The organism is Rhodovulum sp. BSW8 (assembly GCF_003314725.1).
GTDB lineage: Bacteria > Pseudomonadota > Alphaproteobacteria > Rhodobacterales > Rhodobacteraceae > Rhodovulum > Rhodovulum visakhapatnamense.
Genome location: NZ_QNVX01000067.1, coordinates 94,644 through 150,356 on the forward strand (window position 1 = coordinate 94,644; position 55,713 = coordinate 150,356).

Annotated in this window: 44 protein-coding genes and 1 tRNA gene; 31 read left to right on the top strand and 14 right to left on the bottom strand. The window is 68.8% G+C overall.

What is annotated here, in order from left to right:
• The 3 genes from DSD19_RS20810 to DSD19_RS20820 form a co-directional block, all read right to left on the bottom strand.
• The coding region (locus DSD19_RS20810; RefSeq protein ID WP_133260492.1) for a TRAP transporter large permease at positions 1-1,284 on the bottom strand (1,284 nt) is incomplete at its 3' end.
• The gene (locus DSD19_RS20815; RefSeq protein WP_113670963.1) at positions 1,277-1,771 is read right to left on the bottom strand and encodes a TRAP transporter small permease; all 495 of its coding nucleotides are present in this window, start codon (positions 1,769-1,771) and stop codon (positions 1,277-1,279) included. The genes DSD19_RS20815 and DSD19_RS20810, both read right to left, overlap by 8 nt.
• 85 nt (positions 1,772-1,856) lie before the next feature.
• The gene (locus DSD19_RS20820) at positions 1,857-2,861 is read right to left on the bottom strand and encodes a DctP family TRAP transporter solute-binding subunit (protein WP_113670964.1); all 1,005 of its coding nucleotides are present in this window, start codon (positions 2,859-2,861) and stop codon (positions 1,857-1,859) included.
• A gap of 287 nt (positions 2,862-3,148) precedes the next feature.
• Here DSD19_RS20820 and DSD19_RS20825 point away from each other — a divergent pair, with 287 nt between their 5' ends.
• Positions 3,149-4,339: an MFS transporter gene (locus DSD19_RS20825; RefSeq protein WP_113670965.1), complete on the top strand. Its 1,191-nt coding sequence runs from the start codon at positions 3,149-3,151 to the stop codon at positions 4,337-4,339.
• Here DSD19_RS20825 and DSD19_RS20830 read toward each other — a convergent pair.
• The gene (locus DSD19_RS20830; protein ID WP_113670966.1) at positions 4,309-5,586 is read right to left on the bottom strand and encodes an FAD-binding oxidoreductase; all 1,278 of its coding nucleotides are present in this window, start codon (positions 5,584-5,586) and stop codon (positions 4,309-4,311) included. The genes DSD19_RS20825 and DSD19_RS20830 overlap by 31 nt on opposite strands.
• A 13-nt stretch (positions 5,587-5,599) precedes the next feature.
• Positions 5,600-6,265 carry a haloacid dehalogenase type II gene (locus DSD19_RS20835; protein ID WP_075784515.1) on the bottom strand — a complete coding sequence of 222 codons (666 nt, stop codon included), beginning with the start codon at positions 6,263-6,265 and terminating at the stop codon, positions 5,600-5,602.
• 225 nt (positions 6,266-6,490) lie between these two features.
• On the opposite strand from DSD19_RS20835, the gene argE reads away from it, so the two are divergent.
• From argE to DSD19_RS20880, 9 genes are all read left to right on the top strand, one after another.
• Positions 6,491-7,600 (top strand): acetylornithine deacetylase, encoded by a 1,110-nt coding sequence (gene argE, locus DSD19_RS20840; RefSeq protein ID WP_113670967.1) that lies wholly within the window; start codon positions 6,491-6,493, stop codon positions 7,598-7,600.
• A 151-nt stretch (positions 7,601-7,751) separates the two neighbouring features.
• Positions 7,752-8,564: a GNAT family N-acetyltransferase gene (locus tag DSD19_RS20845; protein ID WP_113670968.1), complete on the top strand. Its 813-nt coding sequence runs from the start codon at positions 7,752-7,754 to the stop codon at positions 8,562-8,564.
• An 18-nt stretch (positions 8,565-8,582) separates the two neighbouring features.
• Entirely contained in the window at positions 8,583-9,959 is a 1,377-nt protein-coding gene (locus DSD19_RS20850; protein ID WP_075784518.1) for an aspartate aminotransferase family protein, read from the top strand.
• Complete coding sequence (locus DSD19_RS20855; protein WP_113670969.1) at positions 9,959-10,867, top strand: glyoxylate/hydroxypyruvate reductase A; 909 nt, start codon at positions 9,959-9,961, stop codon at positions 10,865-10,867. The genes DSD19_RS20850 and DSD19_RS20855 overlap by 1 nt, the downstream gene beginning before the upstream one ends.
• 285 nt (positions 10,868-11,152) lie before the next feature.
• Entirely contained in the window at positions 11,153-11,893 is a 741-nt protein-coding gene (locus DSD19_RS20860; RefSeq protein WP_207802499.1) for an HAD-IA family hydrolase, read from the top strand.
• 99 nt (positions 11,894-11,992) lie between these two features.
• Positions 11,993-13,603 carry an ABC transporter substrate-binding protein gene (locus DSD19_RS20865; RefSeq protein WP_113670970.1) on the top strand — a complete coding sequence of 537 codons (1,611 nt, stop codon included), beginning with the start codon at positions 11,993-11,995 and terminating at the stop codon, positions 13,601-13,603.
• Positions 13,604-13,685: 82 nt separating this feature from the next.
• A complete protein-coding gene (locus DSD19_RS20870) occupies positions 13,686-14,645 on the top strand; it encodes an ABC transporter permease (protein ID WP_075784522.1) in 960 nt (319 codons plus the stop codon).
• Positions 14,645-15,490, top strand: coding sequence for an ABC transporter permease (locus DSD19_RS20875; protein WP_075784523.1), 846 nt, complete (start codon positions 14,645-14,647; stop codon positions 15,488-15,490). Before DSD19_RS20870 ends, DSD19_RS20875 begins: the two co-directional genes overlap by 1 nt.
• Complete coding sequence (locus tag DSD19_RS20880; protein ID WP_113670971.1) at positions 15,490-17,160, top strand: ABC transporter ATP-binding protein; 1,671 nt, start codon at positions 15,490-15,492, stop codon at positions 17,158-17,160. The genes DSD19_RS20875 and DSD19_RS20880 overlap by 1 nt, the downstream gene beginning before the upstream one ends.
• Here DSD19_RS20880 and DSD19_RS20885 read toward each other — a convergent pair.
• Positions 17,157-17,657 carry an Lrp/AsnC family transcriptional regulator gene (locus DSD19_RS20885; protein WP_075784525.1) on the bottom strand — a complete coding sequence of 167 codons (501 nt, stop codon included), beginning with the start codon at positions 17,655-17,657 and terminating at the stop codon, positions 17,157-17,159. The two genes, DSD19_RS20880 and DSD19_RS20885, sit on opposite strands and share 4 nt — an antisense overlap.
• A gap of 209 nt (positions 17,658-17,866) precedes the next feature.
• On the opposite strand from DSD19_RS20885, the gene DSD19_RS20890 reads away from it, so the two are divergent.
• Positions 17,867-19,192, top strand: a complete 1,326-nt coding sequence (locus tag DSD19_RS20890; RefSeq protein WP_075784526.1) for an FAD-binding oxidoreductase — start codon at positions 17,867-17,869, stop codon at positions 19,190-19,192.
• A gap of 5 nt (positions 19,193-19,197) precedes the next feature.
• On the opposite strand, the gene DSD19_RS20895 is transcribed toward DSD19_RS20890, so the two are convergent.
• Positions 19,198-20,334 carry an FAD-binding oxidoreductase gene (locus DSD19_RS20895; RefSeq protein WP_243628187.1) on the bottom strand — a complete coding sequence of 379 codons (1,137 nt, stop codon included), beginning with the start codon at positions 20,332-20,334 and terminating at the stop codon, positions 19,198-19,200.
• A gap of 79 nt (positions 20,335-20,413) precedes the next feature.
• Between DSD19_RS20895 and DSD19_RS20900 the strand changes: the two genes are divergently transcribed.
• The 9 genes from DSD19_RS20900 to amt all read left to right on the top strand — a co-directional run bounded on the left by DSD19_RS20900 (position 20,414) and on the right by amt (position 33,708).
• Positions 20,414-21,310 (top strand): LysR family transcriptional regulator, encoded by an 897-nt coding sequence (locus tag DSD19_RS20900; RefSeq protein WP_113670973.1) that lies wholly within the window; start codon positions 20,414-20,416, stop codon positions 21,308-21,310.
• 92 nt (positions 21,311-21,402) lie between these two features.
• Entirely contained in the window at positions 21,403-23,472 is a 2,070-nt protein-coding gene (locus DSD19_RS20905) for a hydantoinase/oxoprolinase family protein (protein WP_243628188.1), read from the top strand.
• Positions 23,472-25,460 carry a hydantoinase B/oxoprolinase family protein gene (locus DSD19_RS20910; protein WP_075784530.1) on the top strand — a complete coding sequence of 663 codons (1,989 nt, stop codon included), beginning with the start codon at positions 23,472-23,474 and terminating at the stop codon, positions 25,458-25,460. The genes DSD19_RS20905 and DSD19_RS20910 overlap by 1 nt, the downstream gene beginning before the upstream one ends.
• Positions 25,457-25,753: a (2Fe-2S)-binding protein gene (locus DSD19_RS20915; RefSeq protein ID WP_075784531.1), complete on the top strand. Its 297-nt coding sequence runs from the start codon at positions 25,457-25,459 to the stop codon at positions 25,751-25,753. The genes DSD19_RS20910 and DSD19_RS20915 overlap by 4 nt, the downstream gene beginning before the upstream one ends.
• A complete protein-coding gene (locus tag DSD19_RS20920; RefSeq protein ID WP_113670975.1) occupies positions 25,750-27,132 on the top strand; it encodes an FAD/NAD(P)-binding oxidoreductase in 1,383 nt (460 codons plus the stop codon). The genes DSD19_RS20915 and DSD19_RS20920 overlap by 4 nt, the downstream gene beginning before the upstream one ends.
• A gap of 90 nt (positions 27,133-27,222) precedes the next feature.
• A complete protein-coding gene (locus DSD19_RS20925) occupies positions 27,223-28,686 on the top strand; it encodes an aldehyde dehydrogenase (protein ID WP_113670976.1) in 1,464 nt (487 codons plus the stop codon).
• Positions 28,687-28,709: 23 nt separating this feature from the next.
• Positions 28,710-29,756: a tartrate dehydrogenase gene (locus tag DSD19_RS20930; protein ID WP_113670977.1), complete on the top strand. Its 1,047-nt coding sequence runs from the start codon at positions 28,710-28,712 to the stop codon at positions 29,754-29,756.
• 1 nt (position 29,757) lies between these two features.
• Positions 29,758-31,197 carry an NAD-dependent succinate-semialdehyde dehydrogenase gene (locus DSD19_RS20935; RefSeq protein WP_113670978.1) on the top strand — a complete coding sequence of 480 codons (1,440 nt, stop codon included), beginning with the start codon at positions 29,758-29,760 and terminating at the stop codon, positions 31,195-31,197.
• Positions 31,198-31,323: 126 nt separating this feature from the next.
• Positions 31,324-33,708: an ammonium transporter gene (amt, locus tag DSD19_RS20940; protein WP_113670979.1), complete on the top strand. Its 2,385-nt coding sequence runs from the start codon at positions 31,324-31,326 to the stop codon at positions 33,706-33,708.
• Positions 33,709-34,762: 1,054 nt separating this feature from the next.
• Here amt and DSD19_RS20950 read toward each other — a convergent pair.
• Together DSD19_RS20950 and DSD19_RS20955 are read right to left on the bottom strand one after the other, a co-directional pair.
• On the bottom strand, positions 34,763-37,348 hold the full coding sequence (locus DSD19_RS20950; protein ID WP_113670980.1) for an EAL domain-containing protein: 2,586 nt from the start codon (positions 37,346-37,348) through the stop codon (positions 34,763-34,765).
• 377 nt (positions 37,349-37,725) lie between these two features.
• Positions 37,726-38,856 (bottom strand): hypothetical protein, encoded by a 1,131-nt coding sequence (locus tag DSD19_RS20955; RefSeq protein ID WP_165828202.1) that lies wholly within the window; start codon positions 38,854-38,856, stop codon positions 37,726-37,728.
• Positions 38,857-39,087: 231 nt separating this feature from the next.
• On the opposite strand from DSD19_RS20955, the gene DSD19_RS20960 reads away from it, so the two are divergent.
• Positions 39,088-39,381 (top strand): hypothetical protein, encoded by a 294-nt coding sequence (locus DSD19_RS20960; RefSeq protein WP_075784415.1) that lies wholly within the window; start codon positions 39,088-39,090, stop codon positions 39,379-39,381.
• Positions 39,382-39,392: 11 nt separating this feature from the next.
• Here DSD19_RS20960 and DSD19_RS20965 read toward each other — a convergent pair whose 3' ends face one another.
• Positions 39,393-40,661, bottom strand: coding sequence for an Nramp family divalent metal transporter (locus DSD19_RS20965; RefSeq protein ID WP_113671000.1), 1,269 nt, complete (start codon positions 40,659-40,661; stop codon positions 39,393-39,395).
• A 236-nt stretch (positions 40,662-40,897) separates the two neighbouring features.
• On the opposite strand from DSD19_RS20965, the gene mntR reads away from it, so the two are divergent.
• Positions 40,898-41,353 carry a manganese-binding transcriptional regulator MntR gene (mntR, locus tag DSD19_RS20970; RefSeq protein WP_075784413.1) on the top strand — a complete coding sequence of 152 codons (456 nt, stop codon included), beginning with the start codon at positions 40,898-40,900 and terminating at the stop codon, positions 41,351-41,353.
• A 9-nt stretch (positions 41,354-41,362) separates the two neighbouring features.
• Here the strand turns inward: mntR and cobU are convergent, their stop codons facing one another.
• On the bottom strand, positions 41,363-41,869 hold the full coding sequence (gene cobU, locus DSD19_RS20975) for a bifunctional adenosylcobinamide kinase/adenosylcobinamide-phosphate guanylyltransferase (protein WP_075784412.1): 507 nt from the start codon (positions 41,867-41,869) through the stop codon (positions 41,363-41,365).
• 187 nt (positions 41,870-42,056) lie between these two features.
• Here cobU and DSD19_RS20980 point away from each other — a divergent pair, with 187 nt between their 5' ends.
• The 5 genes from DSD19_RS20980 to DSD19_RS21000 all read left to right on the top strand — a co-directional run bounded on the left by DSD19_RS20980 (position 42,057) and on the right by DSD19_RS21000 (position 46,831).
• Positions 42,057-42,350, top strand: coding sequence for a ribbon-helix-helix domain-containing protein (locus DSD19_RS20980; RefSeq protein WP_075784411.1), 294 nt, complete (start codon positions 42,057-42,059; stop codon positions 42,348-42,350).
• Positions 42,351-42,455: 105 nt separating this feature from the next.
• Entirely contained in the window at positions 42,456-42,851 is a 396-nt protein-coding gene (locus tag DSD19_RS20985) for a VOC family protein (RefSeq protein WP_075784410.1), read from the top strand.
• A 62-nt stretch (positions 42,852-42,913) separates the two neighbouring features.
• On the top strand, positions 42,914-43,438 hold the full coding sequence (locus tag DSD19_RS20990) for a twin-arginine translocation signal domain-containing protein (RefSeq protein WP_113670982.1): 525 nt from the start codon (positions 42,914-42,916) through the stop codon (positions 43,436-43,438).
• Between the two features lie 27 nt (positions 43,439-43,465).
• On the top strand, positions 43,466-45,037 hold the full coding sequence (locus tag DSD19_RS20995) for a GMC family oxidoreductase (RefSeq protein ID WP_113670983.1): 1,572 nt from the start codon (positions 43,466-43,468) through the stop codon (positions 45,035-45,037).
• 183 nt (positions 45,038-45,220) lie between these two features.
• The gene (locus DSD19_RS21000) at positions 45,221-46,831 is read left to right on the top strand and encodes a glucan biosynthesis protein (RefSeq protein ID WP_243628190.1); all 1,611 of its coding nucleotides are present in this window, start codon (positions 45,221-45,223) and stop codon (positions 46,829-46,831) included.
• Positions 46,832-46,870: 39 nt separating this feature from the next.
• On the opposite strand, the gene DSD19_RS21005 is transcribed toward DSD19_RS21000, so the two are convergent.
• Positions 46,871-49,123 carry a glycosyl hydrolase gene (locus tag DSD19_RS21005; RefSeq protein WP_165828203.1) on the bottom strand — a complete coding sequence of 751 codons (2,253 nt, stop codon included), beginning with the start codon at positions 49,121-49,123 and terminating at the stop codon, positions 46,871-46,873.
• Between the two features lie 227 nt (positions 49,124-49,350).
• Here DSD19_RS21005 and DSD19_RS22505 point away from each other — a divergent pair, with 227 nt between their 5' ends.
• A complete protein-coding gene (locus DSD19_RS22505; protein ID WP_075784406.1) occupies positions 49,351-50,628 on the top strand; it encodes a threonine/serine exporter ThrE family protein in 1,278 nt (425 codons plus the stop codon).
• Positions 50,629-50,652: 24 nt separating this feature from the next.
• Here DSD19_RS22505 and DSD19_RS21015 read toward each other — a convergent pair whose 3' ends face one another.
• Positions 50,653-51,510 carry an N-formylglutamate amidohydrolase gene (locus DSD19_RS21015; RefSeq protein WP_075784405.1) on the bottom strand — a complete coding sequence of 286 codons (858 nt, stop codon included), beginning with the start codon at positions 51,508-51,510 and terminating at the stop codon, positions 50,653-50,655.
• A 153-nt stretch (positions 51,511-51,663) separates the two neighbouring features.
• Here DSD19_RS21015 and DSD19_RS21020 point away from each other — a divergent pair.
• The 3 genes from DSD19_RS21020 to DSD19_RS21030 all read left to right on the top strand — a co-directional run bounded on the left by DSD19_RS21020 (position 51,664) and on the right by DSD19_RS21030 (position 53,870).
• Positions 51,664-51,738 (top strand) — tRNA-Val (locus DSD19_RS21020).
• A gap of 89 nt (positions 51,739-51,827) precedes the next feature.
• Positions 51,828-51,953 (top strand): type B 50S ribosomal protein L36, encoded by a 126-nt coding sequence (gene ykgO / locus DSD19_RS21025; protein ID WP_075784404.1) that lies wholly within the window; start codon positions 51,828-51,830, stop codon positions 51,951-51,953.
• Positions 51,954-52,127: 174 nt separating this feature from the next.
• Positions 52,128-53,870: an alpha/beta hydrolase gene (locus DSD19_RS21030; protein WP_113670985.1), complete on the top strand. Its 1,743-nt coding sequence runs from the start codon at positions 52,128-52,130 to the stop codon at positions 53,868-53,870.
• A gap of 411 nt (positions 53,871-54,281) precedes the next feature.
• On the opposite strand, the gene lpdA is transcribed toward DSD19_RS21030, so the two are convergent.
• Positions 54,282-55,670, bottom strand: coding sequence for a dihydrolipoyl dehydrogenase (lpdA, locus tag DSD19_RS21035; protein WP_113670986.1), 1,389 nt, complete (start codon positions 55,668-55,670; stop codon positions 54,282-54,284).
• Between the last annotated feature and the right edge of the window lie 43 nt (positions 55,671-55,713).

Below are 55,713 nucleotides of genomic sequence, written 5' to 3' on the forward strand. Positions count from 1 at the left end.
CGCGACCACGGCAAGACCCAGCAGGCTCGTCAGCAGGAAGGGCGCCGCCCCCCGCGCGATCTGCTCGATGGAAAGCCGGGTCACGTTGGCCGCCACATAAAGGTTGATGCCGACCGGCGGGGTGAACAGGCCGATCGCCAGGTTGACCATCACCACCACCCCGAACCAGACCGGGTCCCAGCCCATCTCGCGCATCACCGGCAGAAAGATCGGCAGCGAGATGAACATCACCGTGATCGCGTCCATGAACATGCCCGCGACCAGAAGGATCAGCATGATCGCCAGCAGGATCACCCACTGGTTGTCGCTGAGGCCCAGCAGCGCGCCGGAATAGCTGCCGACCAGATCCTCGACCGTCACCACCCAGCCGAACAGCCCGGCAAAGGCCACGACCAGCATCACCACAGCCGAGGACGCGGCGGCATCGGCCAGCGCCTCGTAAAGCCCGCGAAGGGTCAGGGTCCGGTAGGCCAGCGCGCCGACGCCCAGCGCATAGACCGTGGCGACAAGCGCGGCCTCGGTCGGGGTGAAGACACCCGAATAGATCCCGCCCAGAATGACCAGAGGCGTCAGAAGCCCCCAGAACGCCTCGCGGAAAGCGACTGCCAGCCGCTGGCGATAGGGCAGGCCGGCATGGGGCGCGGGGCTCAGCGCATCAAGCGCCGCCCGCCCGGCCCCGCGCCGCCCGGCAAAGGGCAGCGTGGCCAGCATCACCAGCCCCATGAACAACCCCGGCAGCACGGCGGCGATGAACAGCTGCGAAATCGAGGTTTCGGCGATCACCCCGTAGATCACCAGCCCGATCGAGGGCGGGATCACGATGGACAGCGCCGCCCCGGTGCAGACCAGCCCCGCCGCATAGGCGCGGCCATAGCCGTCTTCCTCCATCCCCTTGACGATCATCGGTCCGATGGCCGCGACCGAGGCCGGGCCGGACCCGCTGACCGCGCCCCAGAACAGGCAGACCACGGTGCCCACGACGCCCATGCCGCCCGGCATCGACCCGATCAGCACGCGGAAAAACCGGATCATCCGCTCGGCAATGCCCAGCGTGCCCATCAGCGTGCCCGCCAGGATGAAGAACGGGATCGCCAGCAGCGAGAACTTGGTCACGCCCGCCGCGATCAGATCGCCCGCGATGTCGAAGCCGAAGCCCATCTGTCCCATCGCGTAGAAGGCCGACAGCCCCAGCGAGAAGGCGACCGGCACCCGCAGCGCCATCAGCAGGAAGAACAGGATCACCATTTCGGTGCCCGCGCCGAGACCGGGGAAAAGATCAGACATGGGGCGTCTCCGGCGGCAGCCTGTGCGGGCCGCCGCGCAGCGCCTCGCGGACATGCTGCAGATAGCGGATCAGGATCAGGGCAAAGCCGAAGGGAACTGCCGCCTGATAATACCAGGCCGGGATGCCCAGCGCATAGGACCGCATCCCGTTGCCGTGCAGATTGACCAGCACATCCCAGGACACCCGGGCCGACAGCGCCAGCAGCAGCGCCGAAAGCGCGGCGGCCAGCATGAACAGCGGCCTGCGCAGCACCGGCGGCAGGAGGTCCTGCACCAGCGTCACCGCCAGATGCTCGCCCCGCCGGGCGGCGATGGCGGCGCCGAACACGGTCAGCAGCAGAAAGCCGTTGGTCAGAAGCTCTTCGCTGGCGGCCAGCGAATAATGGGTGCCGTAGCGCACCACAACATTGGCAAAGCCGACCGCCGTCATGCCAAGAAACAGCAGGGCGCAGACGATCTTCTCGGCCTCTCGAAGCACAAAGCGCATGGGCAGGCTCACCGGGTTCCGCGAAATGCAGGCAGGCGCCGGACGGGCCCGCCTGTCGGCGAACCCGGCCCCGGCGCCCGCGGGCTCAGTTGGTGCCGACGATGGCCGACTGGAACGCCTCGACGATCTCGGGGCCGACTTTCCCGGCCCATTTGTCGAAGGCGGGCTTGGTCGCGGCGCGGAACGCCTGCAGTTCCTCGGCGGTCGGCTCGTAGACCTCCATGCCTTGATCGCGCAGGAACTCGATGCCCGACGCGGTCGCCTCGCGCGAGATCTGGCGTTGCCAGGCCATCGCCTCGATCGCGGCCTTGCGCATCTTTTCCTGCGTTTCTGCGTCGAGACTGTCCCATTTCGCCTTCGACACGCCCAGGAAGACCGGATCGTAGGAATAATGCCAGGCGGTCAGGTATTTCTGCATCTCGTAGACCTGCTGCGGGATGATCACCGCGCCGATCGGGTTTTCCTGCCCGTCGACCACGCCCTGCTGCAGCGCGGTCAGCGTCTCGGACCATTGCATCTGGGTCGGGTTGGCGCCAAGCGCGTTCATCACGTCGATATACATCGGCCCCGACACCCGCATGTTGAGGCCCTTCATGTCCTCGGGCGATTTCACCGGGCGGACATTGTTGGTCAACTCGCGAAAGCCGTTCTCGCCCCAGGCCAGAACGACGATCCCCTTCTCCAGCAGGATCTTCGCCATCATCTCGCCCGGCGCGCCCTGGGTCGTGGCGTCGACCTCGTCATAGGAGCTGTACAGATAGGGCAGCGAGAAGATCGCCATCTCGGGCACCAGGGGCGTCACATTGATCGCCGAGGTCACCACCAGATCGAGCGCCCCGCGCCCGACCATCTCGGCCTGTTTCATCTGGTCGCCGCCCGAAAGCTGCGCATTGGGAAAGACCCGGACGGTCATCTCGCCATCCGTGGCCTCGGACAGCAGCTCGCCGAACTTCTCGGCGCCCTTGTGCCAGGTCGTGGTGTCGCCGACATTATGCGACAGGCGCAGGGTCTCGGCCGAGGCCGTCCCCAGCATCAGCGCCCCCGCAATCAGGGCGGCCAGCGCGCGCCCTCCCAGTTTCGCAGCCTTCATGGTTCTCCTCCGTCTTTTTGCCCGGCCCTGTGGCGCGGGGCCCGATGGCGGGCCGCACGGACCCGCGGGCAACATCAAGACCAGAAGCGGGACCGTGGCACAAGCCATCAGACGCCCTCTGATGGCGTCGGGCGTCGCATCACGTCAGCGCAGGACCCCGCCGCGGCCCCTTCGGCGAGAGCTTGCCCGCACGACGCGGCACCGATTGCCCCGGGCGGCATTTCCTGCAATCGAGGGGGCAAGCACGACGCGGGTCCCCGCGCGCCCCACGCATCCGGAGGATCGGCATGCCCACATTCCGCACCCCCTGGCGCGGCGCCGCGGCGGCATTCGCGCTGAACGGCTTCCTTTTGGGCGCCTGGGCCTCGCGCGTGCCCGCCGTGGCCGAGCGTCATGGCCTGTCCGAGGCCGAGCTTGGCTTCATGATCCTGCTGATGGGGCTCGGGGCGCTTGTCTCCTTCCCGCTGGCCGGCCGGCTCAGCGACGCCTTGGGCGCGGTGCGCCTGACCCGGCGGATGGCCCCGGTCTATCTGCTGAGCCTCGTTCTCGCCGGTCTGGCCCCCAGCCCCCTGACGCTGGGCGCGGCGCTGGTCCTGTTTGGCGCGGCCCATGGCGCGATGGATGTGGCCATGAACGGCTGGGCCGCCGAGGTCGAACGCCAGATGGGCCGCTCGGTCATGTCCTCGATTCACGCGATGTGGAGCTTCGGCGCCGGGATCGGCGCGGCATCGGGGCTGGCGGCGGTCGGCCTTGGCCTGACGGTCGGGCTGCATTTCGCACTGGCCGCCCTGGCGGTCGGGGCCGCGATGGGGCCCTTCCTGTCAGTGCCCTGGACCTCGCGCATCGCCCCGCGCCAGGGCCGGGCGCCGGTCTTCGCGCTGCCTCGCGGGCCGCTGATCCTGGTCGGGCTGATCGCGCTGTCCTCGGGCTTCGGCGAGGGCGCCATGGTCGACTGGAGCGCGATCCTGCTGCGCGAGGGCATCGGCGCCACCGAGGCGCGTGCGGCCCTGGGCTATACCGTCTATTCGGGCAGCATGGTGGCGATGCGGCTTTGCGCCGACCGGCTGGTGGTCCGCCTCGGACCGGGGCCGGTGGCGCGGGCGGGCGGGCTGACGGCGGCGCTGGGCGTGGCGCTCGTCACCGGACCGATGAGCTTTCCGCTGGCGCTGGCCGGGTTCGCGCTGATGGGGCTGGGGCTTGCGGTGCTGGTGCCGCTGGCCTTCAGCCGGGCCGCCGCCGACCCCGAGATCCCGCCCGGTCAGGCCATCGCCTCGGTCGCGACCATGGGCTACGGATCGGTTCTGATGGGGCCGGCCCTGATCGGGCTGATCGCCGAGGCGACCTCGCTGCGCCTGGCCTTCATGCTGCTGGGGCTGTGCGCGCTGCTGGCCGCGGCCCTTGCGCCGGTGCTTGGCGGCAAGGGGACGCGGCCCGTGGCGGCGACCGGTCAGGACATCACGTCCTTCAGCCGGAAATAGGCGCCCACCACCGGCAGGAACCAGGGCTTGCCGGTATTGAACGGGATCGGCGGCCAGTCGAGCCCGCTCAGCGGGTTGGTGTCGTCCCGCCCCATCGCGATATCGGCCAGCGCCGACCCGATCAGCGTCGACATCTGCGCGCCGTGACCGGAATAGCCCATGCCATAGATCACGCCGTCGGCCCGACCCGCGCGCGGGAAGCGGTCCTTGGTCATGCCCACGAGCCCGCCCCAGCAATGGTCGATCTCGACCCGGGCCAGATCGGGGAAGATCGCCGCCATCGAGGCGCGCAGGATCTTGCCCGATTTCGCGTCCGAGCGCTGGTCGGACACCGCCGAGAACCGCGCCCGTCCGCCGAAGATCAGCCGGTTGTCGGGCGACAGCCGGAAATAGTTGCCGACATTCATCGAGGTCACGCAGGTCCGGTTGCCGGGCATGGCCTGCGCGGCTTCCTCGGCGCTCAGCGGCCGGGTCGCGACGATGAAGGACCCGACCGACAGGATGCGGCGCCGGAAATAGTCAAAGGTCCGGGGCGTATAGGCGCCGGTCGCGAGGATCACCCGGTCGGCGGTCAGCGTGCCCTTGGGCGTCGTCACGGCCCAGCCGGTCACGCCCTTTTCGCGTGCCGTCACCGGCGCGCCTTCCCAGATCACCGCGCCGTGGCGCCGGGCGGCCTCGGCCAGCCCGGTCACATAGCGGCCCATGTGCATCATCGCCGATTTCGGATAAAGTACCGCTCCGTGAAACGCCTCGGACCCGACCTCGCCCGCCAGATCGGCGCGCTCGAGCCATCGCGTCTCGGGGTCGACCTCGCGGTGGATCAGCTCGTAATTCGCCTTCAGCCCGTCCACATGACCCGGCTTCGAGGCCAGCTTCAGCTTGCCCGACCAGCGGAAATCGCAGTCGATGCCTTCTTCCTGCGTGATCGCCTCGATCATCCGGATCGAGGCGTCATAGGCCTTGTAAAGCCGGTGCGCGGCCTCGGCGCCCAGCGCGGTCTTGGCCTCGGCATAGCCATGGGCCACGCCGTTGTTCAGATGCCCGCCATTGCGCCCCGACCCGCCCGCGCCGACATGCGCGGCCTCAAGCAGCGCGACCTTGACGCCCGCCTTGGCCAGCTGCCGCGCCGCGTTCAGCCCGGTGAAGCCGCCGCCGATCACCGCCACGTCGAAACGCCCCGAGACCTTGTCGGGGCAGGCGCCCGCAAAGCGTGGCGCGGTCTCGTGCCAGTACGAGGAATAGTCCATCGCCCGTCTCCGCCTACAGCCCGACGACGCCGGCCAGCCCCGAGATGTCGTTGATCTCGGTATAGCCGTAATAGGGGTTCGCCGGTTCGTGGCCGCGATTGACCCAGACCTTGTTGACGATGCCCAGATCATGCGCGGTCATCAGGTCGTAGCGGAAGGACGAGGACACATGCAGGATGTCCTCGGGCCCGACGCCGAGGCTGTCGAGCATGTATTCGAAGCCGCGCATCCGGGGCTTGTAGGACTGCGCGTCCTCGGCGGTGAATACATGGGCGAAGGGCGCGCCCAGCCGGGCCACGTTCTGGTGGATCTGGGCATTGTCGGCATTCGACAGGATCACCAGCGGGATTTCGTGCGCCACCTTCGAAAGCCCCGCCGGCACGTCGGGATGCGGCCCCCAGCTCGGCACCAGATCGTAGATCCTGGCGGCCTCGGCCGGGTCGAAGGGCAGACCGTTGGCCTTGCAGGTCCGCTCGACCGCATTATGGACGACCTCGGCATAGGGCTTCCAGGCGCCCAGCACCTCGTCCAGCCGGTAGGCCGCGAAATTCCTGATGAATTTTGCCAGTTTCTCGGGCGACAGACGGGGCCCCCAGATTTCGGTGGCGGCCTCGGCCATCGCGAAATGGATCAGCGTGCCGTGACAATCGAAGGTGATGTATTTCGGGCGGAAGGTCATGGGGGTCTCCGGTCAGTTCCGCCAGAGCATGCGCCCGGCACGACGGAAGACCTTGCCGCCTTTGCCCGCAGGGGCGCATGAAATTGCGTATCGTCCCCGGGCCGCGGCAGGTCGTGCCGCCAGAGCGCCAAGAACGGCCGCATCGCGTGGGGCGCCGCGGGCATTCTGGGGACAGCGCCGCGGAGCCCCTGCCCCGCCCCACCCCGGAACCGGATCAAAGACCCCATGCCCCCCGAACTGATGCTTGCCCATCTCGTCGCCTTCCGCACCGTCGCCGGACGGCCGAACGGGGCGCTGATCGACTTCGTCCGCGACTATCTGATCGAGAACGGCGTGCCCTTCTCGGTGATCGCGGGGCCCGAGGGCGACCGGTTCAACCTCTTCGCCAGCATCGGCCCCGTGGGCGTGCCGGGCTATATCCTGTCGGGCCATGTCGATGTCGTCCCCGCGGGCGAGCCGGACTGGCGGGCCGATCCCTTCACGCTGCGCGAAGAGGCCGGGCGGCTGATCGGGCGCGGCGCCTGCGACATGAAGGGGTTTGTCGCCGCCGTGCTGTCGGCCGTGCCGGATCTGGCGCGGCGCGAACTGGCCGCCCCCATCCATATCGCGCTCTCTTATGACGAAGAGGCCGGCTGCCTTGGGGTGCCGCATCTGATCAAGCGGCTGCCGACGCTTTGCGCGGCACCTCTGGGCTGTATCGTCGGCGAACCGACCGGGCTGGTGCCGGTGCTGCGCCACAAGGGCAAGGCCACGATCCGCGTCTCGGCCGAAGGCATCTCGGGGCACAGCTCGCGCCCCGATCTGGGCTGCAACGCGATCCACCGGCTGATCCCGGTGCTGACGGCGGCCCGGGCGCAGTCGGCCGCGCTCGAGTCCGGGGCGCAGGACCCGCATTTCGCCCCGCCCTGGTCGACGCTGCAGGTCGGCACGGTTTCGGGCGGGCAGGCGGTCAATATCCTGCCCGCCGCAGCTCAGGCAATGATCGAGGCGCGCGCCATCGCGGGCGTCGATCCGCAGGGTCTGCTGGCCCCGGTCATCGCCGCCGCGGGCGAGGGTGTGACGGTCGAGCTTCAGTCCGCCTACCCTGCGCTCTCGCTTGACGAGGCCAGCCCGCTGGCCGCACTCGCCGCCGAGATCTCGGGCCAGACGCCGCTTGCGGCGGTCAGCTTCGGAACCGAGGCAGGGCTTTTCCAGGCAGCAGGTGTGCCGTCCGTGGTCTGTGGCCCCGGCGACATCGCCCGCGCTCACAAGCCCGAGGAATATCTGACGGTCGACGAACTGCATGCCGCGCGGGCAATGGCGCTGCGGCTTGGCGACCGGCTCGCGGCCGCCTGAACGCGGCATATCGTGTCGCGCGAGCAGGGCGCACCACAGAAAATGCCGCCCGGTCCGGCGATCCGGTGGCTTCTGCCGGGGGCGCGCCCCTAGCCTTCGGGGCAGGCGGCGCCCCGGCGCCCGACCCGGCGCCCGAACGGATGGAGGTTCAATGATCCCGATCGTGCCTTTCGACGACAGCCATCTGGCGGATGGCGTGCGGCTCTCGCAGCAGGCGGGCTGGCCGCATCGGCGCGAGGACTGGGCGCTGGTCCTGTCGGTCTCGACCGGCGTGGCCGCGCTTGACGCCGAGGGCCGCGTCGTGGGAACCGCCTTCTGTTCCGCCTTCGGGGACCGGGCCGCGCTGAACATGATCATCGTCGATGCGGCGCTGCGCGGGCAGGGGCTGGGCCGCCGTCTGATGGAGGCGGTGATTGCGCTTGCCGGCGACCGCGCGCTGTCGCTGGTCGCAACCCCCGAGGGCCGCCCGCTTTACGAAAAGCTGGGCTTTGCCGCCACCGGCGAGATCGTGCAGCATCAGGGCGAGGTGGTCCGCCATCTGCCGCCGCCAGGGCTGCCGGTACGAACCGGCGGGGCCGATGATCTCGACCGGATCGCCGCCATGGACCGGGCCGCGACCGGCGCCGACCGGCGCGCGCTGCTGACAAGGATCGCCGCCTCGGGCCGGATCCTGATGGCCGAAGGCGGGTTCGCGATGCTGCGCGAGTTCGGCCGGGGCACCGTTCTGGGCCCGCTTGCGGCCGACACCCCGCTGACCGCCCGGGCGCTGATTGCAGCCGCGGCCCAGGGGATGCCGGGCCGGTTCCTGCGGATCGACACCCGGCCCGGCCTCGGCCTCGGGCCGCTTCTGCAAGAAATCGGCCTGCCGCATGTGGGCGGCGGGACGGAAATGCACCGGGGCCCCGCCCCCAGGCGCGACAACAGTTTCACAACCCATGCCCTCGCCTCGCAGGCCCTGGGCTGAATTTCGGAGACCGCAGCCATGTTGTCGAATTCGCTGATCGAGCTCGATCGCGCGCATCTTGTTCACCCGGTCGCCTCCTGGCAGGGCCACGAGGCGCGCGGCGTTCGTCTTCTGCAATCGGCCAAGGGCGCCACCGTCACCGATGCCGAAGGCCGCGAGTTGATCGACGGCTTCGCCGGGCTCTGGTGCGTCAATGCGGGCTATGGCCATGACAGCATCGTCGAGGCCGCCGCGGAACAGATGCGCCGCCTGCCCTATGCGACGGGCTATTTCGACCTTGGCGCCGAGGCCCCGATCCGGCTGGCCGCCGCTCTGGCCGAGCGCGCCCCGGGCGATCTGAACCACATCTACTTTGCCCTCGGCGGGTCGGATTCGGTCGACAGCACGATCCGCTTCGTGCGCTATTACTGGCATGCCAAGGGCCAGCCCGGCCGCGACCAGTTCATCTCGGTCGCCCAGGGCTATCACGGCTCGACCACGATGGGCGCGGGCCTGACCGCCCTGCCGTCCTTCCATACCGGCTTCGGCGTGCCCTATGAGTGGCAGCACAAGATTTCGTCCCATTACAGCTACCGCAATCCGGTGGGCGACGATCCCGAGGCCATTACCGCCGCCTCGGTCGCCGAACTGAAGGCCAAGATCGAGGAGATCGGCCCCGAGCGTGTCGCCGCCTTCTATGTGGAACCGATCCAGGGTTCGGGGGGCGTGCTGGTGCCGCCGCCGGGCTGGGTCAAGGCGATGCGCGAGACCTGCCGCGACTATGGCGTGCTGTTCGTCGCCGACGAGGTCATCACCGGCTTCGGCCGCACCGGCCCGCTGTTCGCCTGCGAGGACGAAGGGATCGTGCCCGACCTGATGACCACCGCCAAGGGGCTGACCTCGGGCTATGTGCCGATGGGCGCGGTCTTCATGGCCGATCATGTCTACGAGACCATCGCCGAGGGCGCGGGCGCGGCCGCCGTGGGCCATGGCTTCACCTATTCGGCGCATCCGGTCTCGGCCGCCGTCGCGCTTGAGGTGCTGCGGCTCTACGAGGACGGCGGCCTGCTGGAAAACGGCCGCAAGATGGGGGCGCGGCTGATGGCGGGGCTGCAGGGGCTTGCCGATCACCCGCTGGTGGGCGACGTGCGCGGGCGGGGCATGCTGGCCGCCATCGAGATGGTGACCGACAAGGCCAAGAAGACCCCGGTTCCGGCCGAGCTGAACGCCGCGACCCGGCTTTTCGACCGCGCCTGGGACCAGGGCCTGGTGATCCGCGCCTTCGCCAACGGCATCTTCGGCTATGCGCCGCCGCTTTGCTGCACCGAGGCCGAGATCGACGCCATCGTCGAGCGCACCCGCAAGGTGCTGGACCTGACGCTGGACGATCCCGAGATCCGGCAGGCGATGGCCTGATGGCCTTTCTGCTGCTGTCCTACCCAGAACGCGGTGCCATCTGGCGCCGTGTTTTTCACGAGGCGGGCGAGGATCTGTGGGTCGGCACGGACGAGGTCCGGGACGCGGCCGCCGTCACCCATCTGGCCTGCTGGCAACCGCCGGACCTGTCCGCCTATCCCAACCTGCGGGTGCTTCTGTCGGTGGGTGCAGGCGTCGATCACATGCCGCCGCTGCCGCCGGGAGTGGCGCTGGTCCGCACCGTCGCGCCGGGGATCGACAGAATGGTGCGCGACTGGGTGGTGATGGGCACGCTGATGCTGCATCGCGACATGCCCGCCTATCTGGACGCCGCCCGGCAGGGCCGCTGGTGCCAGCGCCCGGTGCGACTGGCCGGCTCGCGCCGGGTCGGAATCATGGGGATGGGGCGGATCGGGCGGCTGGCCGCGGAAACCCTCGCGGGCCTCGGCTTCGAGGTCGCGGGCTGGAGCCGGTCCGGCACGCCGGTGCCCGGGATCGAGATCCATGGCGCGGCCGGGCTCGACGCCTTTCTTGCCCGCACCGACATCCTGATCTGCCTGCTTCCGCTGACCCGCAGCACCCGCGGCATCCTGAACGCCGGTCTCTTTGCGAAGCTGCCCCAAGGCGCGCATCTGGTCCATGCCGGGCGTGGCGCGCAGCTCGACATGGCGGCGCTGTCGGGCGCGCTCGATGCAGGCCGTCTGGCCTCGGCCATGCTCGATGTGACCGACCCCGAGCCGCTGCCGGCAGACCATCCCGCCTGGGCCGATCCGCGGATCGTCATCACCCCCCATGTCGCGGCCAATACCGACCCCGAGGAAGGCGCCCGCCATGCGCTGGCGGTGCTGATGGCCTGGCGCGCAGGTCAGACCCTGCCGGGACTTGTCGATCCCGAGGCCGGGTATTGAGCCCGGTATCGCACCGGCCAGCGCCGCAACCGGATATGCCGCGTGCGGGCCGGATTCGGTAGTTTCTGCCGCGGCGCCCGGATCTTTCGCACATTCCGCTTTTGCGCCAGCGGCACACTCAGGCGAGGCGCAGGCGCTCCGGGATCGCGGACGGCCTGAAATACAAGGGCGAAACGACAGGAAACGTCCCACCCCGCCCCGGCAAGACACCCCCGGCGCCCGGGTGCCGCAGACAGAAGAATGTTCCATGGCGGATGCCATGGCCGCATGAAGGAGAGGCCGATCATGGACGACCAAACCGCCGAGACGCAGGTCATGCCGCTCACCCGGTTCGACTATGTCAGCTTCGACGTGGTCGGCACGCTGATCGACTTCGAGGGCGCCATCAAGGCCGGGCTCGACGCCATCGCGACGGCCGCGGGCATCGATCTGGACGGCGAGGCTGCGCTGAGCGTCTATCGCGCCGCGCGCTACGAGCCCGACGCGCTGAAATTCCCCGACGATCTGGGCCGCTGCTACGGGCGCATCGCCACCGCATTCGGTCTGCCCGACACCCCCGAGGCGCGCCAGAGCATGATCGACGCGGTGGGCGAGGCGCAGCCCTTCCCCGACAGCGCCGAGGCGCTGGCCCGGCTGGCCAGACGCTACAAGCTGATCGCGATGACCAATGCCCGCCGCTGGGCCTACGAGAAATACGCCGCCAAGCTGGGCGAGCCGTTCTGGGCGGGCTTCACCACCGACGAGACCGGCACCGAAAAGCCCGATCCGGCCTTCTTCGAACAGGTCTTCGCCCATGTCGCGGCGACCGGCGGCAGCACGGACCGGATCCTGCATACCGCACAAAGCCAGTATCACGACATCGGCATCTCGCGCGCGCTGGGCATGACCAATTGCTGGATCCAGCGGCGCCATGCCCAGAAAGGCTATGGCGGGACCATCGAGCCCGCCGAATTCACCAAGCCCGACTACCACTTCCACAGCCTCGCGGACCTTGCCGACGCCGTCGACCGGGCCTTCGCGGACTGATCCGCCCTCCGGGACAGGCAATCCCGGACACGGCACATCCGGGCCGCAAACGCATGGCAAAGGCGTCCGGCCCCCCTCCAACAGGGAGACGACAAGCCCATGACCTTCAAGCCCACCAACTGGACCGGACGCGACGACGCGGCGGTCGAACATGCGATCCGGCGCGGCGCCTCGCGTCGCGAGCTTCTGAAGATGCTGATGGCCTCGGGCGTGGCCGTAACGGCCGGGTCCTCGATCCTGCTGCGCGCCGGGGCGGCGGTGGCCGCCACGCCGGTGACGGGCGGCACGCTTCGGGCCGCCGGCTGGTCCTCCTCGACCGCCGACACGCTCGACCCGGCCAAGGCGTCGCTCTCGACCGACTATGTGCGCTGCTGCGCCTTCTACAACCGCCTGACCTTCCTCGACGAAGCCGGTCAGGTGCAGATGGAACTGGCCGAAAGCCTTGAAACCGACGACGCGAAGGTCTGGCAGGTCAACCTGAAATCCGGCGTCACTTTCCATGATGGCAAGACCCTGACCGCGGCCGATGTGGTCTATTCGCTGAACCGCCACCTCGACGACAGCGTGGGCTCCAAGGCGAACTCGATCGCCAAGCAGATGACCGCCATCACGGCGGTCGACGACCTGACCGTCCGCATCGAGCTGGCAGCCCCCAATGCCGACCTGCCGACGATCCTGTCGCTGCACCACTTCATGATCCTGGCCGAGGGCACGACCGATTTCACCAAGGCCAACGGCACCGGCGCCTTCCTCTGCGAGGTGTTCGAACCGGGCGTGCGCTCGATCGGCACGAAAAACCCCAACTACTTCAAGGCCGAAGGCCCCTATCTCGACAGTTTCGAGTTCTTCGCGATCTCGGATGACAGCGCGCGGGTCAATGCGCTTTTGTCGGGCGACATCCAGCTGGCGGCCTCGATCAACCCGCGCTCGATGCGGCTGATCGACAGCCAGCCCAATGTGGTCAAGTCGGTCACCACGTCCGGCAACTATACCGACCTGAACATCCGGCTCGACATGGACCCCGGCACCAAGGCGGGCTTCATCGAGGGGATGCGCCACCTCATCAACCGCGAACAGATCGTCAAGGCGGTCCTGCGGGGTCTGGGCGAGATCGGCAACGACCAGCCCGTGTCCAGCGCGAACCGCTATCACAACCCCGACCTCAAACCGGCCGAGTTCGACCCCGAAAAGGCGAAACACATCTTCGACAAGGCCGGGCTTCTGGGCACCTCGATCCCGGTGGTGGCCTCGGATGCCGCAACCTCTTCGGTCGACATGGCGACCGTGATCCAGCAGGCCGGCGCCGAGATCGGCATGAAGCTCGACGTGCAGCGGGTGCCCTCGGACGGCTACTGGTCGAACTACTGGCTGAAGGCGCCGGTCCATTTCGGCAACATCAACCCGCGCCCGACCCCCGACATCCTGTTCTCGCTGCTTTACGCCTCGGACGCGCCCTGGAACGAAAGCCACTATGCGTCCGAGAAGTTCGACAGCCTGCTGGTCGAGGCCCGCGGGTCGCTGGACGAAGCGCGGCGGACCGAGATCTACTGGGACATGCAAAAGATGGTCGCGACCCAGGCGGGCACGCTGATCCCGGCCTACATCTCGAACGTCGACGCGCTGTCGGAAAAGGTGAAGGGGCTCAAACCGAATCCGCTGGGCGGCATGATGGGCTACGCCTTCGCCGAATATGTCTGGCTCGACGCCTAGGCGCCGCCCCTGAACGCGGGCGCGGGGGGCGATCCCTCCCGCGCCCAAAGTCGACGCCCCACGCAGGAGGAGAGCCACGTCCGTGCAGGCATCCCTGATCCCCTATATCCTCGTCGCCCGGCGGCTGGGCATCGCGCTGATCACCCTGATCATCGTGTCCTTCGCCGTCTTCTTCGCCACCGACCTTCTGCCCGGCGACGTGGCCGAGATCCTGCTGGGGCAGGCCGCCACCCCCGAGGCGGTCGCGGGCCTGCGCGAGGCGATGGGGCTGAACCAGCCCGCCTTCCTGCGCTTCCTGGGCTGGCTCGGCGGGCTTTTCACCGGCGATCTGGGCACGTCTTATGTCAACCAGATGCCCGTGGCCGACCTGATCGGCGACCGGCTGGCGAATTCGCTGAAACTGGCGGGCGTCACCTCGGCCGTCTCGGTGCCGCTGGCGCTGTTTCTCGGGATCACGGCGGCGATGTGGCGCGGCTCGGTCTATGACCGGCTGGTGACCGCGCTGACCATCACCGTGATCTCGGTGCCCGAATTCATGGTCGCGACGCTGGCCGTTCTGATCTTCGCGGTCTGGCTGAAATGGCTGCCCGCGCTCAGCTTCGGGGCCGAGGTCGGCACGTTCTGGGCGCTGCTGAAAGCCTATACCATGCCGGTCATCACCCTGACCTTCGTGGTCTCGGCCCAGATGATCCGCATGACGCGCGCGGCCCTCATCGAGACCATCGACACCCCCTATGTCGAGATGGCGCGGCTGAAGGGGGCGGGCCGTATCCGCCAGGTGCTGCGCCATGCGCTGCCGAACGCGCTGGGGCCCATCGCCAATGCCATGGCGCTGTCGCTCTCTTACCTCGTCGGCGGGGTCATCATCGTCGAAACCATCTTCAACTATCCGGGCGTCGCCAAGCTGATGGTCGACGCGGTCGCGACCCGCGACCTGCCGCTGATCCAGTCCTGCGCGATGATCTTCTGCGTCAGCTATCTGACGCTCATCACCCTGGCCGATCTGGTCGCGATCCTGTCCAATCCGAGGCTCCGCCGCTGATGCCCAAACCGATGTTCCTGTCGCCCGCCCGCCATGGCTTTCGCTTCAACTGGGCCGGACGGATCGGTCTGGCCATCGTCCTGCTCTGGGGCGTCATCGCGCTGGTCGGGCCGCTGATAACCCCCTACCCGGTGGGCGAAATCGTCGACTGGGACTATTTCGGTCCGATGTCGCAGAAATTCCTGCTGGGCACCGACTATCTGGGCCGCGACATGCTTTCGCGCATCCTGATGGGCGCGCGCTACACGGTGGGCATCTCGCTCGCCGCCGTCACCATCGCCTGTTCGGTCGGCGTCGTGCTGGGGATGATCGCCGCCGTGCTCGGCGGGATCTTCGATATGGGGCTCTCGCGGCTGCTGGATGCGATCAACGGCATTCCGGGGCTGCTGTTCGGGCTGGTGGTGGTCGCCGCCGTGGGCTCGTCGCTGACCGTGCTGATCCTGACGCTGGCCGCGATCTACATGCCCGGGGCCTACCGCTTTGCCCGGTCGCTTGCGGTGAACGTCAACACCATGGACTTTGTCACCGTCGCCCGGGCGCGGGGCGAGCGCACCCCCTATCTGATCGCGCGAGAGATCTTTCCCAACATCCTCGGCCCGGTGCTGGCCGATCTGGGCGTGCGTTTCGTCTTCATCGTGCTGGTGCTGTCGGGCCTGTCGTTCCTCGGGCTCGGGGTGCAGCCGCCCAATGCCGACTGGGGCGCGCTGGTGCGCGAGAATATCGGCGCGCTCAGCTTCGGGGCGCCTGCGGTGGTGTTCCCGTCGCTGGCCATCGCGTCGCTGACCATCTCGATGAACCTCTTCATCGACAACATGCCCACCCGTATCCGCGACAGGAGCGCCTGATGCCCGACGCCAGCCAGCCTCTTGTCACCGTCCACGACCTGCATATCGGCGCCGTGACCGATGCCGGCCGCCAGGTCGAGATCATCAAGGGCGTGTCCTTCGACATCCGGCCCGGCGAGTTCGTCGCGCTGATCGGCGAATCCGGGTCGGGCAAGACCACCATCGCGCTGTCGCTGATGGGCTATTGCCGACCCGGCTGTTCGATCACGGGCGGCACCGTCACGCTGGACGGCCGCGACGTCACCGCGATGACCGAGGCCGCGCGCGCCGAGCTGCGCGGGACCGAGGTGTCCTACGTGCCGCAATCGGCCGCCGCCGCCTTCAATCCGTCCAAGCGGATCATGGATCAGGTGGTCGAGATCACCGGCATCCACCGCCTGATGCCGCGCGCCGAGGCCGAGGCCAAGGCGGTCTCGCTCTTTCGCGCGCTTGCCCTGCCCCAGCCCGAGACCATCGGGCGGCGCTATCCGCACCAGGTCTCGGGCGGCCAGCTGCAGCGGCTGGCCGCGGCGATGGCGCTGATCGGCGACCCGAAACTGGTGATCTTCGACGAACCGACCACGGCGCTTGACGTCACCACCCAGATCGAGGTGCTGCGCGCCTTCAAGGCGGTGGTACAGAAAGGCGGCGTCTCGGGCGTCTATGTCAGCCACGATCTGGCCGTGGTCGCCCAGATCGCCGACCGGATCATCGTGCTGAAGGGCGGCGAGATCCAGGAAGAGAACACCACGCCGAAGATCCTGACCGAGGCCCGCCACCCCTATACCAAGGCGCTGCTGGCGGCGGTCGATCCGGTGCCGCACCAGCCGCGCAGCATCGCCGGCCTGCAGCCCCGCCCGCCGATCCTCGAAGCGATCGGCCTGCATGCGGGCTATGGCACGTTCCAGAACGCCGAGCCCGCCATAAAGGTCCTGAAGAACGTCAATTTCCGGCTGGAACGTGGCCGCAACCTTGGGGTGATCGGCGAATCCGGGTCCGGGAAATCGACCCTCGCCCGCGCCGTTTCGGGGATCCTGCCGCCCTATCGCGGCGCGGTCCTGCTGGACGGGCACGAGCTTGACGGCGATCTGAAAGAGCGCCGCAAGGAAGACCTCAGGCGCATGCAGATCGTGTTTCAGCTGGCCGACACCGCGCTCAATCCGGCCCAGACGGTCGGCAGCATCCTCGCGCGTCCGCTGAAATTCTACCACGGGCTCCGCGGCGCGGCCCGCGACGCCCGGGTCGATGCGCTGCTGGACATGGTGCATCTGCCCGCCGCGCTGAAATACCGGCTGCCGCGCGAGCTGTCGGGCGGTCAGAAACAGCGGGTGAACCTCGCCCGGGCGCTGGCCGCCGAGCCCGAGCTGATCCTTTGCGACGAAATCACCTCGGCGCTCGACACCGTGGTCGCCGCCGCGATCCTGAAGCTGCTGGAAGAGCTGCAATCCGAACTGAACCTCAGCTACATGTTCATTTCGCACGACCTTTCGACGGTCGAGGCGATCTGCGACGACGTGCTGGTCATGTACAGGGGCGAAGTGGTCGAGGAACTGCCCGCGGCCCGGATGTCGGCCGAGGCCGCGCATCCCTATTCGAAACTGCTGATCTCGTCGGTGCCGCAGCTCGACCCCGGATGGCTCGACAGTCTCGACCAGGACCCCGAATTGCTGGCCGCCTTCTCGCGCCGCTAGGTGTCGAGCTTGCCCGCGAACAGGCTGGTCAGCGGGATCTGCGACTTGATGAAGGGCGACTTGATCACGACGAAGCTGAAATACTTGTCGATGCCGATGTCGCGGTCGATCAGGCTTTCCATGATGGTCTGATAGTCGACGATGCCCGCGGTCACGAATTTCAGCAGATAGTCGTAGCCGCCCGACACCAGATGGCATTCGATGCAGGATTCTATCTTGGCCACGGTCTGCTGGAACCGCGAAAAGTCGATATGGCGGTGGTTCTTCAGCGTGACCTCGGTGAAGACGGTCAGGGTCTCGCCCAGCTTCGCCAGATCGATCTGCGCCGAATAGCCGGTGATGTAGCCCGCCGCCTGCAGCTTCTTGACCCGCATCAGGCAGGGCGAGGGCGACAGGTTGACCAGTTCGGCCAGCTCGACATTGGTGATCCGTCCGTTCTTCTGCAACTCGGACAGGATCTTGATGTCGATGCGGTCAAGCTTCTGGCGGCTGTCCATGGGCGGTCCTCGGCGGTAAGGCGTCATCGGGGGGCGTCCTCGGCCCCGGCGGGCGGTCTGCGGCCGTCTGACGCAACGTCCGAGAAACGCCTTCTCACGCTGTTCGGCAAGGGCAATTCCGCAGGAAATGCTGTTTCCGGCGCGGTTTCTGGCAGGTACGGGCGCGGCGGCTGGCCTAACGTCGGCCCCGAACAGACCGGAGTCCCCTCATGCCCGCGCCCCTTCACCGGATCGAAACCCCCGATATCCTGCCCGAATCCGCCGATTGCGTCGTCATCGGCGCAGGCATCGTGGGCGTGTCGGCCGCCTATTGGCTGGCCGCGGCCGGACAGAAGGTCGTGCTGCTGGAAAAGGGACTGGTCGGCGCCGAACAGTCCTCGCGCAACTGGGGCTGGTGCCGCCAGCAGAACCGCGACGCGCGCGAACTGCCGCTGGCCACCAGAAGCCTCGAGCTGTGGGAGCGCATGACCGTCGAAACCGGCGTCGATCTCGGCTTCCGCCGCTCTGGGCTTCTCTATCTCTCCAACGACCCTGCCGAAATCGAGGGCTGGGCCGACTGGGGCCGCTTTGCCCGGGGCGCGGGCATCGATACCCGGATGCTGAGCGCCGCCGAAGCCGCCGAGCGCGGCGCCGCGACCGGGAAATCCTGGGCGGGCGGGGTCTGGTCGCCGACCGACGGCATCGCCGACCCGGCCCGTGCCGCCCCCATGATCGCAACCGGCGTGACGAAGCTGGGTGGCACCGTTCTGCAGAACTGCGCCGCCCGCGGGATCGAGCGCGAGGCGGGCGCGGTCAGCGGCGTCATCACCGAAAAGGGCGTGATCCGCACCCGTCAGGTGGTGCTTGCGGGCGGCGCCTGGGCCGCGAGCTTCCTGCACCAGCTTGGGCTGCGCTTTCCGCAGGCCTCGGTCCGCAGCTCGATCCTGTCGCTCGCGCCCGGCGGCGGCGATCTGCCCGCCGCGCTTCATACCGCCGCCGTCTCGGTCACCCGGCGCGGCGATGGCGGGCATACGCTGGCGATCTCGGGCAAGGCCAGTCTCGACCCGACGCCCGGCGCACTGATGGGCGCGCGGCACTTCCTGCCGATGTTCGCCAAGCGCTGGCAGGCGCTGGCCCCGGGCGGGTTCCAGGCCTGGGCCGCAGGCGTCGAGACCCGGCGCCGCTGGGCGATGGACGCGCCCACGCCGATGGAGACGGTCCGCATCCTCGACCCGCGCCCGGCGCCGAAGCTGATCGCCGAGACGCTGACCCGCGCCCGCCGGCTGCTGCCTGCGCTGAAGGCGCTGCCGGTACAGGCCGAATGGGCGGGCTATATCGACAGCACGCCTGACGGGGTGCCGGTCATCGATGGCGAGATCGGCGTGCCGGGCCTGTTGCTGGCGGCCGGGTTTTCCGGGCATGGCTTCGGCATCGGCCCCGGTGCTGGCCATCTGGTGGCCGACATCCTGCTGGGCCGCCCGCCGATCACCGAAATCGCGCAATACCGGCTGGCGCGCTTCGATCGCGCGCAATGGGGCAAGGTGTCGGACTTCTGAGCCGGTCATCGGACGAAACGCCCGATCCCGAACTCGGCCAGCGGGGTCGCGCAAGCCCCGGTCGCGATCAGCTCGGCCATGGCGTCGCCGACCCCGGGGCCAAGCTGAAAGCCGTGCCCGCAAAAGCCGAAGGCATGAAAAAGACCCGGCGTCGTGGTCGAGGCGCCTATCACCGGCAACCCGTCAGCGACATAGCCCTCGCAGCCCGACCAGGTGCGGATGATCGCGGCATCCCTCAGCGCAGGCAAAAGTCGCACGAGCGCCTGCACCTGTCCCGGCAGCCGCGCCGGATCGGCATGGGCATGGCCGGGGTCAAGCGCCACCGGCACCCGTTCGGCCGCACCGCCGAAGACGATGTTGCCGCGCTCGACCTGCCGCAGATACCCGTTCCGGCCCGCATCCCGGGTCCAGATCCCGACCACCGGCAGCACCCGGTGCGGCAGCGGCTCGGTCACGCCCATCTGCGGGCCGAAGGCCGTCAGCGGCACCGGCTCACCGAACCGCGCCGCGATCCCGGCGCCCCAGGCCCCGGCCGCGTTCAGCAGGACCCCGGCGCCAAAGGTGCCTTGCGCGGTGTCGACCTCGAAGCCCGCGGCGGTCTGGCGGATCTCGGCCCGCCCCGCCTCTTCGACGATCCGCACGCCCAGCGCGCGGGCGGCGGCGGCGAAGGCGGGCGCGATCAGACGCGGATTGGCCGCCCCGTCCTCGGGCGAGAACGAGGCCGCGATGGCCTCGGGCCCGACCCCCGGAAAGCGCGCGCGGATCTCTGTCGGCGACAGTTCCTGAAGGTCGAGCCCCCAGGGACGGGCGGCCTTTGCAAAGGCGCGCATGTCCGACAGGCTGTCGGTGTCGAAGATCAGCCGCAGATGGCCGGTCGCCCGAAACTCGACATCGCGGCCCAGCAATGCCTCAGCCTCGCCCCACAGCGCCCGGGCGCGATGGGCCAGCGGCAATTGCGGCAGGTAGCGCCCGGTCCGGCGGATATTGCCAAAGGACGCAATTGTTGCGCCAGTGCCGATCCGGCCGCGTTCGACCAGCGTCACCCGAACCCCGCGCCGGGCCAGGAAAAAGGCCGAGGCCGTGCCCATCAGCCCGCCGCCCAGAACCAGTGCATCCATGCTGCCGCCACCTGTCTTTGCCATCTGCAAGCTTGGCGGCGACGGGACTTTGCGTCAAAGACGGGTTCGGAATAGCCTTATAAGCCCAACGTATGGAAAGCCGATGCGCGCACGCCAGCTGGAAGTCTTTACCGCCATCATGCGGGCGGGCACCGTCACCGCCGCCGCGCGGATGCTGAACATCTCGCAACCGGCACTCAGCCAGATCCTGTTGCATACCGAGGACGAACTGGGCTTTCGGCTGTTCGACCGGATCAAGGGCCGCCTGCATCCCACGCCCGAGGCCATCGAGATCTTCCCCGAGGCCGAACGGATCTTCGCCGATCTCGAAGGGCTGCGCCGCAAGACCGCCGATCTGCGGCATGGCCGGGCCGGGCTGGTGCGGATCGCTGCCTCGACCCCGCCCGCAATGGCGGTGTTGCCCGGCGCGCTGGCCGCCTTCCGGGCGCGCCACCCCGAGATCCTGCTGCGGTCTCACATCGCGCCGCTGGCCTCGATGATCCGAATGCTGCGCGAGGGCGATGCCGGGCTGGCGCTGGCGCTTGACGACCGCCATGCCCCCGATATCGCGGCCGAGGTTCTGGGCCGCGTTGGCTTTGTCTGCCTTCTGCCTTCAGGCCATCCGCTGGCCGCGCAACACAGCCTGAGCCTTGCCGATCTGGCCGAGGCGCCGCTGATCTTCTATCGCAGCGACACCCGCCCCGCCGAAGAACTGGCCCGCGCGGCCCGCACCGGAGGCGTGACCCTGACCCCCAGTCTTGAAATCGACGTCTCGATCTCGGCCGTGGGCTTCGTGCAGGCGGGGCTTGGGCTGGCCCTTGTCGATGCGCTGCTGCCCTGGGCACAGTTTCAGGGCATTGCCGTGCGGCCGCTGGCGGCCAGCCCGACCGTGCCGCTGGCATTGCTGTCGGCCCGCAACCGCCCGCTGTCGCAGGCCGAAACCCGGCTTTGCGGCCATCTGCGCCAGACCTGCCGCGCCCTGCCCACGCTTTTGGCATAAGCCCAACTTATGCCGCCGGTCAGGATGCGTCTTGGACCGCGCCCCGGCCCTCGTGCCAGCCTGCGGCCCGACACAGCAAGGGACAGATGGCCATGGATGCAAGCGGCGCTTTGCCAGCCGACTGGAAGGTCGGCGTCGATATCGGCGGCACCTTCATCGACTTCTGCGCGCTCGAGACGCGCTCGGGCCGGGTGGCCTCGCTGAAGGTGCTGACCACGCCCGACGAGCCGGGGGCCGAGCTGATGACGGGCCTCACCCTGCTGGCCGAGCGCGAGGGGCTGGCGCCCGCCGACATCACCCGCTTCGTCCATGGCACCACGGTCGGGATCAACACGGTGATCCAGCGCAAGGGCGCGCGGCTCGCACTTGTGACCAATGCGGGCTTCGAGGACGTGATCGAACTGGCGCGCCTCAGGATGCCCGACATGTATTCGCTGTTCTGTGCGCGCCCCGATCAGCTGATCGCCCGCGACATGGTGTTCGGCATTCCCGCGCGGCTGCGGGCCGACGGGCGGGAAACCCGCGCGCCGGACATGGCCGCGGTCGCCGGGGCCGTCGCCACGGCCCGCGCCCGGGGGGCCGAGGGCATCGTCGTGGCACTGCTGCATGCCTGGCGCGACGGCGCGCAGGAGACCGCGATCAAGGCGGAAATCGAACGGCTTGCGCCCGACCTTTTCGTCTTCACCTCGTCCGAGGTCTGGCCGGTGATCCGCGAATACGAACGCACGACGACCGCAATCCTCAACGGCTATGTCCACCCGCGCGTCGCGGGCTATCTGGGCGCGCTCGAAGACCGTCTGGCCGCCCGCGGCGTGCCCGCGCGCGCGCTTCTGACCAAGTCCAATGGCGGGGTGATGAACGCCGCAGAAGGCAAGACCGCCTGCGTGAACATGCTGCTGTCGGGCACCGCCTCGGGGGTGATCGGAGCCGCCTGGCTGGCGCGGCAGGCGGGCGAGGACAAGGTGCTGACGCTCGATATCGGCGGCACCTCGGCCGATTTCGCGCTGATCGTCGACGGCGCCGCGCAATTCGGCACGGGCGAGCTGGTGGGCGAGTTTCCGTTGCACATTCCGTCGGTCTCGGTCAGCTCGATCGGGATCGGCGGCGGGTCCATCGCCTGGATCGACGATCACGGCGTGCTGCGGGTGGGGCCTGACTCGGCCGGGTCGAGCCCCGGCCCCGCCTGCTATGGGCGCGGCGGCACCAAGGCGACGGTCACCGATGCGATGGCCGTCTGCGGCTGGCTTGGCCATGCGGAAATGGCCTATGGGCAGCTCGACATGGACCCCGCGCTGGCCCGCGCGGCGGTGGGCGATCTGGCCGCGATCCTCGATCGGCCGCTGGCCGAAACGGCGCAGGCGATCCTCGATATCGCGGTTTCCGAGATGTTCGTCGAGGTCGAGAAACTGGCCTCGCGCGCGGGGGTCGACCTGCGCGAATTCACCCTGATGCCCTTCGGCGGCGGCGGCCCGATGCTGGGTGCGTTCCTGGCGCAGGAAATGGGCATCTCGCATGTGATGGCGCCGCGCCGTCCCGGCGTCGTCTCGGCGCTGGGCGGGCTGGTGGCCGATCTCAGGGGCGATTTCATCCGCACGGTCTTTGCCCTGCCCTCGCCCGAGGTCCTGCCAAGCCTTCGGGCCTCGCTGACCGACCTGATCGCCGAGGGCCGCCAATGGCTGGCCGATCAGGGCCATGACGGCGCGATCGATCTGATCCTGTCGGCCGACATGCGCTATCACGGGCAAAGCTACGAGATCGAGGTGACGCTCGACCCCGCCTGGATCGAGGCGGGCGATCTGGGCGCCATCGCGGCAACCTTTCACGCGACCCATGCCCGGATCTACGATTTCGACGACCCGACGGGCACGGTCGAGATGGTCAACCTGCGCCTGACCGCCATCGGCGCCGGTCCCGCGCTGAGCCTGCCAGAGGCCGACGCCGCAGTGGCCCCCGCGACGCCATTGAAGACCGTGCGGGTGCACACCGGCGGGGCCCTGCGAGACGTAACGCTCTATTCGCGGGACGATCTGACCCCGGGCACCGGGTTCGAAGGCCCCGCCGTCATCGTCCAGGAAGACACCACCGTCGCGATCCCGCCCGGCGCGCGGGCCCGTGTCGACCGCCACCTGAACCTTCATCTGCAGATCGAGGAGCGCGCCTGATGTTTGATCGCATGACCCTTCAGGTTCTCGCGAACCATGCCCGTGCCGCGGCGGAGAACATGGCCCATACGCTGCACCGCACCGCCCATTCCGCCTTCGTGAAAGAGACGCAGGATTTCACGGTGATGCTGATGGACCGCGCGGGTCAGACCTTTGCCGTGCCGATGGAGCTGGGTGCCACCTGGTATCCGGGGCTGACCTACGGCCGCGCCATCGACATGGTGGATGACTACCGCCCCGGCGATGTGGCCTTCACCAACGACCCCTATTCGGGCCATGTCGCGACCCACGCCCCCGACACCCATCTGTGGAAACCGATCTTCGCGGATGGCGAGATCGTCGCCTGGTCGGGCGGGCATATCCACAATACCGACATGGGCGGCGCCGTGCCCGCCTCGCTGTCGCGCGCGCTGACCGAGATCCATCAGGAGGGCCTCCGCTTTCCGCCGATGAAGCTGGTGAACGAAGGCGTCTTCGACGCGCAGATCCTGCGGATAATGTCGACCAACGTGCGCAAGCCCGATCTGAACATCGGCGACATCAGGGCGCTGGTCGGCGCGCTGAACACGGGCGAACGCAAGGTCCATGCGATGATCGCCAAGTTCGGCAAGGCGGCGTTTCTGGACGGGGTGGCGGGGCTTCTCGATCATGCCGAGGCGCAGGCCCGCGCGGTTCTGGCGGCGATGCCCGACGGGACATGGGAGTTCGCCGACTACGCCGACGAGGATTCCGAAAAGGCCAATCCCTGCCGGCTGAAGCTGCGCCTCACGATCCGGGGCGACGAGGCCATCCTCGATTTCACCGGGTCCGATCCGCAACTGGCCAGTTCGCTGAACGTGCCTTCGGGCGGCGATCCGCGCCATACGATGCTTTTGGTGGGCGTCTATTACGTCCTTTACACCCTGAACCCGCAGATCCTGCTGAACACGGGGCTCACCCGGCCCTTCACCTGCATCGCGCCCGAGGGCACGGTGCTGAACCCGGTGGCCCCCGCCGCGGTCGGCATGCGGTCGCTGACCTGCGCGCGGCTGAGATCGGTGATCTTCGGTGCCTTCTCGCAGGCGGTGCCCGACCGCCTGCCTGCAGCACCGGCGGGCAATAACTGCATCGTCAATGTGATGACGACGGACGACCGCAGCCGCCGGACCGTCATCGCGGCGGTGAACCCGGTCGTGGGCGGCGGCGGCGGCATGCCCCATCGCGACGGCACCAATGGCTCGGGCGCCGATGCGGCCTACCTGAAAAACACGCCCATCGAGATCACCGAAACCGAAACCCCGGTCGAATTCGTGAAATACGGGCTCGCGCGCGATTCCGGCGGCCCGGGGCGCTGGCGCGGCGGGCTTGCGACCGAGATGGCGTTCCGCGTCTTCGCCCCGGATACCCGCATCACCGCGCGCAACCGCGACCGGTCCTTCTTTCGCCCCTGGGGCGTGCTGGGAGGCCGGGCGGCGGGGCTGTCCGATATGGTCGTCAATCCCGGCACCCCGGACGAGAGGCGTCTGGGCAATGTCGATACCGCCGTGCTGCAACCGGGCGACGTGCTCGAGATCCGGTCGGCCGGGGGTGGCGGGCGCGGCGATCCGATGGCGCGCGAGCCCTGGCGGGTGGCCGAGGATGTGGCGCGCGGCTATGTCTCGGCCAAGGCCGCCGAACGGGACTATGGCGTCGTGCTGCGCGACGGCACGGTCGACGGCCCCGCGACGGCGGCACTCCGCGCCCGCGCCACGCCCGCGCCGGGCCATTTCCATTTCGGCCCCGAGCGCGACGGTTACGAGGCGCAATGGACGCCCGCGGCCTATGACGCGCTGACCGCGATCCTGTCGGCGCTGCCGATCCACTGGCGGTTCTTCGCCAAGACCGAGATCTTTGCGCGGATGGAGGGGCGCACCGGCGCCGAAGGGGTCGCGGCCGCGTTCGAGGCCGTCTGCACCCGCTTTCCGGAGCTGCCCCGGCCCCGCGCCGAAGCCGCCGAGGCCGCTGAATGACCGGCAGGCTCGTCCGGCTTGCGGAAAAGGGCCGCCTGCCCGTCCGCTTCACGCTGGATGGCAGCCCCTGTCAGGCGCTGGCGGGGGATACGGTTCTGACGGCGGTGCTGACATCGGCGCGAAGCCTGCGCGCGGGCGATGCAGGCCCCGAACGGCGCGCGGGCTTCTGCCTGATGGGCGCCTGTCAGGATTGCTGGATCTGGCAGGAAGACGGGCCGCGTCTGCGTGCCTGCTCGACACCGGTCGCGCCGGGCATGCGGCTTCTGTCGCAGCCGCCGGAAAGCTGGCCATGACCAGGGTCGTCATCGTCGGTGCGGGCCCCGCGGGCATCCGCGCGGCCGAAACGCTGGCCCAAGCCGGGCTTTGCCCTGTCGTGATCGACGAGGCCCCGCGCGCGGGCGGCCAGATCTACCGCCGCCCGCCCGAGGGCTTCACCCGCCCGCCCACCAGCCTTTATGGCAGCGAGGCCGCCAAGGCCGTCGCGCTGCACGGCTGTTTCGACGGGCTGGTCGCCCAGGGCCGGATCGACCATCGCCCCGAAAGCTCGGTCGTGGCGATCCGGGACGGGGTGCTGCATGTCCTCGGGCCAGACGGGCTTTTGCCCTGCCCCTTCGACCGGCTGATCCTTGCGACCGGCGCGACCGACCGGCTGGCCCCGGTGCCCGGCTGGCAGGCGCCCGGTGTCTTTTCGCTTGGCGCCGCGCAGATCGCGCTGAAGGCCCAGGGCGTGGCGCTGGGGCGGCGGATCGTGCTGGCCGGAAGCGGGCCGCTTCTGACGCTGGTCGCGGCACAGCTGCAGGCGGCCGGCGCCGGGGTCGCCGCCGTTCTCGACACCGCGCCGCTTGGGGCTCAGGCCCGGGCGCTGCCTCTGCTGGCGGCCCGGCCCGTCGTCACGCTGCGGGGGCTGGCGATGCGGGCCCGGCTCGGGCGGCTTTACCGCGCGGGCGTCACGCTTGAGCGGATCGAGGCCGATGGCGATGGCCCGACCGCGCTCTACTGGCGCGATGCGCGCGGACGGGCGCGGGAGACCCCTTGCGATGCAGTCGCGCTTGGCTGGCATCTGCGCTCTGAAACCCATCTGGCCGAACTGGCGGGCGCGCGCCTTGTCCACGATCCGCTCTGGTCGCAATGGCGGCCCGGGGCCGACCCGATGGGCCGGGCGGGTGCCGGGCTTTATCTCGCGGGCGACGGGCTCTGCCTGCTTGGCGCCGACGGTGCCGAGATCGCCGGGCGGCTGGCCGCCATCGCCTGCCTTCAGGATCTGGGCCTGCCCCACCCCGCCCCCGATCTGCGCCGCCTCAGGCGCCTGCACCGCTTTGCAACCGGCCTCGCGCGGGCCTTTCCCTACCCCGCCGCCGGGGTCGCGGCGCTGCCCGACAGCGCCGTCATCTGCCGCTGCGAGGGCATTACCGCGGGCGCGCTGCGCGAAAGCGCCGCCCATGGCGGGGCCGAGGCCAACCGGGTCAAGTCGCTGTCGCGGGGGGGCATGGGCCGCTGTCAGGGCCGCTATTGCCAGATCGCGGTGACCGAGATCCTGGCCGCCGCCACCGGGATCGCTCCGGCCGAGGCGGGGCGGATGCGGGCCCAGGCCCCGGCGCGGCCGCTGCCGGTCTCGGCCTGCCTGGCCGATCCCGCCCCATCGCAGACGATCCTGCCATCCGGGCCGCGCTGACAGCGGAATATGCTGCGCGCCCCGGCGCTTCGGCAGGAAGATACGGGGGGCCATCGGCTAGGATCGGCCCAAGATCACAGCGGAGGAGCCATGTCGCTCAGTTTCGACCCGGCACGCCTGTCCCTGCCGGAGGGCCATTTCATCGGCGGGCGCTATCTGCCCGGCCCCGACGCCATCGAGATCCGCGCGCCCTCGGACGGCCGCATCCTTGGCGCGATCCCGCAGGCCGATGCGGACACCGTCGACCGCGCGGTCGAGGCCGCCCGCTCAGCGCTCGGCCGTTCGGGCTGGGGCGATCTGCCCCCGCGCGACCGGGTCCGGGCGCTGCAGGCCTGGGCCGATCTGATCGAGGCCGAGGCCGCGGACCTGGCCCGGATCGAGGCCGTGGCCTCGTCCCGCCCGATTGCCGAGGCGGTGCCGGGCGATGTCGCGATCCTGGCCGAACAGATCCGCTTTTTCGCCGAATTCGCCGACAAGGAGGGCGGCAGCCTGGTGCCGACCGGCGCCGGGCGGATGGGGATGATCGCGTCCGAACCCTATGGCGTGGTCGGCGCCATCACGCCCTGGAACTTCCCGCTGTCGATGGCGGGCTGGAAGCTTGGCCCGGCGCTGGCCGCGGGCAATGCGGTGGTACTGAAACCCTCCGAGATGACGCCGTTCTCGACGCTGCGCCTGGCCGAGCTGTCGGTGCGCGCGGGCCTGCCCGAGGGGCTGATCAACATCGTGCTCGGCGACGGGCCGAACACCGGCGCGGCGCTGGTCGCCCATCCCGGCATCGCCAAGGTGTCGTTCACCGGCTCGACCCGGGCGGGCGCCGCGATCATGGAGAACATCGCCCGGACCGGCATCAAGCCGATGACGCTGGAACTGGGCGGCAAGTCGCCGCAACTGGTCTTTGCCGATGCCGATCTGGACCTTGCCGCCGACTGCATCCTGCGCGGCATCACCGCCAATGCCGGGCAGGTCTGCGTCGCCGGATCGCGCCTGATCGCCGAAGCCTCCGTGGCCGAAGAGCTGGCCGCGAAAATCGCCGCGAAGATGGCCGGGATCGTTCCCGGCCCGACCTGGGAGGCGGCCACCGGCTATTCGCCGATCATCTCGGAGGCGCAGTTGTCGCGCATCGACAGCCTCGTGCAGGCCGCCCGGGCCGGTGGTGCCGAGGTGCTGTGCGGCGGCAACCGGCTCGACCGGCCGGGCAGCTTCTATGCGCCCACCATCCTGACCGGGCTTGGCGCGGACTCGCCCGCCATCACCGAAGAGATCTTCGGCCCGGTGCTGACGGTCGAAACCTTCAAGACCGAGGACGAGGCGCTGGCCCTGGCCCGCCATCCGACCTATGGCCTCTGTTCGGGGGTCTTCACCCGCGATCTGTCGCGCGCGCTGCGGATGACCCGCGCGATCGAGGCGGGCACGGTCTGGGTCAACCGCTATGGCCGGTCGCGCGACCATATCCTGCCCACCGGGGGCTGGAAATCCTCGGGCCTCGGCAAGGATCTGGGCCGCGAGGCCTATCTGGCCAACCGGCGCCAGAAATCCGTTCTGATCGACCTTTGAGCCGCGCTTTTCAGGAGACGACCATGACCAATCACAAGATCGCCCTGATCCCGGGCGACGGAATCGGCGTCGACGTGACCGATGCCGCGATCGAGATCGCCACCGCCGCCGCCCGGCGCTTCGGCTTCACGCTGGCGACCGAGACCTTCCCCTGGTCCTGCGACCACTACCTGGCCACGGGGCGGATGATGCCCGAGGACGGGATCGAGACGCTGCGCGGCTTCGACGCGATCTATCTGGGCGCGGTCGGCTGGCCCGCCACGGTGCCGGATTCCGTCTCGCTGCACGGGCTTTTGCTGCCGATCCGCAAGGCCTTCGCGCAATATGCCAATATCCGGCCGCACCGGCTGCTGAAAGGCGTCGAGGGGCCGCTGAGGTCGGAAGGCTTCGACATTCTCTGCATCCGCGAAAATACCGAGGGCGAATATTCCGGCGCGGGCGGGCGCGTACATCAGGGCACGCCCGGCGAGGTCGCGATCCAGACCTCGGTCTTCACCCGGATGGGCGTCGAACGCATCCTGCGCTTTGGCTTCGAACAGGCGCGCGCGCGGCGCGGGCACCTGACCTCGGTGACGAAGTCGAACGCCCAGCAATATTCGATGGTCTTCTGGGACGAGGTCACACGCGAGGTCGCGGCCGACTATCCGGACGTGAGCGTCGAACCCATGCATATCGACGCGATGGCCGCGCGGATGGTGATGGCGCCCGAAAGCCTTGACGTGATCGTCGCCTCGAACCTCTTCGGCGACATCCTGACCGACCTGGGGGCGGCCATTCAGGGGGGCCTGGGCTTTGCGGCCTCGGCCAATATCAACCCCGACCGCAGCGCGCCCTCGATGTTCGAGCCCGTGCACGGCTCGGCCCCCGACATCGCGGGCAAGGACATCGCCAACCCCATTGCCGCGATCTGGTCGGCGGCGATGATGCTCGATCATCTGGGCGAGGCCGAGGCCGCCGCCGCGATCCTTGCCGCCATCGAGGCCGCCACGGCGCAAGGCATCGGCACCCGGCCCGGCAGCCATTCCACATCCGCGATCACCCAAGCCGTCAAGGCGGCGCTGGAGGCCTGAGATGACCCTGAACGATCCCGAACTTTTCCGCGAGGCCGCGCTGATCGGCGGCCAGTGGACCGCCCGCGCCGACATGGCGGTGACCGATCCCGCGACGGGGGCCACCATCGGCCACATGCCCGATTGCACCGCCGCCGAGACCGAGGCCGCCATTGCCGCCGCCGCGGCCGCCATGGGACCCTGGAAGGCCCGCAGCCATGCCGAACGCGCCGATCTGCTGATGGCCTGGTACGACCTGATGCGCGCCCATGAGGTCGATCTGGCCCGGATCCTGACCGCCGAGCAGGGCAAGCCGCTGGCCGAGGCCCTGGGCGAGATCCGCTATGGCGCCAGCTTCGTGCGCTGGTTCGCGGAAGAAGCGCGCCGGATCAATGGCGGCATCATCCCCTCGCCCACGCCCGACAAGCGCATCCTGACCCTCAAGGAACCCGTGGGCGTCTGCGCCATCATCACGCCCTGGAACTTCCCCAACGCGATGATCACCCGCAAGGTCGCCCCGGCGCTGGCCGCAGGCTGCACCGTGGTCATCAAGCCCTCGGACTTCACCCCCTATTCGGCGCTGGCGCTTGGGGTTCTGGCAGACCGCGCGGGCATCCCCGCGGGCGTCATCAACATTCTGACCGGCCGCCCCGAAGAGATCGGCGCGACGCTGACCGGGTCCCCCATCGTGCGCAAGCTGTCCTTCACCGGCTCGACCCGGGTGGGGTCTCTGCTGATGGAGCAATGCGCGCCCACGGTGAAACGCCTCAGCCTGGAACTGGGCGGCAACGCGCCTTTCATCGTCTTCGACGACGCCGATCTCGACGCGGCGGTCGAGGGCGCGATGGCCTCGAAATTCCGCAATGGCGGGCAGACCTGCGTCTGTTCGAACCGGATCCTCGTGCAGGCGGGCATTCACGACGCCTTCGTCGGGAAACTGGCGGCCCGGGTCGCGGCGCTGAAGGTGGGGGCGGGCACCGAGGACGGCACCCAGATCGGCCCGATGATCAACGCCGCCGCCATCGCCAAGATCGAGGCCCATGTGGCCGACGCGCTGGCGAAGGGCGCAACCCGCGCGACGCCCGCCCGCGATCTGCCGCCGCAATTCGCCGATCCGGTGGTCCTGACCGGCGCCACGACCGCGATGCGGCTGGCCTCGGAGGAAACCTTCGGCCCGGTGGCGCCCATCTTCCGCTTTAAGACCGAGGCCGAGGCGCTGGCCATCGCCAATGGCACGCCCTACGGGCTGGCCGCCTATTTCTACACCCGCGATCTGGCCCGCGCCTTCCGGGTCGGCGAGGCGCTCGAATTCGGGCTCGTCGGGCTCAATACCGGCGCGGTCAGCCACGAGGTCTCGCCCTTCGGCGGCGTCAAGACCTCGGGGCTCGGGCGCGAAGGCGCCCAGGCCGGGATCGAGGAATACCTTGAAACCAAAGCCTTCCATCTGGGCGGCCTGCTCTGATCGAGGCAGGGGCGCGCCCTCCGGCGCGCCCTTACCGGGGCCCGGCGACAGAGCCCCGGCGCGGTTAATTTTTATTTCGGATGTGAGGGATAGGCAGGGATTCGTGCAAAAGAGTGAGCCCTGTTCATGCAAGCTGTCCTGGCGGTTCTCGCCACCCTCCTGATCCCTGGGATTGCAACTGCCGAGACCGAGCGTTTCGCGCTTCATACCGACCTCGACCATGTCTGGACGATGACCGCCGCGGCGCTGGTCTTCTTGATGCAGGCGGGCTTCCTGCTGCTTGAGGCCGGGCAGGTCCGGTCCAAGAACTCGATCAACGTCGCCCAGAAAAACCTGGTCGATTTCATCCTGTCGACCCTGGCCTTCGGCTCGGTCGGCTTCGCGCTGATGTTCGGCCCCAGCCTCGGCGGATGGATCGGGTTTTCGGCCGATTACGCCTTCTTCAACACACAAGGCGACTGGTCGCTGACCTTCTTCGTCTTCCAGCTGATGTTCTGCGGCACCGCCGCCACCATCGTCTCGGGTGCGGTCGCCGAACGCGCGACGATGTCGGGCTACATGATCTGCACCCTGCTGATCGGCTGCCTGATCTACCCGGTCTCGGGCCACTGGGCCTGGGGCGGGCTTTTGTCGGGCGAGTCCGAGGGCTGGCTCGCGCGGCTCGGATTCATCGACTTCGCGGGGTCGACCGTGGTGCATTCGGTCGGCGCCTGGGTGGCCCTGGCCGCGATCATCCTTATCGGGCCGCGGCTCGGGCGCTATGACGCGGCGGGGCGGCCCGTCGCATTGCACGGGCATTCGCCGGTGCTGTCGACGCTGGGCGCGCTGATCCTCTGGATCGGCTGGATCGGGTTCAATGGCGGGTCGACCAATATCGGATCGGGCGCCATTGCCGGGATCGTCGCCAACACCATCGTCTCGGGCGCGGCGGGCGGCGCGGCCGGGCTGATCATCGGCGCGCGCAAGACCGGCATCTACCGGCCCGAGCATCTGATCAACGGCTCGCTGGCCGGTCTGGTCGGCATCACCGCGGGCTGCGACGCGGTCTCGACGCAATCGGCCTTCCTGATCGGGGCCAGCGCAGGCGCCGTTGCCTTTCTCGCGCATGAGATGCTGGACCGGGTCTGGCGGCTCGACGACCCGCTCGGGGCGATTTCGGTGCATGGCTTCGCAGGCGCCTGGGGCACGCTGATGGCGGGCGCCCTCGCCCGGCCCGATGCGTTGATGGCAGGCGGCCGCCTGACCCAGGTCGGTGTGCAGGCGCTGGGCGTGGGCGCGGTCTTCGTCTGGGCCTTCGGCACCGGCTTTGTTCTGCTCCGGATTGCGGACGCTCTGCTGCCCGCGCCGGACGGGCCGCGCGGCGGGCTGCGCGTTTCGCGCGAGGCCGAAGAGGCCGGGTTGAACATTTCCGAACATGACGCGCCGCTGGGGCTGTCGGGGCTGGTGCGGGCGATGGCCCGCATCGCCGAGAACCCCTCGGCCGAAATCGGCCGGATCGACACCGAACCGGGCGAGGAATCGCACGAGGCCGCGACGCTGTTCAACGGCATCGCCGAGAACATCCGCCTCAAGGCCGAAACCGACCGGCGGCTTGCCGACCAGTCCGAAGCGTTGCTGGCCGATCTCGCTGGCACCATCGAGGCGGTGCTGGACGGGCGGCTCGACCGGCGCATGCGGATCGGGCATGAGGGCCCCTTCGCCCGGGTGCCGGGGTCGATCAATGCGATGATCGGGTCGGTCGAGACGATGGTCGGCGAGATCGCCGCCTCGGCGCAGTCGGTCGCCGCCCATGCCGCGCAGCTGAGCGCCCAGAGCGTGACGCTGACCTCAGGCTCGACCGATCAGGCCCGCCAGATCGGGTCCGTTTCGGAAGAGATGGCCGAGCTGCGCGCCGAGGTCGACCGCAACGGCGCACGGCTGGAACAGGCGTTGCTGAATTCGGAGCTGGCGCGGCAGGGCGCGGCCGATGCCGCCGAGATTTCGCGGAGCGCCGTGGCCGGGATGGAACGGGCCAGCGCCGCGATCGGGCGTATCGCCGCCGGGCTCGAGATGATCGACGAGGTCGCCTTTGCCACCCGCCTGCTCAGCCTCAACGCCTCGGTCGAGGCGGCCCGGGCGAGCGGCACGGCCGGCGCGGGCTTTTCGGTGGTGGCGCAGGAGGTGCGCAGTCTTGCCGAAACCACGACCGCCTCGGCCCGCGATATCCGCGGGATGCTGAACGGCGTGCGCGAGACCGTTTCCGGCGCGGTCCGCGAGGTCGCGGGCACCGACCACGCGCTGGAGGACATTCGCGGTCGCATCGCCTCGAACGCGACGCTTCTGGCCGAGGTCGAACAGATGGAGACGCGCTCGCGCACCCTCCTGGCCCGTGTCGAAACCACGCTGTCCGATCTGGCGCAGTCCTCGCGGAGGGTACTGGAAGAGGCGGACCAGACCCGGCAGGTGGCCCGCGAGCTGCATTCGAACGCCGCGCGCACAACCGCCACGGTCGAACGCTACCGCGCGGCCTGAGCCTGCGCGCGAAGCTGTAAGCTGCCAAGAAGTCCGCGAGGTGCGTCTGCAGCTGGTCGTGGCTGTCGTGATGGTCCCGATTGACGTTCAGCGGGGAGACGCGCCACTGGTGCCTCGCCTGGTCCGCTTCACCCGCCCTGATCGTGCGGTGCATCCGTTCGACCTGTCCGCCGCTCGGGAAAAACAGTCCCCCCGGACTGTTTTCCGATCCTCCGAACTCCCGGGATGGTTGGGGTTGGTCCGCCGGTGCTCGATCCCGTTTGCCTCGCAGATCATGTCAAAGCGCATCGGCCGCGAAGACGCGGTATTCCGGCTCCGGGGCTGCTCGGCGAACTGAATGCCCCTCGCCATTGTCTCTCAAACCAATGGCGCTCCAATGGCTCGATCGGTGAGGACGGTGTGGACCTGATAGGGCACGGCTTCGAGCATGCATTGCAGGACCTCCCGGGCCGTCTTCCTGTCTGCGCCTCGGCGATGTTGATCTGGATCGAGCCTGCGTGGTCGCCATCGGTTCGAGACCCGCTGGCGAGGGCCGACAGGGCAGCGTTTGAACGCCGACCGCTTCGGCTTGTCGCCCTCGACGTCCGGCAGGCGCGAGAGGCATTCGCCATCGGGCTTGAACCAATGGCACCGCAATGGCTCAGCGCTGCGGTGCAGAGCGTGTCAGATGCGGGATGGACGGCTGCAGGGCACGGAGGCCGTCATCAAGCGGCAGCAGCGTGTGGCGCCGAAACGCGACGATGGCCGCCTCCTCGGCCTCGGTGAGGACCGTCGAACGTGGATCCTTAGGGCCGGTCTTGCGATCATCGACCGTCTGCCGTTTGCGCCGGTTCGCAACCGTCTCGGGGGTCGTCGGGAAAACGATTCACCGGATCGTTTTCCGATCCTCTCCACTCCGCAGGTCCCGGCTCAGCGTCGCGAGCGACGCCTGCGATCACTGTATCGCGGCTCTGACCGCGTACGTGGTCGTGGCGCTTCCGTGAGGAACTTGTCCCATAGGGCCTCCTTCCATTCCTTCGAAAGGATCACACCATCAAACCCTGGGATCGAACAGCTAGCCCGCCTGTGCGCTGCGCATGGGCGGAAGGACCGGGGTCTCTTCGACGCCGAGCCCCGGAAAGACACCCGCCGCCGACCGGCCCTCGACCTCGAGGAAGTCCTCGCGCGAGAGCGGGTGGCCCAGAAGGTACCCCTGTGCCTCGTTGCACCCGGCCTCCATCACCTGAAGCAGTTGTTCGCGGGTCTCGATCCCCTCCGCAACCACGTCGATCCCCATGCTGCCGCAGAGCATGCAGACCGCGCGCACGACCGCGGCGCCGCCCAGATCGCTGTCGATCTCCTGCACGAAGGAGGCGTCGATCTTGACCTTGTCGAAGGAGAAGATCCTGAGATAGCGCAGCGACGAATACCCGGTGCCGAAATCGTCGAGCGAGATCCGGACGCCCATCCCCTTCAGGGCGGTCAGCTTGTCCTTCACATCGTCGGTATCTTCGAGCAGCACGCCTTCGGTGATTTCCAGCGCCAGCCGCGCGGGCGGCAAACCGCTCGATTTCAGGGCCTGGGTCACATCGCCGACGATGTCGTGGCGCCGGAACTGCACCGGCGACAGGTTGATGGCGACACTCAGCCGGTCGGGCCAGGAGGCCGCCTCGGTGCAGGCCATCCGCAGCACAAGCGCCCCGAGCGGCACGATCAGCCCCAGTTCCTCGGCCATGGGGACGAATTCGCAGGGCGGGACCAGGCCGCGCGTCGGGTGCCGCCAGCGCAGCAGCGCCTCGGCCCCGGTGATCCGCCCGGTATCGAGATTGACCAGCGGCTGGAACAGCATCGAGAACTGGTCCAGCTCGATGGCGCGCTTGAGATCGGCTTCCAGCTTGATCAGCGCATTCTGCCGGTCCAGCATGTCCCTGTCGAACAGAAGGCACTGGCCCCGGCCCGCGGATTTGGCCGCGTAAAGCGCGATATCGGCCCGCGACATGATCTTTTCGGCGCGATCGCCATGCTCGGGCGCGAGCGCGATGCCGACGCTGGCCCCGATATCCGCCAGACGCCCGTCGATCCTGAAGGGTTGCGACAGCAGGTCGATGATCCGGTCGCCAAGCCCAAGCGCGCTGTCGGGTTGCTGCTGGCCGATCTGGATCACGGCGAACTCGTCGCCGCCGAACCGCGCCACCGTGTCGCCCTCGCGCACCGCGCCCTGCAGACGCTCGGACACATGGCGCAACAGCTGATCGCCTGCGGCATGGCCAAGCGTGTCGTTGACATGCTTGAACCGGTCGAGATCGACGAACAGGATCGCCGCAGGCCGGTTCGGGTCGGCGGTGGCAATGGCGTAATCGATGCTGTCGGCAAAGGCCCGCCGGTTCGGAAGCCCGGTCAGCGTGTCGTGCCTGGCCATGTGGAGGGCCTGTTCTTCCTGATCGACCCGTTCGGAAATGTCGCTGGCAATCATCATCCAGCCGCCGGGCACGGGCTGGACCTGCAGCAGGACATGCCGGCCGTCGTCCAGTTCCCAAGATGCCGAATCCGACCCGCGCTGCGCGATCAGGGCCTTCATGCGGCTGGCAAAAGCCGCCCCGCCGCCGGGGCGCGCGGCGCTCATCCGGCAGCCGACCTGCGTCAAAAGCCGGTCCAGCGTCACCGAACCCTGCCCGGAAGACAGCTCTTTCGGCATGCCGAAGAAGGACCAGAACATCGCGTTCGCCACCAGAAGCTTGCCGGTTCCGTCGAACATGCACAGGCCCGCCGGCATGTTCTGCACGGTCTCGGACAGAAGCGCCCGCTGGGTCTTCATCTCGGCGGCCAGCCGCCGGGTCTCGACGATGCTGTCGCGCAGCGCATGGGCCGAATGGGACAGGGTCGACAGCTCGTTCCGTTCGGTGCCGAAATCCGGCAGCCGGACCGTATCGTCCCCGCCAAGAAGCCGGCGCAGCGCATCGTTCAGAGCGATCAGCGGAAGGCTCAGGCGCCGCACGACCCAGATCGCCGCGCCAAGGGCGAGTGCTCCGGCGGCCGCCAGCGTCAGCACGATCAGCCGCAGGCTTTGTTCGACGATGATGTCCTGGCGCTCCAGCGCGACCGCCGTATCGGCACGGGTCAGCGTGGTCATGTCAGTGATTCGCGCGGTCAGATCGGCCGCCATCTGTTCGACGCCCACTTCGAAATGCTCTTTTGCCTTCTCGAAGTCGCCGTCCTCCGCCAGCCTGTCGGCCACGCGAAAACTGGCAAGATAGCCGTCCCAGTCCCGTTGAAGATCGTCGACGATCCGCGTTTCCTCGACCGACAGGCCGAGCGACCTGAGCCGCAGCAGCGCCTGTCCGAAGGCCGAGGTCGCCACGCGCTGCGCCTCGCGCAGATCCTCACGCTCGAACGGATCGACCTCGAGCACGGAGCGTTCTGCGGCAATTTCGTGATCGCTCAGCGCATTCTCGATGTCATTGATGGCAAAGAGACGCGAGACCGAGACATCGCCGACAGACCGCGCCGAGGCGCCCAGTGCCTTGAATTCCACATATCCCACGACGCCAAGCGTCACGCTTGTCAGGAAAAGCGCCAGCATGATCCCGATCAGGCGCACCCCGAGCCCCGTCGCCGCAAGGCGATTGACGAGCCGCCCCCGCCCGCTGCGCGTTTCCGTCATGTCCGTCTCCGTACACTGGCGGGGCTTTCCTCCTGCCCCGGGTCTGCGCGCCTCGGCCCGTCGCCCGGTCCGCCCTACGCCCCGTCACATCAAGGGACTGACGCCTGTGGCTTAAATCCGCTTTAAGACGCCCGGGTTTGCGAACTGCAAAAACCAAGATTTTTTATAGTCCTCGAATGGGTCAAGTTGATGGCATCTATGGGCGGCGGAGGCCGGTCCTTGCGCGGTCCGCGAAAACCGCCGACCGACAGCCCTGAGGGCGGGCGTCGGCTTTGCCCGGCCTGCTGGAAAAGCCCGTCCTGACGCTGCAGGATCGCGGCCCGGATCGGCGCGCGGCGCGCACGCGGCGACCGGTCCTTGTCGTTCCGTCTTCCGCCCTATTCCGGGATCAGAACGAAACCGTGCGTCGCGCCGTTCGGCGCGATGCCATAGCCGGTGATCCAGCCATTGTCATTGATGTCCTTGGCCAGCACGAGATGCCAGCCGCTGTCGGGGTCGATGCAGTCGTTGAGATCGACCAGCCGCCGGTCGGCCCGGGTCCAGAGCACGGCGGCATTGCCGTCCCCGGCGGCGCTGTAGCCCACCACCTCGCCCCGGTCGTTCAGCCCGAAGGCGTGGCTCATGTCCTTGCCGCCGGGCAGGTCGCCGATGTCGTGCAGAACCGCCCCATCCCAGAAAAAGCCGCGATCCGTGCCGCTGTCGCCAATGCCCTTGCCGACGATCTCGCCCAAGCGGTTCATGTCGTTGACGAGGCTCGCATAGCCGCCGCCCGAAAACCCGGGCAAAAGCGTCCAGACCCCGGCTTCGTAGCGGAAGGCGCGAACCTCGTCATGGAGCGCGGCCTGGCCCGCGATCTGGCCCGCGTCGTTGATGACCATGCCATGGGCGGTGTCGAATTGCGGCCCCGGCAGGCCGATCTCGACCAGCCGCCCGCCCTGCCAGAGTGCCACGCTTTCCTTGCGGTCGGGGCGGCCGACATAGCCGGTGATGTCGCCCCGGGCATTGATCGAATGCGCCTGCCCCGGATCGGCGTCGGGTTCCAGCGCGGGCAGCAGCGAGATGCCCGACTTGTCCCAGAGCGCGACCGCCGGGCCCGCGTCGGTATAGGTGGTCCCGACGATCTGCCCGGCCTCGTTGATATCCTCGGCCTGACTGTAGATCGGCTCGCCCATCAGCCGCAACACGCCCAGATCGCGCATCTGCCCGCCTTTCCAGTAGAAGGCATGGGTGGCGCCGGTCATGTCGACGGCCGCGCCGACCACGGCATTGTCTTCGCTGATCGCATGCGGAACGCTGGTCGCGCTGCCATCCGCCAGATCGCCCAGATCGACCACGAAATAGAAGGGCCGCTCCGGAGCGTCGGTCAGCGGCGGCATCGCGACCGCCGGTCCCGCCGCCAGGTCCGAGCCCCCCAGCACCAGAGCCAGCGGCAGGAGCGCGGCCGGGCAGGGTCGCGGAACACCGGCCGGTTCGGCAGTCTTGACGGCAGTCTTGACGAGGGCGGGCATGAGAGGTTCCTGATCCGGGCCGCCCGCGATGCGGACGGGGCGCGATGGCGGGCGACATAGCCCGAGCCATGTCACGGAGTCCTTGATCCAGGATAAACTTTTCTTGCGACACGAGCGCTCATATCGTACCCGGCCAGACGGAAGACGGCGTCGCCGCCCGGTGAAAGGCATTCATCACCCTTTCGCCGGGTTTCATGCCACCGAGCCCGTTCGCCACGGAGACCGCCCGCCATGCCAGACCGCGCCAGCCGCACTCCCGCCCGCCGGTCCTGCCCCGGATCCTGCCGCTCGCTCTGTGCCCTCCCGCCCGCCAGGGCGCTGCCGATCCTCGCGGTCGCGCTTGGCGCCTCGGCCTTCCTGTGGCTGGGGCTTGGCGCCGGTCTCGGCCGGCTTGCGGCGGGCGCCGACAGTTCTCCCGTGCTGGCCGAGTTCTGCGTGCTCGGGATCCAGGGCTTCGGGATCTGCGCACTGGCGCTGGCGCTGCTGATCGGCCTGGCCCGCCCGCCCCGCGCCTCGCGGAACTGAAGCGCCCCGCCTCAGGACTGCGCGACCGGCCCGAGGACGGGCAGATCGAGCCCGAAGGCGCCGGCCAGCAGCACCGCGTTGAGGCTCAGCACCACGACCGCGCCCGCAACCGCGAGGCCCCGCACCAGTGGCCCGGCGGCATAGGTCCCCATCACGTCGCGCCGCCCGGCAAAGACGATCAGCGCGATCATCGGCACCGGCAGCGCGATCGACAGGATCACCTGGCTGACGACCAGTGCCTGGGTCGCGTTGACCCCGGCGGCCACAACCGCGAAGGCGGGCAGCATCGTCACCAGCCGCCGCAGCCAGATCGGGATACGCACTCTCAGAAAACCCTGCATGATCATCTGCCCGGCCATGGTGCCGACGACCGAGCTGGAAATGCCCGAAGCGATCAGCGACAGCAGGAACACCCCCGCGGCGGCCGCCCCCAGAAGCGGGGTCAGCGTGTGATAGGCGGTCTCGATCTCTGACACTTCGCTATGGCCGGTGTGAAAGGCGCTGGCCGCCATCATCACCATCGCCATGTTGACGATCCCGGCGACGGCCAGCGCCGCCACCACCTCGACATCGGAAAACCGCAGCACCTTGGCGCGCTCGGCCTCGCTGTGGATGACCGCCCGGGTCTGGGTCAGGCCCGAATGCAGATAGATCGCGTGCGGCATGACGGTGGCGCCGATGATGCCGACGGCAATGGTCAGCGCGGCAGTATCGGGCATCGCCGGTGTCACGAGCCCCAGCCCGGCCGCGCCCCAGTCGATGGGCGCGATCAGGATTTCGGCCAGATAGCAAAGCCCGATGACGCCCACGAGCGCGCCGATGATCAGCTCGATCGGCCGGAAGCCCCGGCCCTGGGCCAGCAGGATCGCATAGGTGACGATGGCGGTGATCGCCATCCCGACGATCAGAGGCAGGTCCAGCAGCAGCGACAACCCGATGGCGCCGCCCAGGAACTCGGCCAGATCGGTGGCCATGGCCGCGATCTCGCTGACCGCCCACATCACGCCCACCAGCGGGCGCGGAAAGTGGTCGCGGCACAGTTCGGCCAGGTTCTTGCCGGTAACGATGCCAAGCCGCGCCGAGAGGCCCTGAAAGAGCATCGCGATCAGGTTCGCCAGCAGAACCACCCACAAAAGCGCATAGCCGTAGCCCGCCCCGGCCTGGATGTTCGTCGCGTAGTTGCCGGGGTCCATATAGGCCACCGAGGCGATCACAGCCGGACCCACGAACAACAGCCGGGCACGCAGCCCGTGACGCTTGCCCGCGAGAACGGCAGACATTTCCAGACGGGTACGGTCGCTCGGGCTCACGGTTTCGTCCTGCGGGCAGGGGGTGAAAGGATGACGGTCGAAATGTAGCCACAGCTATATTTCGTGCAAGTGTATTCATCATGATGATGCGCCTTTGTTTTCCTCCCGCCACGGCAAGAGGGGCTGGTCTGGACCGCCCGGCCCGGGTATATATCGGGGTCTGACAGTCCGGTCGGCCGCGGCGCCGCCCCGGGAGAGGAGACCCGATGCCGCCCGACGCGCCCCCGACCTGCGACCCGCAAACGGACCTCGCCGCCGATGCGCAGCCCGACCGGTTCCAGCGCGCCCGAGAGGCGCAGGCCGTCGCGCTGCTGGAGGATTATGTCGAGATGATCGGCGATCTGATCGCCGAACATGGCGAGGCGCGGGTGGCCGACATCGCCCAGCGGATGGGCGTGGCGCATCCGACCGCCACCAAGGCGGTCTCGCGGCTCAAGCGCGAGGGGCTGGCGGTGTCGCGGCCCTATCGGGGTGTGTTCCTGACCGAAGACGGCGCGGCCCTGGCCGACCGGGTGCGCCAGCGCCACCGGGTGGTGGTCGATCTGCTGGTGGCGGTGGGGGTGCCGCGCGAGACCGCCGAACTTGACGCCGAAGGCATCGAACATCACGTCTCGGACGCGACGCTGCATGCCTTCGAGGGGTTTCTGGACGCGAAGGGCTGAGCGCGGCCGTCACTTCACCCGCAGCGGCAGGCCCGACACCACGAATTCGACCTCGTCGGCCACCGCGGCCACGCGCTGGTTGACCCAGCCCTGGGCATCGCGAAAGGCCCGCGCCAGCGCGTTTTCCGGCACGATGCCCATGCCGACCTCGTTGGAGACCAGCACCACCGGCGCCTGCTGGCGCAACAGCGCCGCGGTCAGGGCCTCGGCCTCGGGTTCCCAGTCCTGACCGGCGAACATGTGATTGGACAGCCACAACGTCAGGCAATCGACCAGACGGGGCCCGGCGCCGTCGCTGCGGTCGAGCGCGCCGACCAGATCGAGCGGTTCCTCGATCAGCGTCCAGCCCGGCCCCCGCACCGCCCGGTGGCGGGCCACGCGGTCGCGCATCTCGTCATCCTGCGGGTCCGAGGTGGCGATATAGACCGGCACGCCCGGCATCGCCCGCACCCGCGCCTCGGCATGACTGCTCTTGCCCGACCGGGCCCCGCCGGTCACCAGAACGATCCGTCCCATCGCGCTCTCCTCTTGCCGCAAGGCGCTGCATAGCCCGCGAGGCGGGGCGCTTCAATCGCCGCCCGGGAAGAGTCCGGCACGGTTCGTGCTTGGGGACGCGCGTGGAATTGGTATAAACTTCGAACCGGACAGGACGGGCGGCCGCCGGATCCGGACGAAGACCGCGCCGCAGGGAAGGAGACATGCCATGTGCCAGATCTTTGCGGGTCAGGACCCCGAACGCTATCGGTCCACCACGCGGCGGCTGCGGCTGAACGGGCAAAGCACCAGCATCCGGCTGGAAAACAGCTTCTGGGCGATCCTCGACGAAATCGCCCTGTCCGAAGGCGTGACGACGCCCGCCTTCATCTCGAAGCTGCATGCCGAGGTGCTGGAACTGCATGGCGAGCCGTCCAATTTCACCTCGCTCCTGCGCTGCACCTGCCTGATCTTCCGCGAGACCGTTCCGGCGCGCGGCCCGATGGCGATGGCCGCCGAATAGCACCGAACGGAAGGCCCGCGCGGTAGTATCAAGCTACTACCCGCGCCCTCCCCGCCTCGCGCTAGGATCATTCCGAACGGAAGACCCAGCGAGAAGGGGACCATCTTGGCCAAGGCGATCCACAGCATGATCCGGGTGCTCGACGAAGAGCGGTCGGTCGCGTTCTACGACAAGGCCTTCGGGCTCAAGGTCGCGGACCGGCTCGACTTCCCGGAGTTCACGCTGATCTACATGAGCAACCCGGAAACCGAATTCGAGGTCGAACTGACCGTCAACAAGGGCCGGACCGAGCCCTATGACCTGGGCGACGGCTATGGTCATCTCGCCGTCTCGGTCGAGGATCTCGAGGCCGAGCATGCGCGCTTCGAGGCCGAGGGCCTCGCCCCCCGCAAGCTGGTCGCCTTCGCGCCTGCAGGCGAGGTGATCGCGCGGTTCTTCTTCGTTGCCGACCCGGACGGCTACCAGATCGAGGTGCTGGAACGCGGCGGCCGATTCAAATGACCAGATAACGACAAGATACCGGGCGGTTGGGACCCCGCCCGTCTGTCCAGGGAGGAGACCAGATGACAGACCAGCAAGCCGTCCGGGCATTGACCCGGCGCCAGCTTCTTGCGCGCGCCAGCGCGGCGGGGGCGACTTTGGTGGTGGGGGCGGGCTTCGTTGCCGCGCCCGACGCCGCCTGGGCGCTGGAAACCGCCGCGCTGAAACCCGAAACCTTCGCGACCCTCGTGCAGATGGCGCGCGACATCTACCCCCATGACCGGGTCGGCACCGAATATTACGCGGTCGCGGTCAAGGGCTACGACACCGCCGAGGCCGCGCCCATGGTCGAGGCCGGGATCGCCGCGCTGGACGCGGCCGCCCGGGGCCATGGCTTCGGCAGCTACCTGGGCACCGGCTGGGAAAGCGACCGCGCCGCAATCCTGCGCGGGATCGAGGACAGCCCGTTCTTTCAGACCGTGCGCGGCGGGCTCGTGACCGGGCTTTATAACCAGAAAGCGCTTTGGCCGCTCTTTGGCTACGAGGGCGAGAGCTATTCGAAGGGCGGCTATCTGCACCGCGGCTTCGACGACATCGCCTGGCTCTGAGCCATCGCCAGTCAGGGAGGAACGGACATGGCTGCGAAATTCGACAAGACCGACGACAGTGTGGTCGTCATCATCGGCACCGGCGCGGGCGGCGGGGTGCTGGCCAACGAACTGGCCCAGAAGGGCATCAAGGTCGTGGCACTCGAGGCCGGCGGGCGCTACATGCCCGAGGATTTCATCAACGACGAATGGGAAAGCTTCGGCCAGCTTGCCTGGACCGACCCGCGCACCACCTCGGGCGACTGGCGCGTGGCGCGCGATTTCCCGGCCCTGCCCGCCTGGATCGTCAAGGCGGTGGGCGGCACCACGACCCACTGGGCCGGGGCCTCGCTGAGGTTTCAGGAGCATGAGTGGAAGGGCAAGACCACCTATGGCCCGGTCCAGGGCGCGAACCTTCTCGACTGGCCGATCGACGCGGCCGAGATGACGCCCTGGTACGATCTGGCCGAGAAGAAGCTTGGCGTGACCCGCACCAACGGCCTGCCCGGCCTGCCGGGGAACAACAACTACAAGGTCTTCGAGGCAGGCGCGCTGGCGCTTGGCTACAAGGAGGTCAGCACCGGCCGGATGGCGATCAACTCGGTCGAGCGCGACGGGCGCGTCAGCTGCCAGCAGACGGGGTTCTGTTTCCAGGGCTGCAAATGGGGCGCCAAATGGTCCTCGGCCTATACCGACATCCCGCGCGGCGAAGAGACCGGCAATCTCGAGGTCCGCGACCGGTCGCATGCCGCGCGCATCCTGCATGACGCGGCCGGCAAGGTGACCGGGGTCGAGTATTTCGACGCCGAGGGCAACCTGCAGATGCAGAAGGCGCGGATCGTCTGCGTCGCCGGGAACTCGTTCGAAAGCCCGCGGCTTCTGCTCAATTCGGCCTCGTCGATGTTCCCCGACGGGCTGGCCAATTCCTCGGGTCAGGTCGGGCGCAACTACATGCGGCACATGACCGGGTCGGTCTATGGGACCTTCGAAAAGCCGGTCAGGATGTGGCGCGGCACGACCATGGCCGGGATCGTCCGCGACGAGGCGCGCCACGATCCCTCGCGCGGCTTCGTCGGCGGCTACGAGCTGGAAACCCTGAGCCTCGGGCTGCCCTTCATGGCCGCCTTCCTCGACCCGGGCGGCTGGGGGCGCGAATTCACCTCGGCGCTCGACGCCTACGAGACCATGGCGGGCATGTGGATCGTCGGCGAGGACATGCCGCAGGAAACCAACCGCGTCACGCTCAACCACGACGTGACCGACCAGCACGGCCTGCCGGTGGTCGATGTGCATTTCGACGATCACCCGAACGACCGCGCGATGCGTGCCCATGCCTATGCTCAGGGCCGCGCGATCTACGAGGCGGTGGGCGCGACCCGCACCTTCCCGACTCCGCCCTATCCCTCGACCCACAACCTCGGCACCAACCGGATGTCGGAGAACCCGAGGGACGGCGTGGTGAACCGCTGGGGGCAGACCCATGACGTGTCGAACCTCTTCGTCTCGGACGGCTCGCAATTCACCACCGGCGCGGCCGAGAACCCGACCCTGACCATCGTCGCGCTGGCGATCCGTCAGGCCGACCATATCGCCCGCGAGATGTCGGCACGGACGATCTGACGCCGACCCGAAGGGCCGGGCGGCAAAGCCCGGCCCTCTTTCCGTCCCCGGGCCACCAGCCGCCCGCCCGGCGGCATCGCGGCGCGGCACCGCCCAAGACCCGATCTTCAGCTTGATTTGGCCCGCGAATCCACCACATCCCTCGGACGACGCCCCGCCGGGGCCGCCGCCAAGGAGCCCATCGTGCCGACTGTCCGCCCGACCGCCTACCGCCTTCTGACGAGTGTCCTCTTCGCCGCCGCCACGTCCGTCGCGCTTGCCCCCCTGGCCTCGGCCGATCGGGTCCCCGCGCCCCCCGGCACCACGCCGGCGCTTTCGGGTCCGGTTCTGGCCGCCCCCGCGGCCTTCAGCTACGACGTGCTGGCCGCCCGCGCCGCCGCGCTGGCCGCCCAGCCTTACGTGCCGACGCCGGTGCATCAGGCCGACGTGCTGCAAAAGATCGACTATGACGAACACTGGAAGATCCGGTTCCGCCCCGAGGCCTCGCTCATGCTGGGGGGTACCCCGGCGCAGTTCTTCCATCTGGGCACCTATTTCCGCCAGCCGGTGAAGATCTTCCTGGTCGAGGACGGCGCCGCCCGCGAGGTGGTCTACAACACCGACTATTTCGACATGCCCGAAGACAGCCCGGCCCATGCGCTGAAGCCCGATGCGGGCTTTGCCGGGTTCCGCCTGATGCGGCCCGACATGAAATCCGACTGGATCTCGTTTCTGGGCGCGGCCTATTTCCGTTCGGACGGAGCGCTGAAGCAATACGGGCTGTCGGCACGCGGCATCGCGCTGAATACCGGCATGTCGGTGCCCGAGGAATTCCCGCGCTTTACCGAATTCTATCTCGAACCCGCCGGGGACGGCCGCACCGTCGTCAACGCGCTGATGGACGGGCCAAGCGTCGCGGGCGCCTACCGGATGGTGCTGCGCGACCGGCCCGGACAGGGGCAGGTGATGGACATCACCGCCAAGCTCTTCTTCCGCGCCCCGGTCGAGCGGCTGGGGATCGCGCCCCTCACCTCGATGTTCTGGTATTCCGAAAGCAACCGCTTCCAGTCCGCGGACTGGCGCCCCGAGGTGCATGATACCGACGGGCTGATGATCGAGACCGGGTCGGGCGAACATATCTGGCGCCCGCTGAACAACCCCGACCGGGTCGTGACGTCGAGCTATTTCGACCGCGACATCAAGGGCTTCGGGCTGATCCAGCGGGATCGCGATTTCGACAATTACCAGGATGACGGGGTGTTCTACGACAAGCGCCCCGCGGTCTGGGTCGAACCGACCTCACCCTGGGGCGCCGGTGCCGTGCAGCTGATCGAGATCCCGACCGATGACGAGATCTTCGACAATATCGTGGCCTTCTGGAATCCCGAAACCGCGCCGCAGGCAGGCGACGAAATGGACTTTTCCTACCGTCTGCACTGGACCGCGACCCCGCCGGTCGAGATGAAGCTGGCCCATACCGTCGCGACCCGGATCGGCAATGGCGGCGTGCCCGGCCAGCCCCGGCCCGAGAACCAGATCAAGGTGGTGGTCGATTTCGAGGGCCCCGCGCTGGACGGGCTGACCCGGAAGGACGGGATCCTGCCCGAGGTCTCTGCGCCAGAGGGCGTCGAGTTGATCAACCCCTATGTGCTGCCGGTGGTGGGCACCGATCGCTGGCGGATGGTGTTCGACCTCAAGGCGCCGCCCGGCACCGGGACGGTGGACCTGCGGGCCTATCTGGCGCGCGACGGCAAGCCGCTGACCGAAACCTGGCTCGGGCAGATCCATCCCGACCAGATCGACCGGCTGCGCTGAGGCGCGCCGGTCCGGCCCCGACATGACGGGTCTGGGCGCTCAGACGATCTGCAGATCGTCGATCAGCGCCCAGACCGAAGAGATCCCCTCGACCACGATCCCGTTTCCGGCACCGAAATCGAACATCAGACCGGCGCCGGTCACGCTGGCAAGGCCCGGCACCCCGGCCAGATCGGGCGGCGTGCCCCCCCAAAGCGCGTGGTCGAGCCTGAGCGTATCGAGATCGTCCTCGAAATCCGCGATCCGGTCCCAGCCGCCGGTGAAGATGAAAAGATCGGCCCCGGCGCCGCCGATCAGCAGGTCGGACCCCGCCCCGCCATCCAGCAGGTCGGCCCCCTCGCCGCCGTCGAGCCAGTCGTTGCCCGCCCCGCCCCAAAGCCGGTCGTCCCCGGCGCCGCCCACAAGCCCGTCGTCGCCCGCCCCGCCCGACAGCGTGTCCCGCCCGCCAAGCCCGCAAAGGTAGCTGGCCCCCGCATTGCCGATCAGGACGTTGGCCAGGGCGTTGCCGGTGCCGTCAAGCGCGGCGCTGCCGCCCAGCGTCAGCTGTTCGACATGATCGCCAAGCGTCCAGCTGACGCTGGCACAGACCCGGTCCCAGCCCTCGCCCGGCCGCTCGAACGTCCGGTCGCCGGGGGTGTCGACCGCATAGATGTCATCGCCCGCCCCGCCCTCCAGCAGGTCGGCCCCGGCCCCGCCCCACAGCCGGTCGTGGCCCGCGCCGCCCAGCAGCCAGTCGCCCCCCGCCCCGCCCTGAAGCGTGTCGTTGCCGCCGGCGCCCTGCAGGGTGTCGTGGCCACCCCGCCCGTCCAGGAGGTTGGCCGCGCCGTTGCCGGTCAGGACGTTGGCCAGCGCATTGCCGGTGCCGTCAAGCGCGGCGCCGCCGCCCAGCGTCAGCTGTTCGACATGATCGCCAAGCGTCCAGCTGACGCTGGCACAGACCCGGTCCCAGCCCTCGCCCGGCCGCTCGAACGTCCGGTCGCCGGGGGTGTCGACCGCATAGATGTCATCGCCCGCCCCGCCCTCCAGCAGGTCGGCCCCGGCCCCGCCCCACAGCCGGTCGTGGCCCGCGCCGCCCAGCAGCCAATCCTCGCCCGCGCCGCCCTGCAAAGTGTCGTCGCCCTCCCGCCCGTCCAGGCGGTTGGCCGCGCCGGTGCCGGTCAGGACGTTGCCCAGCGCATTGCCGGTGCCGTCAAGCGCTGCGCCGCCGGTCAGGGTCAGCTGCTCGACATGATCGCCCAGCACCCAGTTGAGGCTGGCCGAAACGCGGTCCCAGCCCTCGCCCGGACGCTCGATCAGCGTGCTTGCCGCCGACAGGACCACGTAAAGATCGTTGCCGGTGCCGCCCTCCAGCCGATCGCCCCCGGTCCCGCCCTGCAACGTGTCGTTGCCCGCCTCGCCCCGCAGGGTGTCGGCGCCGCCGCCGCCCGAAAGCAGGTCGTCGCCCGCGCCGCCCAGGACCAGCTCGGCCCCCGCGGTGCCGGTCAGCCGGTCGTCACCCGCGCCCCCGGCGATCGGAGGCGGCGCCCCGGGCGCGGTCAGCTGGGCGAAGGTCCGCCCCACCTCGGTCAGGTTGCCCGCCGCGTCGAAGAGCCCGCTGTTCAGATACCAGCCGTCGCCGCCCTCACAGGCGGCAAACCAGGCATGCCGTTCGACGAAGTCCAGATCGTCCATCATCTCGGTCGCGGCCCGGGCGAAGGCGGCCTGGTCGGCGGCGCTGAAGCTGCGCGCGCCGGTCCAGTCGGCCAGCACCCATTCGGTCACCCAGACCGGCTTGTCATACTGGTCATGGACGGCCTTCAGCCAGGCCTCGAACTCGGCCACGTCGCCACTGTCGGAATAGTAGTGCACGGCGATGAAATCGACAGTCTGGCCGCGCGCCTCGGCCCCTGCCACGAACCGGCCGAGCCAGGACCCCTCGCCCAGCGTCTGGTCCAGCGAGGCGGCGGGCGAGCCAAGCCGCAGCCCGGTCGCCGCCAGCGCCGCCCAGAGATCCAGCGCCTGCGCGACGCTCATGTCCGCCTGGCGGTCGAGGTCGGGCTCGTTGAACCCCAGAAGCGCCGTCGCCCCCGAGGCCCGGATGCGCTCCAGCGCTTCGGGCGTCACCAGCCGCTCGTCCCAGGTCATGCCGACGAACTCGACGGTCCCGGGCGCGGGATCGGCATCGTAAAGCGCCCAGTCCGACCAGGTGTAATACCAGGCGACCCCGACGCTTTCGAGGTCGTTCAGCGCGCTGCCCAGGGAATCGCGGTCCCAGGTGCCAAGTCCGATCTTCTCGGGATGCTCGATGCTCATGCCTGCCGTCCGTCCGGGATGCCCCTGCCCAGACCGGAGGAGGTGCCACGGCCGGGTGCTGCGCTGCGGCCGGAATTGCAGCCAAATCATGGAAATCAAGACTGTTTTTAGTCGATACCGGGTCGAGCCCAGCCCGGTCTTGCGCCGGGACGCGCAAAATGGCCTTGCCCTCGGGCGGCAGGACCACAATTGGGAGGGCACGAACCATTGCGCACAGGCAGGCGGGCATGACACGAAGCTCGGACCCGGTGGTGCTGCGGCACCGACACCTCGAACAGATCGCGATGACCGCGCTGCAGGCCGGTGTGCTGCTGACCGAAACGGGGGGCAAATCGCTTCTGGTCAAGGAGGGGATGCGCAAGATCGCCGAGGGACTCGGCGCCGAAGAGGTGCATGCGCGGATCGGCTTTGCCTCGCTCGCGATCACCGTCACCCATGGCGAGAACACCATCACCCGGATGACCGGCACTGGCGGGCATGGGGTCAACATGCGGCTGAACCATGCCATCCGCGATCTCTGCGTCGAGGTCGAGAAGGGCGGCCAGACCGCAGAGCAGGTCCGCGAGGCGCTGACCAGGCTGAAAGCCGGGACGCCGCACCACCCGCGGGTGGTGATCGCGCTGGCCGCGGGCATCGCCTGCGCCGCCTTCGGGCGGCTGCTGGGGGTCGACTGGGCGGCGTTCGGACCGGTGCTGGCGGCCAGCACCGCCGCGCAATGGGTCCGGGTCAGCCTGCTGCGCCGGGGCACCAACACCTTTGTGCTGACCGCCCTCGTCGCCTGCCTCGCGGCCAGCCTCGCGGGGCTGCTGGCGATCCCGGCGGGCAGCCACATGATCGAGACGGCGATGACGGCAGCGGTGCTGCTGCTGGTGCCCGGGGTCCCCGCGATGAACGCGCAGACCGACATCATGGAGGGTCATCCGACCACCGGCAGCGCGCGCTTTGTGACCGTCGGGATGATCCTCGTCTTCATCACGGTCGGGATCTCGGCCGCGCGGCTTCTGGTCCCGGCCCTGCCCGACCAGATCTTCGAGCCGCAGCGGTCGGTTCTGCATCAGGCGATCTTCGGCGCGGTCGCGGCGGCGGGGTTCGGGGTCCTGTTCAACTTCGGCTGGGTCCGGCTGGTCTGGGCGGCGGCGGCCGGCGCGCTGGCGCTGGCGGTGCGCACCGTCGGCATGGATCTGGGCTGGAGCCTCGAGGCCGCCTCTTTCGCCGCCGCCGCTGCGGTCGCGCTGGGGGTCGAGATCCTGTCCCTGCCGCGGCTTCGGGTGGCGCGGATGGGCACCGCGCTGGCGGTGGCGGGCTGCATCCCGATGATCCCGGGCGGGGCGGCCACGCAATGCATCATCGGCCTTCTGACCCTGACCGCCGAGGACCCGGCGACCGCCGCCGAAACGCTGGGCATGACCGCCTCGGCCGGGCTGCGGGTGGCCTTCACCATCGGCGCGATCGGTGCCGGGCTGACCATCGTGCGCAGCCTCTTCCGCCGGTCGGATTTCGTCTGAGAGCGTCCCCTTCCGAAGGTCGCGCTATTCGGCGGCCAGCGGCACCTCGCCCGGGCGGCCAATCTGGGTCAGCGTGCCGACCACCTGGCCCAGAAGCCGCCGCACCGCGTCGAAATCGGCATTCGGGCGCACCGTGGCCTCGTCCATGTAAAGCGAGCGGTCGATCTCGACCTGAACCGCGTGGCGCCGCCGCGAGGGCAGGCCATAGCGCTGGGTGATATAGGCCCCGGCAAAGGGCGCGTTGCGCCCGACCCTGAGCCCCGCATTGGAAAAGGCCTGCTCGATCCGGTCGACGATCTCGCCCCCGGCCGAAGTGCCGAACCGGTCGCCCAGAACGACCTCGGGACGTGGCCGCCCGCCCGCCCGTGCGCTTTCGATGGCTTCGCGCGGCATCGAGTGACAGTCGATCAATATCGATTCGCCGAACCGGGCCAGCGCCTCCTCGACCAGCGATTCGAGTTGCCGGTGATAGGGCCGCCAGCAAGTCTCGATCCGGGTCTCGGCCTCGGTCAGGGCGATCTTGCCGCGATAGATGGCGCGACCGTTTGCCACGACCCGGGGGATCACCCCCAGCCCCGAGCTGATCCGCGGATTGTGTCCGGCCAGCCGCGCCCCGTCGATGACGGCAGGGTCGAGTTCCTCGGCCGCGCGGTTCAGATCGACATAGGCGCGCGGGGCCGAGGCCACGATCAGCGGCGCGCCATGCTCCGGCGCATCGGAAAACAGCAAATCGACGAAGGCATCCTCGGACGACCGCACCGCACGTTCGTCCAGCACCGTCTGGCGCAGGAACGACCAAGAATAGTCCCGCCCGCTATGGGGCGAGGAAAATACAACGCTGGTGGTCGGCCAGTCCGGCCGGAAAAGCTTGAACGCCTGCACGCCGCCACGTCCTCCTTCGAATGTTTATAACGGTATTTCGCGGCCGACCAAAAGCCCTTGCACCCTCCTCCGACTCCTTTTATAGACCTGCGAACCGACGCGGTCCCGCCCGCGTCCGTTTTCTTTCGGGCAGGCGGGAATGCATCGGAGACCGGGCGGTTAGCTCAGCGGTAGAGCACTACGTTGACATCGTAGGGGTCACTGGTTCGATCCCAGTACCGCCCACCATAGAGTTTCTGCCCCTGCGGTGCATGCCCAGGGTCAGCCCTTGAAACCCACGAGGCGCACGGACGCGCCGCGACATGAGGAGAAGGCCGATGAAGGTCCGCAACTCGCTCCGCTCGCTCAAGCAGCGTCATCGCGACTGCCGCGTTGTGCGCCGCAAGGGCCGGGTCTATGTCATCAACAAGACCCAGCGCCGCTACAAGGCCCGTCAGGGCTGAGCGCCGCACAAGGACAAGATCGCATCTGTGATCGCGAAACGCCTCGAACCCCGGTTCGGGGCGTTTTCCTGTGACGTTGCGGGAGGATTGTCGCTGCAGCGCCGCGTTGCTATCGCGGAGACGACACGCCGGCCTGTCAGACCGGCGACGGATCGAGCGACAGAGAGGCAGGGCATGACCGCACCGAACGGCCATCCGAAACACGACCACCCCTACGAAACCGCCGACCGGGCCGGACGCGCGATGCTGGCGCGGATGACCTCGGGGGCCTCGCTGAACGCGGCAGCCGCCGCCTGGGCCGACTGGGCCAGCCATCTGGCCCGCGCCCCGGGCCGCCAGATGGAACTGGCCGAGCGCGCGATGCGCAACGGCGCCAAGCTGGCGGCGCATGCCGCCGGCCTGACGCGGGACGACCCGCCGTTCCGCCCCCGCGCCGAGGATCACCGCTTTTCCCATCCCGGCTGGTCGACCCCGCCCTTCTCGATCTGGCAGCAGGCGTTCCTGGCCGCGCAGGACTGGTGGGATGCCGCCGCCGAACCGGCCCGCGGCACCGACCCGCACAACAGCGACCGGGTCGCCTTCATGGCGCGGCAGATGCTGGACGTGCTGTCGCCCTCGAACGTGCCGCTGACCAACCCCGAGATCCTGCAGGAAACCGTCCGCACCGGCGGCGGCAACCTGATGCAGGGGATGCGCCACCTGGCCGAGGACATCCGCGCCCAGGCCACCGCCACCCCCGCCGAGACAGCGAGCGGCTTCGCCGTGGGCCGCAACCTCGCGGTCACCGAGGGTCAGGTGGTCTTTCGCAACGAGCTGTTCGAGCTGATCCAGTACGCCCCCCGCACCGAAAAGGTGCATCCCGAGCCGGTGCTGATCGTGCCCGCCTGGATCATGAAATACTACATCCTCGACCTCAGCCCGGAAAACTCGCTGATCGGCTATCTGGTCGCGCAGGGCTTCACCGTCTTTGCGATGTCCTGGGTGAACCCCTCGGCCGATTATCGCGACGTGTCGCTGGACGATTACCGCCGCGACGGCGTGATGGCCGCGCTCGACGCGGTCGGCAAGGTCATGCCCGGGCAGAAGATCCATGCCTGCGGCTATTGCCTCGGCGGCACTATCCTGTCGATCGCCGCCGCCACCATGGCGCGGGACGGCGACGACCGGCTGGGGTCGATCACGCTGCTGGCGGCACAGACCGATTTCACCGAAGCGGGCGAGCTGATGCTCTTTCTCGACGAAAGCCAGGTGGCCTTCCTCGAGGACATGATGTGGGACCAGGGCTATCTGGCGCAGGAACAGATGGCGGGCGCGTTCCGGGCGCTGAGGGACGAGGATCTGGTCTGGACCCGCGCCGTGAGCCGCTACCTGATGGGCAAGGAGGACGAGGCCTTCGACATCACGGTCTGGAACGCCGACGCGACGCGGATGCCCGCGAAGATGCATTCCGACTATCTGCGCGCGCTTTTCCTCGACAACCGGCTGACCTCGGGCCGGTTCGCGGTCGAGGGCCAGGTGATCGCGCTGAAGGACATCCGCGCGCCGATGTTCGTGATCGGTACCGAGAAGGACCATATCGCCCCCTGGCATTCGGTCTACAAGGTGGCGCTTTTCACCCAGAACGAGCTGACCTTCGTGCTGACCAAGGGCGGCCATAACGGCGGCATCCTGTCCGAGCCCGGTCACAAGGGCCGCCATTACCGGATCGGCTGCCGGACGCCCGAGACCCGCTATACCGACCCCGACAGCTGGTATGCCCGCCATCCGGCGACCGAGGGGTCCTGGTGGCCGGAATGGGCGCGCTGGCTGGCCGGCAAGACCGGCCCGGCCGAGGCGGCCCCGCCCGCCATGGGGGCGCCCGATGCCGGTCTGCCGCCGCTTTGCCCCGCGCCGGGCACCTATGTCTTCATGAAATAGCGGGCTCCGGAAGCGCCGGGCCTCCGGCCACCGCCAGGAAAGACGGCCCGCCAATCGCGGGTCGTTCGCTATCGGGCGCCTGGCGGTCAGTCGCCTTGGGCGCCCGGCGATGGCCGATGAGATCCAAGGCCCTCATATCGGCTTTGCGAGAGGCGGCCGCATCGACGCCCTGACAGCCCCGATGGTGCGGCCAGAGCGCCTCCGGCGATCTTGCCATGGTCGGCCGGAACCAAGGCGGCACGCACCCCGCAATTTTCCGCACCGGGCGCGACGGACACCGAAGGCAAGGCCGTAGAACGCTTTGGCTCGCAGGTCGCGTTCCCCCAAGCCGGGCGGGCCGTCATGCTCCCTGGCATGACGAGGGGCGGCGGCCCGGTTCGGCCACCGCCCCTTGCGGATCCTGCCCCGTCCTCAGCTGTGGATCGGGCCGTCGCCGCAAGCGAGCGCCGCCTCGCGCACCGCTTCCGAATAGGTCGGATGGGCGTGGCAGGTGCGGGCGATGTCCTCGGCCGCGGCGCCGAATTCCATCGCGACGCAGATCTCGTGGATCAGGTCGCCCGCCGACGGCCCGAGGATATGGGCGCCGAGGATGCGGTCGGTTTCGGCATCGACGAGGATCTTGACGAAACCGTCGGCGGCGAAATTGGCCTTGGCCCGGCCGTTGCCCATGAAGGAGAACTTGCCGACCTTGTAGGCGCGGCCCGCTTCCTTGAGGCTGTCCTCGGTCTGGCCGACGGCGGCGACCTCGGGATGGGTGTAGATGACGCCGGGGATCACGCCGTAATTCACATGGCCCGCCTGTCCGGCAAGGATCTCGGCCACGGCCATGCCCTCGTCCTCGGCCTTGTGGGCGAGCATCGGCCCCTCGATCACGTCGCCGATCGCGTAGATGCCGTCGACCGAGGTCTTGTAATGGGCATCGGTCGCGATCTGGCCGCGCTTGGTCAGCTGCAGGCCCAGCGCGTCGAGCCCGAGCCCGTCGGTGAAAGGCTTGCGGCCGGTCGCGACCAGCACGACGTCGGCGTCGAGCATGTGTTCGCTGTCGTCTTTGCGCAGCTTGTAGGCGACCTTGGCCTTGGTCTTCAGCGCCTCGGCCGACTGGACCGCCGCGCCGGTGACGATGTCGAGCCCCTGACGCTTGAGGAGCGAGCGGAAGCTGCGGGCAACCTCGGTGTCGATGCCGGGGGTGATCTGGTCGAGATATTCCAGCACCGTAACCTCGGCCCCGAGGCGCGCGTAGACCGAGCCCAGTTCCAGCCCGATCACGCCCGCGCCGATCACGATCATCTTCTTCGGCACCTTCGGCAGCGCCAGCGCGCCGGTCGAGGTGACGATCGTCTTCTCGTCGATCTCGATGCCCGGCAGGCTCGAGGCTTCGGACCCGCTGGCGATGACGATATGCTTGGCCTTGTGGGTCTCGTCGCCCACCTTGACCAGCCCCGCCTCGGGGATCGAGCCCCAGCCCTTGAGCCAGTCGATCTTGTTCTTCTTGAACAGGAATTCGATCCCCTTGGTGTTCTGGCCGATGACGTCGTCCTTGTAGGACAGCATCTGCGCCCAGTCGACCGAGGGCGGCTTGCCCTTCAGGCCCATCTTCTCGAAATTGTGCTGGGCCTCGTGCAGCTGGTGCGAGGCGTGCAGAAGCGCCTTGGAGGGGATGCAGCCCACGTTCAGGCAGGTGCCGCCCAGCGTTTCGCGGCCTTCGACACAGGCGGTTTTCAGGCCAAGCTGGGCGCAGCGGATGGCACAGACATAGCCTCCCGGGCCGGAGCCGATCACGATCACATCATAGCTTGCCATTCGGGGCCTCCTTTACGGGCGGGTGTTGGGATGGCGGCGGGGG

Coding starts and splice junctions, on each gene's coding strand:
- DSD19_RS20815 (WP_113670963.1), bottom strand. CDS start 1,771: ATGCGCTTTGTGCTTCGAGAGGCCGAGAAGATCGTCTGCGCCCTGCTG.
- DSD19_RS20820 (WP_113670964.1), bottom strand. CDS start 2,861: ATGAAGGCTGCGAAACTGGGAGGGCGCGCGCTGGCCGCCCTGATTGCG.
- DSD19_RS20825 (WP_113670965.1), top strand. CDS start 3,149: ATGCCCACATTCCGCACCCCCTGGCGCGGCGCCGCGGCGGCATTCGCG.
- DSD19_RS20830 (WP_113670966.1), bottom strand. CDS start 5,586: ATGGACTATTCCTCGTACTGGCACGAGACCGCGCCACGCTTTGCGGGC.
- DSD19_RS20835 (WP_075784515.1), bottom strand. CDS start 6,265: ATGACCTTCCGCCCGAAATACATCACCTTCGATTGTCACGGCACGCTG.
- argE (WP_113670967.1), top strand. CDS start 6,491: ATGCCCCCCGAACTGATGCTTGCCCATCTCGTCGCCTTCCGCACCGTC.
- DSD19_RS20845 (WP_113670968.1), top strand. CDS start 7,752: ATGATCCCGATCGTGCCTTTCGACGACAGCCATCTGGCGGATGGCGTG.
- DSD19_RS20850 (WP_075784518.1), top strand. CDS start 8,583: ATGTTGTCGAATTCGCTGATCGAGCTCGATCGCGCGCATCTTGTTCAC.
- DSD19_RS20855 (WP_113670969.1), top strand. CDS start 9,959: ATGGCCTTTCTGCTGCTGTCCTACCCAGAACGCGGTGCCATCTGGCGC.
- DSD19_RS20860 (WP_207802499.1), top strand. CDS start 11,153: ATGGACGACCAAACCGCCGAGACGCAGGTCATGCCGCTCACCCGGTTC.
- DSD19_RS20865 (WP_113670970.1), top strand. CDS start 11,993: ATGACCTTCAAGCCCACCAACTGGACCGGACGCGACGACGCGGCGGTC.
- DSD19_RS20875 (WP_075784523.1), top strand. CDS start 14,645: ATGCCCAAACCGATGTTCCTGTCGCCCGCCCGCCATGGCTTTCGCTTC.
- DSD19_RS20880 (WP_113670971.1), top strand. CDS start 15,490: ATGCCCGACGCCAGCCAGCCTCTTGTCACCGTCCACGACCTGCATATC.
- DSD19_RS20885 (WP_075784525.1), bottom strand. CDS start 17,657: ATGGACAGCCGCCAGAAGCTTGACCGCATCGACATCAAGATCCTGTCC.
- DSD19_RS20890 (WP_075784526.1), top strand. CDS start 17,867: ATGCCCGCGCCCCTTCACCGGATCGAAACCCCCGATATCCTGCCCGAA.
- DSD19_RS20895 (WP_243628187.1), bottom strand. CDS start 20,334: ATGGCAAAGACAGGTGGCGGCAGCATGGATGCACTGGTTCTGGGCGGC.
- DSD19_RS20900 (WP_113670973.1), top strand. CDS start 20,414: ATGCGCGCACGCCAGCTGGAAGTCTTTACCGCCATCATGCGGGCGGGC.
- DSD19_RS20905 (WP_243628188.1), top strand. CDS start 21,403: ATGGATGCAAGCGGCGCTTTGCCAGCCGACTGGAAGGTCGGCGTCGAT.
- DSD19_RS20910 (WP_075784530.1), top strand. CDS start 23,472: ATGTTTGATCGCATGACCCTTCAGGTTCTCGCGAACCATGCCCGTGCC.
- DSD19_RS20915 (WP_075784531.1), top strand. CDS start 25,457: ATGACCGGCAGGCTCGTCCGGCTTGCGGAAAAGGGCCGCCTGCCCGTC.
- DSD19_RS20920 (WP_113670975.1), top strand. CDS start 25,750: ATGACCAGGGTCGTCATCGTCGGTGCGGGCCCCGCGGGCATCCGCGCG.
- DSD19_RS20925 (WP_113670976.1), top strand. CDS start 27,223: ATGTCGCTCAGTTTCGACCCGGCACGCCTGTCCCTGCCGGAGGGCCAT.
- DSD19_RS20930 (WP_113670977.1), top strand. CDS start 28,710: ATGACCAATCACAAGATCGCCCTGATCCCGGGCGACGGAATCGGCGTC.
- DSD19_RS20935 (WP_113670978.1), top strand. CDS start 29,758: ATGACCCTGAACGATCCCGAACTTTTCCGCGAGGCCGCGCTGATCGGC.
- amt (WP_113670979.1), top strand. CDS start 31,324: ATGCAAGCTGTCCTGGCGGTTCTCGCCACCCTCCTGATCCCTGGGATT.
- DSD19_RS20950 (WP_113670980.1), bottom strand. CDS start 37,348: ATGACGGAAACGCGCAGCGGGCGGGGGCGGCTCGTCAATCGCCTTGCG.
- DSD19_RS20955 (WP_165828202.1), bottom strand. CDS start 38,856: ATGCCCGCCCTCGTCAAGACTGCCGTCAAGACTGCCGAACCGGCCGGT.
- DSD19_RS20960 (WP_075784415.1), top strand. CDS start 39,088: ATGCCAGACCGCGCCAGCCGCACTCCCGCCCGCCGGTCCTGCCCCGGA.
- DSD19_RS20965 (WP_113671000.1), bottom strand. CDS start 40,661: ATGTCTGCCGTTCTCGCGGGCAAGCGTCACGGGCTGCGTGCCCGGCTG.
- mntR (WP_075784413.1), top strand. CDS start 40,898: ATGCCGCCCGACGCGCCCCCGACCTGCGACCCGCAAACGGACCTCGCC.
- cobU (WP_075784412.1), bottom strand. CDS start 41,869: ATGGGACGGATCGTTCTGGTGACCGGCGGGGCCCGGTCGGGCAAGAGC.
- DSD19_RS20980 (WP_075784411.1), top strand. CDS start 42,057: ATGTGCCAGATCTTTGCGGGTCAGGACCCCGAACGCTATCGGTCCACC.
- DSD19_RS20990 (WP_113670982.1), top strand. CDS start 42,914: ATGACAGACCAGCAAGCCGTCCGGGCATTGACCCGGCGCCAGCTTCTT.
- DSD19_RS20995 (WP_113670983.1), top strand. CDS start 43,466: ATGGCTGCGAAATTCGACAAGACCGACGACAGTGTGGTCGTCATCATC.
- DSD19_RS21005 (WP_165828203.1), bottom strand. CDS start 49,123: ATGAGCATCGAGCATCCCGAGAAGATCGGACTTGGCACCTGGGACCGC.
- DSD19_RS22505 (WP_075784406.1), top strand. CDS start 49,351: ATGACACGAAGCTCGGACCCGGTGGTGCTGCGGCACCGACACCTCGAA.
- ykgO (WP_075784404.1), top strand. CDS start 51,828: ATGAAGGTCCGCAACTCGCTCCGCTCGCTCAAGCAGCGTCATCGCGAC.
- DSD19_RS21030 (WP_113670985.1), top strand. CDS start 52,128: ATGACCGCACCGAACGGCCATCCGAAACACGACCACCCCTACGAAACC.
- lpdA (WP_113670986.1), bottom strand. CDS start 55,670: ATGGCAAGCTATGATGTGATCGTGATCGGCTCCGGCCCGGGAGGCTAT.